The 57671-nt window shown below is 46.3% G+C and carries 50 protein-coding genes (1 of these 50 running past the window's edge); 22 read left to right on the forward strand and 28 right to left on the reverse strand.

Annotation, left to right across the window (positions count from 1 at the left end):
* Positions 1–44: 44 nt before the first annotated feature.
* The 5 genes from nusB to ribD are packed head-to-tail and all read right to left on the reverse strand — an operon-like array spanning position 45 to position 4020.
* Positions 45–599: a transcription antitermination factor NusB gene (gene nusB, locus GF401_11775; protein MBD3345730.1), complete on the reverse strand. Its 555-nt coding sequence runs from the start codon at positions 597–599 to the stop codon at positions 45–47.
* Positions 545–1009, reverse strand: a complete 465-nt coding sequence (locus GF401_11780) for a 6,7-dimethyl-8-ribityllumazine synthase (protein MBD3345731.1) — start codon at positions 1007–1009, stop codon at positions 545–547. Before GF401_11780 ends, nusB begins: the two co-directional genes overlap by 55 nt.
* Entirely contained in the window at positions 997–2214 is a 1218-nt protein-coding gene (locus GF401_11785; GenBank protein MBD3345732.1) for a bifunctional 3,4-dihydroxy-2-butanone-4-phosphate synthase/GTP cyclohydrolase II, read from the reverse strand. The genes GF401_11780 and GF401_11785 overlap by 13 nt, the downstream gene beginning before the upstream one ends.
* Complete coding sequence (locus GF401_11790) at positions 2211–2879, reverse strand: riboflavin synthase (GenBank protein MBD3345733.1); 669 nt, start codon at positions 2877–2879, stop codon at positions 2211–2213. The genes GF401_11785 and GF401_11790 overlap by 4 nt, the downstream gene beginning before the upstream one ends.
* A 4-nt stretch (positions 2880–2883) precedes the next feature.
* Positions 2884–4020, reverse strand: coding sequence for a bifunctional diaminohydroxyphosphoribosylaminopyrimidine deaminase/5-amino-6-(5-phosphoribosylamino)uracil reductase RibD (ribD, locus tag GF401_11795; GenBank protein MBD3345734.1), 1137 nt, complete (start codon positions 4018–4020; stop codon positions 2884–2886).
* Positions 4021–4313: 293 nt separating this feature from the next.
* Between ribD and GF401_11800 the strand changes: the two genes are divergently transcribed.
* Entirely contained in the window at positions 4314–5207 is an 894-nt protein-coding gene (locus tag GF401_11800) for a hypothetical protein (GenBank protein MBD3345735.1), read from the forward strand.
* Positions 5208–5220: 13 nt separating this feature from the next.
* Here the strand turns inward: GF401_11800 and GF401_11805 are convergent, their stop codons facing one another.
* Together GF401_11805 and GF401_11810 are read right to left on the reverse strand one after the other, a co-directional pair.
* Entirely contained in the window at positions 5221–6138 is a 918-nt protein-coding gene (locus GF401_11805; protein ID MBD3345736.1) for a TIGR01212 family radical SAM protein, read from the reverse strand.
* 7 nt (positions 6139–6145) lie between these two features.
* Positions 6146–7222, reverse strand: coding sequence for a tetratricopeptide repeat protein (locus tag GF401_11810; GenBank protein ID MBD3345737.1), 1077 nt, complete (start codon positions 7220–7222; stop codon positions 6146–6148).
* 216 nt (positions 7223–7438) lie between these two features.
* Here GF401_11810 and GF401_11815 point away from each other — a divergent pair, with 216 nt between their 5' ends.
* Positions 7439–8890, forward strand: a complete 1452-nt coding sequence (locus GF401_11815) for an adenylosuccinate lyase (GenBank protein MBD3345738.1) — start codon at positions 7439–7441, stop codon at positions 8888–8890.
* A gap of 15 nt (positions 8891–8905) precedes the next feature.
* On the forward strand, positions 8906–9739 hold the full coding sequence (locus GF401_11820; protein ID MBD3345739.1) for a histidinol-phosphatase HisJ family protein: 834 nt from the start codon (positions 8906–8908) through the stop codon (positions 9737–9739).
* A gap of 35 nt (positions 9740–9774) precedes the next feature.
* Here the strand turns inward: GF401_11820 and GF401_11825 are convergent, their stop codons facing one another.
* From GF401_11825 to GF401_11880, 12 genes are all read right to left on the reverse strand, one after another.
* Positions 9775–10476 carry an anaerobic ribonucleoside-triphosphate reductase activating protein gene (locus tag GF401_11825; protein MBD3345740.1) on the reverse strand — a complete coding sequence of 234 codons (702 nt, stop codon included), beginning with the start codon at positions 10474–10476 and terminating at the stop codon, positions 9775–9777.
* Positions 10446–12599 carry a ribonucleoside triphosphate reductase gene (locus GF401_11830; GenBank protein MBD3345741.1) on the reverse strand — a complete coding sequence of 718 codons (2154 nt, stop codon included), beginning with the start codon at positions 12597–12599 and terminating at the stop codon, positions 10446–10448. The genes GF401_11825 and GF401_11830 overlap by 31 nt, the downstream gene beginning before the upstream one ends.
* Positions 12600–12850: 251 nt before the next feature.
* Positions 12851–13231: a hypothetical protein gene (locus GF401_11835; protein MBD3345742.1), complete on the reverse strand. Its 381-nt coding sequence runs from the start codon at positions 13229–13231 to the stop codon at positions 12851–12853.
* Positions 13232–13298: 67 nt separating this feature from the next.
* Positions 13299–14663, reverse strand: coding sequence for a hypothetical protein (locus GF401_11840; protein ID MBD3345743.1), 1365 nt, complete (start codon positions 14661–14663; stop codon positions 13299–13301).
* A 2-nt stretch (positions 14664–14665) separates the two neighbouring features.
* Positions 14666–16834 carry a hypothetical protein gene (locus GF401_11845; GenBank protein ID MBD3345744.1) on the reverse strand — a complete coding sequence of 723 codons (2169 nt, stop codon included), beginning with the start codon at positions 16832–16834 and terminating at the stop codon, positions 14666–14668.
* Between the two features lie 22 nt (positions 16835–16856).
* Positions 16857–17510 (reverse strand): type 4a pilus biogenesis protein PilO, encoded by a 654-nt coding sequence (gene pilO / locus GF401_11850; protein ID MBD3345745.1) that lies wholly within the window; start codon positions 17508–17510, stop codon positions 16857–16859.
* Complete coding sequence (locus tag GF401_11855) at positions 17479–18078, reverse strand: hypothetical protein (protein ID MBD3345746.1); 600 nt, start codon at positions 18076–18078, stop codon at positions 17479–17481. The genes pilO and GF401_11855 overlap by 32 nt, the downstream gene beginning before the upstream one ends.
* Positions 18078–19145, reverse strand: a complete 1068-nt coding sequence (gene pilM / locus GF401_11860) for a type IV pilus assembly protein PilM (protein ID MBD3345747.1) — start codon at positions 19143–19145, stop codon at positions 18078–18080. The genes GF401_11855 and pilM overlap by 1 nt, the downstream gene beginning before the upstream one ends.
* A 337-nt stretch (positions 19146–19482) precedes the next feature.
* On the reverse strand, positions 19483–19878 hold the full coding sequence (locus tag GF401_11865; protein ID MBD3345748.1) for a hypothetical protein: 396 nt from the start codon (positions 19876–19878) through the stop codon (positions 19483–19485).
* Between the two features lie 17 nt (positions 19879–19895).
* A complete protein-coding gene (locus GF401_11870; protein MBD3345749.1) occupies positions 19896–20351 on the reverse strand; it encodes a 23S rRNA (pseudouridine(1915)-N(3))-methyltransferase RlmH in 456 nt (151 codons plus the stop codon).
* Positions 20352–20363: 12 nt separating this feature from the next.
* Positions 20364–21224 (reverse strand): HDOD domain-containing protein, encoded by an 861-nt coding sequence (locus tag GF401_11875; GenBank protein MBD3345750.1) that lies wholly within the window; start codon positions 21222–21224, stop codon positions 20364–20366.
* Between the two features lie 24 nt (positions 21225–21248).
* Entirely contained in the window at positions 21249–21566 is a 318-nt protein-coding gene (locus GF401_11880) for a hypothetical protein (protein MBD3345751.1), read from the reverse strand.
* 195 nt (positions 21567–21761) lie between these two features.
* Between GF401_11880 and GF401_11885 the strand changes: the two genes are divergently transcribed.
* On the forward strand, positions 21762–22904 hold the full coding sequence (locus GF401_11885; GenBank protein MBD3345752.1) for a hypothetical protein: 1143 nt from the start codon (positions 21762–21764) through the stop codon (positions 22902–22904).
* Positions 22905–22925: 21 nt separating this feature from the next.
* On the opposite strand, the gene GF401_11890 is transcribed toward GF401_11885, so the two are convergent.
* Entirely contained in the window at positions 22926–23102 is a 177-nt protein-coding gene (locus GF401_11890) for a hypothetical protein (protein ID MBD3345753.1), read from the reverse strand.
* 8 nt (positions 23103–23110) lie between these two features.
* Positions 23111–24052 (reverse strand): glucosyl-3-phosphoglycerate synthase, encoded by a 942-nt coding sequence (locus tag GF401_11895; protein ID MBD3345754.1) that lies wholly within the window; start codon positions 24050–24052, stop codon positions 23111–23113.
* 111 nt (positions 24053–24163) lie between these two features.
* Between GF401_11895 and rplM the strand changes: the two genes are divergently transcribed.
* From rplM to GF401_11955, 12 genes are all read left to right on the forward strand, one after another.
* Positions 24164–24604 (forward strand): 50S ribosomal protein L13, encoded by a 441-nt coding sequence (gene rplM, locus GF401_11900; protein MBD3345755.1) that lies wholly within the window; start codon positions 24164–24166, stop codon positions 24602–24604.
* 23 nt (positions 24605–24627) lie between these two features.
* Positions 24628–25017 carry a 30S ribosomal protein S9 gene (gene rpsI, locus GF401_11905; GenBank protein MBD3345756.1) on the forward strand — a complete coding sequence of 130 codons (390 nt, stop codon included), beginning with the start codon at positions 24628–24630 and terminating at the stop codon, positions 25015–25017.
* A 128-nt stretch (positions 25018–25145) separates the two neighbouring features.
* On the forward strand, positions 25146–26006 hold the full coding sequence (rpsB, locus tag GF401_11910; protein MBD3345757.1) for a 30S ribosomal protein S2: 861 nt from the start codon (positions 25146–25148) through the stop codon (positions 26004–26006).
* A gap of 79 nt (positions 26007–26085) precedes the next feature.
* Positions 26086–26967, forward strand: a complete 882-nt coding sequence (locus tag GF401_11915; GenBank protein MBD3345758.1) for an elongation factor Ts — start codon at positions 26086–26088, stop codon at positions 26965–26967.
* Positions 26964–27689 carry a UMP kinase gene (locus GF401_11920; GenBank protein ID MBD3345759.1) on the forward strand — a complete coding sequence of 242 codons (726 nt, stop codon included), beginning with the start codon at positions 26964–26966 and terminating at the stop codon, positions 27687–27689. Before GF401_11915 ends, GF401_11920 begins: the two co-directional genes overlap by 4 nt.
* Positions 27686–28249 carry a ribosome recycling factor gene (locus GF401_11925; GenBank protein ID MBD3345760.1) on the forward strand — a complete coding sequence of 188 codons (564 nt, stop codon included), beginning with the start codon at positions 27686–27688 and terminating at the stop codon, positions 28247–28249. Before GF401_11920 ends, GF401_11925 begins: the two co-directional genes overlap by 4 nt.
* A gap of 84 nt (positions 28250–28333) precedes the next feature.
* Positions 28334–29089, forward strand: coding sequence for an isoprenyl transferase (locus tag GF401_11930; protein MBD3345761.1), 756 nt, complete (start codon positions 28334–28336; stop codon positions 29087–29089).
* Positions 29090–29094: 5 nt separating this feature from the next.
* Positions 29095–30003, forward strand: coding sequence for a hypothetical protein (locus tag GF401_11935; GenBank protein ID MBD3345762.1), 909 nt, complete (start codon positions 29095–29097; stop codon positions 30001–30003).
* A gap of 48 nt (positions 30004–30051) precedes the next feature.
* Positions 30052–31194 (forward strand): 1-deoxy-D-xylulose-5-phosphate reductoisomerase, encoded by a 1143-nt coding sequence (locus GF401_11940; GenBank protein MBD3345763.1) that lies wholly within the window; start codon positions 30052–30054, stop codon positions 31192–31194.
* Positions 31195–31216: 22 nt separating this feature from the next.
* Positions 31217–32581: an RIP metalloprotease RseP gene (gene rseP / locus GF401_11945; GenBank protein ID MBD3345764.1), complete on the forward strand. Its 1365-nt coding sequence runs from the start codon at positions 31217–31219 to the stop codon at positions 32579–32581.
* A 204-nt stretch (positions 32582–32785) separates the two neighbouring features.
* The gene (locus GF401_11950) at positions 32786–34285 is read left to right on the forward strand and encodes a PAS domain-containing protein (protein ID MBD3345765.1); all 1500 of its coding nucleotides are present in this window, start codon (positions 32786–32788) and stop codon (positions 34283–34285) included.
* Positions 34278–35186 (forward strand): response regulator, encoded by a 909-nt coding sequence (locus GF401_11955; protein MBD3345766.1) that lies wholly within the window; start codon positions 34278–34280, stop codon positions 35184–35186. The genes GF401_11950 and GF401_11955 overlap by 8 nt, the downstream gene beginning before the upstream one ends.
* Positions 35187–35264: 78 nt before the next feature.
* On the opposite strand, the gene GF401_11960 is transcribed toward GF401_11955, so the two are convergent.
* Both GF401_11960 and GF401_11965 read right to left on the reverse strand, forming a co-directional pair.
* The gene (locus GF401_11960; GenBank protein ID MBD3345767.1) at positions 35265–36827 is read right to left on the reverse strand and encodes a sodium-dependent transporter; all 1563 of its coding nucleotides are present in this window, start codon (positions 36825–36827) and stop codon (positions 35265–35267) included.
* 145 nt (positions 36828–36972) lie between these two features.
* On the reverse strand, positions 36973–38832 hold the full coding sequence (locus GF401_11965; protein MBD3345768.1) for an HDOD domain-containing protein: 1860 nt from the start codon (positions 38830–38832) through the stop codon (positions 36973–36975).
* A gap of 245 nt (positions 38833–39077) precedes the next feature.
* Here GF401_11965 and GF401_11970 point away from each other — a divergent pair, with 245 nt between their 5' ends.
* Positions 39078–45818: a hypothetical protein gene (locus tag GF401_11970; protein ID MBD3345769.1), complete on the forward strand. Its 6741-nt coding sequence runs from the start codon at positions 39078–39080 to the stop codon at positions 45816–45818.
* Positions 45819–45856: 38 nt separating this feature from the next.
* Here the strand turns inward: GF401_11970 and GF401_11975 are convergent, their stop codons facing one another.
* Positions 45857–46492, reverse strand: a complete 636-nt coding sequence (locus tag GF401_11975) for a hypothetical protein (GenBank protein ID MBD3345770.1) — start codon at positions 46490–46492, stop codon at positions 45857–45859.
* A 122-nt stretch (positions 46493–46614) separates the two neighbouring features.
* On the opposite strand from GF401_11975, the gene rpmB reads away from it, so the two are divergent.
* Positions 46615–46797: a 50S ribosomal protein L28 gene (gene rpmB / locus GF401_11980; protein ID MBD3345771.1), complete on the forward strand. Its 183-nt coding sequence runs from the start codon at positions 46615–46617 to the stop codon at positions 46795–46797.
* A 57-nt stretch (positions 46798–46854) separates the two neighbouring features.
* Here rpmB and GF401_11985 read toward each other — a convergent pair whose 3' ends face one another.
* A complete protein-coding gene (locus GF401_11985) occupies positions 46855–48267 on the reverse strand; it encodes a hypothetical protein (GenBank protein MBD3345772.1) in 1413 nt (470 codons plus the stop codon).
* Positions 48268–48634: 367 nt separating this feature from the next.
* Here GF401_11985 and GF401_11990 point away from each other — a divergent pair, with 367 nt between their 5' ends.
* Entirely contained in the window at positions 48635–50158 is a 1524-nt protein-coding gene (locus GF401_11990) for a hypothetical protein (protein ID MBD3345773.1), read from the forward strand.
* Positions 50159–50343: 185 nt separating this feature from the next.
* On the opposite strand, the gene GF401_11995 is transcribed toward GF401_11990, so the two are convergent.
* Positions 50344–52539, reverse strand: a complete 2196-nt coding sequence (locus tag GF401_11995) for a transglycosylase SLT domain-containing protein (protein ID MBD3345774.1) — start codon at positions 52537–52539, stop codon at positions 50344–50346.
* Between the two features lie 134 nt (positions 52540–52673).
* Between GF401_11995 and GF401_12000 the strand changes: the two genes are divergently transcribed.
* Positions 52674–53522: a hypothetical protein gene (locus GF401_12000; GenBank protein ID MBD3345775.1), complete on the forward strand. Its 849-nt coding sequence runs from the start codon at positions 52674–52676 to the stop codon at positions 53520–53522.
* A gap of 18 nt (positions 53523–53540) precedes the next feature.
* Here the strand turns inward: GF401_12000 and GF401_12005 are convergent, their stop codons facing one another.
* The gene (locus GF401_12005) at positions 53541–54773 is read right to left on the reverse strand and encodes an LL-diaminopimelate aminotransferase (GenBank protein ID MBD3345776.1); all 1233 of its coding nucleotides are present in this window, start codon (positions 54771–54773) and stop codon (positions 53541–53543) included.
* 232 nt (positions 54774–55005) lie between these two features.
* Between GF401_12005 and GF401_12010 the strand changes: the two genes are divergently transcribed.
* Entirely contained in the window at positions 55006–55779 is a 774-nt protein-coding gene (locus tag GF401_12010) for an ABC transporter permease (GenBank protein MBD3345777.1), read from the forward strand.
* A 218-nt stretch (positions 55780–55997) separates the two neighbouring features.
* Positions 55998–57494, forward strand: a complete 1497-nt coding sequence (locus GF401_12015; GenBank protein ID MBD3345778.1) for a carbohydrate kinase — start codon at positions 55998–56000, stop codon at positions 57492–57494.
* A 126-nt stretch (positions 57495–57620) separates the two neighbouring features.
* Here GF401_12015 and GF401_12020 read toward each other — a convergent pair whose 3' ends face one another.
* Positions 57621–57671 carry the final stretch of a DUF362 domain-containing protein gene (locus GF401_12020; GenBank protein MBD3345779.1) on the reverse strand. The gene runs 1254 nt beyond the window's last position, so 51 of the gene's 1305 nt are visible here — the last part of the coding sequence; its start codon lies beyond the right edge, outside the window; its stop codon occupies positions 57621–57623.

A 57671-nucleotide genomic window follows, 5' to 3' on the forward strand; every position in this document is an offset into this window, starting at 1 on the left:
AGGCTAGGAAAAAAACCAGCAATGCGAACATTCTGTTGTTTTTCCTATGAAGAAGGGCTATCTGTTCCATGTGAAAGAACTTCCTTTCCTTTCTCAGATAATGTTTTGTAGATCGAATCGAGGATTCCGTTCACAAATCGTCCAGAGTCGTCGGTTCCATATTCTTTGGCGATTTCGACGGCTTCATCTATTACGACTTTGTATGGTATCTTAGTAAAAAAAAGCAATTCCGCAACCGCAGTCCGCATAACATTACGATCGATTGCGGCCATGCGTACTAAATCCCAGTTAGCGGCATGAGATTGAATAAGGGAATCGAGTTGCTCTTTATGGATAAATACCTTTTCGAGCAATTTGAGGCAATACTCCCGTGCCTCAGGGCTGTAATCTCCCGAATCTGCAATATTCTTCATGATGTGAGCATAAGATGAGTCACGCCTTGCTTCAGCCGCATAGAGGGTTTGAAGGGCCAGTTCTCTTGATTTTCTTCGGTTAGTCATAGTCTCTTCAGTTGTTTGGCAAATGATGTGTGATTCACTGTTTCCTATATTTTCGTAAAGAGATCGGCCATTTCGATTGCCGACAAAGCTGCATGCCATCCTTTATTACCTGCTTTGGTGCCGGCTCGTTCGATAGCCTGTTCGACAGTATCGGTGGTCAAAACCCCGTAGATAACCGGTACGTTTGATTCGAGCCCGACAGCGGCGATTCCCTTTGATGCTTCCGCGGCAACATAATCAAAGTGAGGAGTACTTCCCCGGATAACTGCACCCAGGCAAATGACGGCCTCATGTTTTTTTGCCTGGACCAACCGTTTTGCCGCCAGGGGAATTTCAAATGCTCCAGGTACCCAGACAAAGCTCAGGTCCTTATCATCGGCATTGTGGCGAACCAGACAATCAATGGCGCCCTCGAGCAGCTTTTTGGAAATCAACTCGTTAAACCGGCTGATGACAATGGCAAACCTTTTTCCCGAGGCATCCAGTTTTCCTTCAACTATGGCTGACATATAGTATTCCTTTCGAGAAGGTGACCAAGCTTATCTTTTTTGGTACCGAGATATTTTGCATTTTCCTTTCGCGGGGGTATTTGTATCGACACTCGTTCAACTATCTCTATTCCATATCCTTCAAGGCCGATAATCTTGCGGGGATTATTGGTCATAAGACGGATCTTTTTTATTCCCAGTTGGGTTAATATCTGTGCGCCGATGCCGTAATCCCGCAGGTCGGCAGGAAAGCCGAGATGTTCGTTTGCTTCGACAGTGTCCATTCCCTGGTCCTGAAGTGCGTAGGCTTTGATTTTATTGAGCAGACCGATTCCCCTTCCCTCCTGACGAAGGTATAAAAGGACCCCGCCCTCTTTTCCGATTCGCTCCAGGGCATGATGCAACTGTTCCCGGCAATCGCACCGGATGGAGTTGAGGAGATCGCCGGTAAAGCATTCGGAATGAACCCGGACCAACACCGGTGTATTCGAATCGATTTCACCATTCTGCAGCACGATATGCGCGATATGAGAGACGGTGTCTTCAAAATATTTAATAGTAAAATTACCGAATTGGGTGGGAAGCATGGCCGATGCTTCACACCGAACGAGATTTTCGCGGGCAGTACGGTATCGAATCAGATCGGCGACCGAAACAATTGGAATTGAATGCTTTTCGGAGAATTTTTTCAGATCGGGCATACGGGCCATGGTGCCGTCGTCTTTCATTATCTCGCAAATGACACCACTAGGGTATAAACCGGCAAGACGGGCGATATCAACAGCAGCTTCAGTCTGGCCGCTTCGTACTAAAACGCCGCCCTCACGGGCTCGAAGAGGGAACATATGGCCGGGACGGACAAAATCCTGGGGTGTTGCGGAAGGGTCGACCAGCTTTTTAACCGTGGTTGCCCGATCGTGCGCGGAAATACCGGTGGTAGTTCCTTCCCGCGCCTCTACCGAGATGGTGAAGGCCGTCTCAAACCGGGAAGTATTATCGCTTACCATATTTGGTATACGGAGATCATCGAGCCGCTTACCTTCAAGGGCAATGCAGATAAGTCCTCTTCCGTATCGTGCCATGAAATTGATTTTCTCGGCCGAGCATTTTTCCGATGCACAAACGAGGTCTCCCTCATTTTCCCGATTTTCATCATCAACGATTATAACGAATTTGCCTTTTTTAAACTCGGCAATAATTTTTTCAATAGATTTCAAGGACTTCACAGCTCCCAGCTCTCCAGTTTATCGAGTAACGTAGTTCCGCTTGGCGGGGGCGTTTTGCCTGCAGCACCGATATCGATGCCGCTTTTTATCAGATGGAAAATATATCGAGCCACAATATCACATTCAATATTCACGCGATCACCGCTTTTCTTATTCTGTGCATTTGTGGCGCCCATGGTATAGGGAATAAAAGATATTGAAATTGAATCCTTTTTACTCTCGGCGATTGTCAAACTGATACCGTCGACAGCGACAGAGCCCTTTTCGGCCAGAATGTGGTGATATTCCGGTGGAATCTGGATCGTACGCACAATACTGTTACCGACATGGCGATCGGAAATAACCGAACCCACACAATCGACATGGCCAAGAACAAAATGCCCATCGAGACGGTCGGAAACACGAAGTGAACGCTCGAGATTAACGCATATCCCTTCTCGTGCCCTCGAAAGTGTTGTGCGAGAGAGCGTTTCTGCTACCGCGGTTAATCGAAAGCGTTTACCACGAATTGATTCAACGGTAAGACAGACGCCGTCTATTGCAACACTCTGCCCTAACTGTACATCGAAATCGTCCCGGAGAGGCTCGACCTCCAGCGAAACTGACCTGTCATTTTTATTAATTCGTTTTATCAGGCCGGTTGTTTCAATTAATCCTGTAAACATCTCATTATTTCCAGTTGGGTATCCCGGTTACAAAAATATTATCCTTGAGTTGTCTGATTTCCAAATCGGCAAGACAATAACATGTGTTGATATTCAAGCCTTTTTCGAACTGCATAGCGCAGGGGCCGCCTCCCACTATTTTGTTCCCATAAAATAGATAGAGCCGGTTTACCAGATGGTTTTCCATTAAAAATGAAGCGATCTTCGCTCCTCCCTCAAAAAGAATACTGGTGATATGCTCGTCGTAGGCCATGGAAAAAAAAGCACGCATACTTTTTTTATAGTCGGCCGCGCCGGTATGCCAGACCTCCACACCGCTTTTCAATCTCTTTTTTTCACGGGGCCTATCACCCGAAATCACCATGATGCTTCTCACCGACTCAAGATCATCCAGGAAAGCTTTATGTATCGGCAGGTTTTGGGAAGACGTGAAAATAAATCGAACAGGATTTTTTCCTTTTCCGTGACGGACTGTGAGTCGGGGGTTGTCGACTTTAAAAGTTCCTGCTCCTACAGCAATTCCGGCGTGCTGCCTTCGCAAGTCATGAACCCGGGTACGGGATTCCTTTGATGTAATCCATTGAGAATTAGATAACTTATCGGCTATTCTGCCGTCGAGGGTAAGTGCCATTTTCAAAGCCACCCAGGGTGTTTTTTTCTGTATCCACCAGCAATATGCTTCGTGGTGTTTCCGGACATCATCTTTTAAAAGCCCGGTACGAACAGATATTTCTGCCCCCCGGAGTTTTTTAATCCCCTTTCCATTAACCAGCGGATTGGGATCCTGGATACCTATATAGACCTTTGCAATGCCGGCTCCTATAACGGCATCGGTACAGGGCGGCGTTTTACCGAAATGGCAACAGGGTTCCAATGTTAAATAAAGGGTGCTTTTTCCAGCATTGCTGCCGGCTGCTTTTATTGCCTGGACCTCGGCATGGTCCCCTCCCCAGGGAGCGGTTGCGCCTTTACCGACAATTTTATTTTTTTTCACAAGCACTGCACCAACAGCCGGGTTGGGGAAAGTATAGCCTTTGACCCTGTCGGCGCACTCGAGCGCAGTGCGCATAAAAAATTTGTCTCTTTCGGTAAAACGCTCCATTGATATATTTTTCCTGCACGAATTAACGGTAGCCGGCATATACAAAAATACTGGCCGTCAAAAATACCTCGTGCGTGATCTGTTCTACAACAGTCCCGCTCTCTTTAAAATCCTTGAAATATACCGATTGTGAATTGTGAATTATGAAAAAATCTCTAAGTTCTACCGAAATACTTCTCAAAACAGCTTCCCGAGGAGATCCCACAGCCTTTTATTCGCTTTTTACTTCCGAAGCTCACGAAACATACATCGAATTTCGAAACTTACATTATGGTCATGAAGAAACCGTTTTGTTGCTGCTACCCTTTTTCGGGAAGGTATATCATAATCTGATGAAAAGCAGTATTACGATCCCTCCCGAACTCTGGTTTGAACATCAGAAAAAGCGATTACTCCAGATTGATGAGAAAGCAGAGACAGAAGAATTCAATTTAGAGGATGCTCCCGCAAATAAATTTCCGGATTTCAGCAACCGCCTACAATCGTATCTACAGAAAGAATACAGCCGCCTCCATCGGGCCCGTAAAAATTTTTCCTGGTTTTTCTGGATGAGATTGACACTGAAACGCACACGGTGGGCAAAAGCCGTCCTATTCGTGAGTGTTTGTATTCTTCTCGCAGGGGCACTCCACATTACCATGCTTGCAAGCAATACCAGCATACATATCACCTATTCATCCCCCTACTACACATCCGTATTCAATCTGCCGGTCGGTTCGAAAGATCAGCCGTCTTTACCCAGAGAACAAATGGCTGCTCATAGGGCAGTCTCCGACACCAGTAATCCTGAGGCCGACTCGACAGAGAATCGAAATGATTCTACTGTCTCTTCCGGAATGATAAGTGATGATCAACCTGGCTCTCGAAGAAGCGCGACTTCTCAGTCCAGTCGCTCCCGGCCCAGAACACACACATCCGTCTCACCAACATCCAGGGAGTCTGCTGCAAAACCGGCACAGTCTCAGACCATTTCACCCCGCACACGGTCTCCGCAAACTCCATCCGCAACACCTCAACCTGCAGAGCCTGTCAAGAAGCCGGCGCCGGTCGAACCAACCACTTCCACTCAGCCGGCAGAGTCGGTGGAGAACGAAAAACCTGCTCAGATTGTTAAAGAATCGGCAAGTTCTCAAGATTCACTTCAGCCTGAAATTTCTGAAATCATTGAAGACCTTGCTCCTGCCACGCCGCCCGTTGATGGAATACAGGATGCTGGTCCAGAATAACTCCCATGATTATTCAGGACCGGGGAAATTTAGATCCCTGCACAATACTGTTTTTATCCATGTATGATCTGATATAGTTGAGTGATTTAAGCTTCTCAGCGCTCCAGAGAGGAGCAATGAGACCATACTCGGGGCGGGAGTCAGCAAGCACCCGGTGGATATGCTGTTTCGGATTAAGAAATGAAATGACCTCGCCCACCAGTTTGGCATAGGCAGGTAATGAAAGAGGTACCGCCTTCCCCGATATATACCACGATTCGAAAGGAGTACCTTTAATGATCATCAGTTGATGGATTTTTATTCCGGTCAGGGGGAGCGATGCCAGTTTCCGGGCGGTGGTATATATCATATCAGGCGTTTCTCCCGGAAGACCGATTATTATATGGGCGACTGTTTCAATATTTTTTGACGCCAATTCGTTTACACACTTTACAAATTCATCCCATCCATGCCCCCTGTTGATACGCCGCAGGGTCTCGGGATGGGAACTCTGGAGTCCCAGTTCGACGTTGAGATATGTCCTGGTCTCCAGATCCTTGAGATACGAATAGATTTCTTCATTGAAACAATCGGGACGAGTTCCTATTGCAAGACCAACAACTTTCGGAAGACAAATAAGTGGTTCATATACCGATTTCAGATACTCAACGGAGCCATAGGTATTTGTAAAGGGCTGGAGATAGGGGAGAATGGCCGAATACTTTTCTGCTCGCGCAATGCTGTTTTTCAGCTGTTCCAGAGGAGAGTCAATATTTTGTGCCGCAGGGCTGAATGAACGGTTATCACAAAAGAGACATCCCTCACGACTGATTGTACCGTCTCGATTGGGACAGGAAAAACCTCCGTTTATCGGAACCTTTAAAACCGGCGTGGAAAATCGCTCTTTGAGATAGGAGCGATAGGAGTTATAGTGTTCCACAAAATTTGACAGACGTTGCTTATTCCTTTTCTTTAGCTTTTTTTTTGGCCTCTTCTTTCAGATCAAAAAGCGAGCTTTGATCGCTTTCATCACCACCAATACCTTCAAGATCAGACATTATGTCGAAAGTACCGACATCCATGGTCTTTGTCTCTTCTTTTTCTTCGCTGCCCCTGAGTTCCTGTTTGAGCCTGTTTACTTCTTCTTTATTTTCCTTTTCAAAGGCGATTTCTTTGGATTTTGCTTTAGCACCGGAATCGGAGTTTTTCAACACAATGATTCTTTCCTGAATCTTTTCCTTTTTAAGAGCATCGTCGATATAGACCAGGCCGTCTTCGTAAACCTCAATAGCTTCATCGACTTTATCCTGCTCTTCATAGAGAAGGGCCAGGCTTTGATAATATGCCGGAGAGTTAGGCTCAAGTTTGATGGCAATATTATATTTTTTGACAGCTTCATCGAAGTTTTTTTCCTGGTCGCGATAGATATTTCCCAACACCCAGTATGCTTCGGCACTATTGGGATCGAAAGCAATTACCTCACGGAGATAGTGCTTGGCTTCATCGATCTTTTTTTCCCCGACAAGGAGTTTGGCAAGGTTGGTTAAAGCGACAGTATTGGAACCATCAATCATGACGACTTCCTTAAACTGGTTGATCGCTTCATTGGCGCGATCCATATTGGCATACATGGAAGCCAGGTTAACTCGGGCTTCGATGTTACCGGGATTTAGGTTGACGGCTTCAACAAGACAATCGATAGCCTTCCCGGTTTGTCCCAGCCTCTCATAGGCAACGCCAAGATTCGCCCAGACCTCAGAACTTCGAGGATTGATACCGGCAGCTTTATTGAATTCCTGAATGGCATCGTTGTATCGCTGCCAGAGAAGATAGGAAAGGGCAACATTAAACTGCGCTTCAAAGTTACCCGGATCGCGGGCCAATACCTTTCGGAACTGAGTAACCGCCTGACCATAGGCGCCGCTTCGAAGTAATTCACCACCAGAACTCATGAGATCTTCGGTGGACTGTGAATAGGAATTAACTGCTAAAACGACCAACAGACTTACAACCGCTCGCCAGATAATGCTACGCATTCCAGCCTCCTCCCTTTTATTTAGGTATCATTAATATATAGAAACACAAAAGATTCCTATAGTCAGAAAAATAACACTCCTTATGAAAAGTATCAAGAGTTATTTTGCTTTTGTTGGAATTGCTATTCCTGCAGTGGTGATTAACTATTTTCAAAAACCCCTGAAAAGATGTGTTTTCATGGATAATACCTACTTATTCATTCAAAGGAACATTTTATGGCAAATTTTCCAAAATCGACCTCGGTTTATACTAATCCGCTTATTGAGCGCTATTCGAGTAATGAGATGTCGAAAATTTTTTCATCCGATTACAAGTTTTCTACCTGGCGAAAACTCTGGCTTGCTTTAGCTGAAAGCGAAAAGGACCTCGGCATACCGATTACTGATGAACAAATCGAGGAAATGAAAGCGAATATATTCTCGATCGACTACGAAAAGGCGAACGACTACGAACGAAAAATGCGTCATGATGTGATGGCACATGTTCATACCTATGGTGATATATGCCCCAAAGCCAAACCGATCATCCATCTTGGTGCAACATCGGCATTTGTAGGCGATAATACCGATCTGATTCAGATAAAAGAGGCAACCATTCTCATAATCAGGCGACTCAGAAAGGTTATGGAGGCACTGAAAGATTTTGCGTTGAAACAGCAGTCAACCGCCACCCTGGGATTCACTCACTATCAGCCTGCACAGCTCACCACAATCGGTAAAAGAGCGTGCCTGTGGCTCTATGATGCCTCAATGGATCTCGAGGAACTCGTTGCATTTGTTACCGGACTGCCGTTCCGGGGAGCAAAAGGTACCACCGGCACTCAGGCCAGTTATCTGAAACTATTTAACGGCAACCACGAAAAAGTCAAGCAACTGGACATCATGGTAGCAAAGAAAATGGGTTTCGAGCGCCTTATTCCGGTAACTGGTCAGACCTATACGCGTAAAATCGACGCCCGAATTACTGCACTGTTATCGGGACTCGCCCAGACTCTTCACAAAATCGCAAACGATATCAGGCTGCTGCAGAACCTCAAAGAGATCGAAGAGCCTTTCGGCACGAAACAGATCGGCAGCTCTGCGATGGCCTATAAGCGAAATCCGATGCGATCGGAACGGCTGACATCCCTTTCCCGTTTAATCATCAGTCTCGCCCAGTCGCCGGCAATGACTGCCGCAGAGCAGTGGTTCGAGCGAACACTCGACGATTCGGCAAACAAACGGATATCCATTCCCGAATCATTTCTTGCCGCCGATGCCTGTTGTATTCTAGCTCATGATATTTGCAACGGCCTGGTTGTTTATCCGAAGGTCATTGAAAAGCATATCCTTCAGGAGCTTCCTTTTATGGCTACCGAGAACATCCTTATGGAGGGAGTACAGAAAGGCGGCAACCGTCAGGAGCTTCACGAACGTATCCGGGTGCACTCTCAGGAAGCGGCAAAAAAAGTCAAAATGGAAGGTGGAGAGAATGATCTTTTGGAAAGAATTGTTTCTGATCCGTCATTCGGGATCACACGGAAAGATCTCGACCGCATACTGAAAGTTTCGGAATTTGTTGGAAGAGCGCCCGAACAGATTGTAGAATTTATTGAAGAACGAATCGAACCGCTTTTACAAGAATCGGCTCACTTCGGCAGTGCATCGGCTGCTTCGGTGAAGGTATAACATAAAGGACTACTCGTGCTTGTCGATTATCATGTTCACACCCCCTATTGCGGTCATGCTCAGGGTAAGATTGTCGAGTATATCGAATCGGCCATAGCGGCCGAATTGACGGAAATCGGTTTTGCCGACCACCTTGGTCGCTATTATCTTTCCCGTTCACAAAAACGTCGCTACTGGGATTGGGGAATGGATGAAGCTGCCTGTGAACGCTACTTTGAAGAAATTTCAGGACTGCAAGATGCTTATAAAGACGATATTACGATCAAGATCGGTCTTGAAGTCGATTATGTAGCAGGTGTTGAAGATATTGCCGAAAAAATAACCGATCAGTTTCCTTTTGATTTCCTTTTAGGATCTCTCCACTGTATACCCAGGTTCGGATGGCGCCATCTTGCAGAGACTTCCGTTGACGATACAAGTAAAATTTTCGCCGAATATTTTATTCAGGCCTGTGAATGTTTAAAGTCGGATACGTTTCAAACGTTAGCCCATCTGGATTTCATATGGCGATATACGAAATGGCCCCGGCGGAAAACCATCGATGTTTTTAAGTTAATCAATGAAACAGTTGCCTGCGCCGCGCAATCGAATTCATGTATTGAAATAAATGCCAACGGCTATCTATGGTCTCAGTTGTATCAGGTAAGAGGCGGCGACCCCTTTGAGCATATGGTAAAAGCGATAAAGGAGTATAAAGTCCCGATCACCATCGGCTCCGACGCCCATTCTCCTGCTCATGTGGCAAAAATCTTCCCCCAGCTTATCGAGTATCTCAGGCACTGGGGAATAAAAAATGTCTCGGTATTTACCCGTAAAAAAAGAGGAAAAATACCCCTGGGATACGACTGATCTTTGCACAAATCAATTTGTGCAAAGCCGGCTTCCTACCCCTTTCGAATCGAGCAGGTTTCTGTATACTCTTGCAGAATATCTTTGAATTCAACAATCTCATTATGGGAAAAGGGAGTGATACTGGTATAGGCAGGATCGAGTAATTCGACATTTTGCTGCATGGGTTGCAGGAATATTCGATGAACACCATGGCAGAGGCGGCCTATTTTTTCGATGCTTTTTCTGTCGATCAATCCGGGAACAACGGTAATTCTTATTTCGGCAGCATCTTTCATGGTTTTTGCAATTTCGATTGATTGCAACAATCTTTTACCTGCATCTTCACAGGGCGCCTTAAGCATGCCTCGATATTTTTCCGGCAGTGTTTTAACATCAAGGGCAAGGTAGTCGGGGGCGAGTTTACCGATAATTTCGGGTTTCATGCCGTTTGTATCCAATTTGATTTTATATCCTTTTTCTCGTGCCAGGGTAACACATAATTTGGCGGCTTCGGGATGGAGTGCCGGTTCTCCCCCACTGAGCACAACACCTTCAATGAGCCCCTGCCGCCCGGCAAGAAAGGTATCGAATTCCTCAACACTTAGCGGTTCGGTGTATTCCCCAGTCACCAGCGTGGGATTATGACAGAATCCACACCTGAGATTGCAGCCTGAGAAAAAAAGGACAGTCGAAACTGTCCCCGGGAAATCGATAAAGGAATTTTTTAGCCAGCCACCGACTGGGAGGTCTCGCATACAGATTCATCTTCCGCTATAACTGCGGTTTGAGCATGCAGTGTTGGTTTGTTATTCCGAAATGTGGAATCAACCTGATAGGTTTTCCGGTTTTTATACTCGGATTTTTTGCCGAGATTCCAGTTTTGCACCGGCCGGTAGTAACCCACGATCCGTGAATAGACTTCGGTCTCTTCGCCGCAGGTCGGACAGGCAAAATGCTCGCCTTTCAGATAGCCGTGATTACTGCAGATCGAAAATGTGGGCGACAACGTAAAATAAGGGACCTGATAATTTTCGGCAATTTTCCTTACCAACTTTTTGGTAACTTCAATGTCATCGATAGCTTCACCGATAAAGGCATGAAAAACCGTTCCACCCGTATACTTTTTCTGGATTCCGTTCTGCATGTCGAGGGCTTCAAACAGATCGGTGGTAGTATTCACAGGAAGCTGCGTGGAGTTGGTATAATAAGGGCTGTCACCGCCCGGAATAATCATTCGGGAGAATTTATCATGGTCGGTTTTTGCAAGGCGGTATGATGTTCCCTCACCGGGAGTGGCTTCAAGATTATACAAATGACCGGTCTCTTCCTGATAGGCGATCATCTTGTTACGCATATGATCAAGAACTTCCATGGCAAATTCCCGGGCTTCGGTATGAGAGAGGTCTTTTTCTATGAAATTTATTGTTGATTCGTTCATACCGATCAGACCGATTGTCGAGAAGTGGTTATTCCAATGGCGCAAATACCGTCGTGTATAGGGAAAGAGGCCATTGTTCATGAGACTGGTAATGACCCGCCGTTTAATTTCCAACGAATTTTTGGCAACATCCATAAAATGATCGAGCTGGCTGAAATAGTCTTCCCGCGATGATGAGAGATAGCCGATTCGGGGGAGATTGATAGTAACGACTCCGATAGAGCCGGTAAATTCATCGGCGCCGAAAAGGCCTCCTCCACGGTTGCGGAGTTCACGTTTATCAAGCTGCAGACGGCAGCACATGGAGCGAACATCACCAGGATTAAGCGAAGAATTGATAAAATTCTGGAAATAAGGGGTACCGTATTTACCGGTCATGGTAAACAGCAATTCGGCATTTTCGCTGTTCCAGTTGAAATTTTCGGTAATATTATACGTTGGAATAGGATATGAAAATCCACGGCCTTCGGCATCACCCGAAATAAGGACTTCCAAAAACGCCTTGTTAATCATATCCATTTCTTTCTGACACTGGCCGTAGGTAATATCCAGAGGCTGGCCACCGACAATTGCGGGCTGATCTTTTAGATCACCGGGAACCACCCAGTCTAGGGTAATATTGGTAAATGGTGCCTGAGACCCCCACCGCGATGGTGTATTAACACCGAAAATAAAAGACTGAATGCATTGTTTCACGTCTTCGTAGGAAAGGTTGTCTACTTTTACAAAAGGCGCAAGATAGGTATCGAAAGAAGAAAACGCCTGTGCTCCTGCCCATTCATTCTGGAGTATTCCCAGAAAATTGACCATCTGCTGAATCAGTGTTGAAAGATGTTTGGGTGGGCGTGATGAGATCTTTCCTTTAACCCCGCCGAGTCCCTCGGAAATAAGTTGCCGGAGTGACCAGCCGGCGCAATAGCCGGAGAACATGCTAAGATCGTGGATATGTATTTCGCCGTTTCGATGAGCATCGGAGATCTCTCGATCGTAGATACTTTCAAGCCAGTAATTTGCGGTAATGGCGCCACTGTTGTGAAGCACCAGACCGCCGAGAGAGTAATTCACATTCGAATTCTCGTTGACCCGCCAGTCTTCCTGTTTTAAATAGCCATCCATGGTCCGGGAAATATCCAGAGCAAGATCACGGGCCTCGCGCATACGACGATGCTGCTCCCGATAAAGGATAAAGGCTTTTGCTACCCGGGTATGACCATGTTCGATAAGTACCTTTTCAACCAGATCCTGAAGCTCTTCAACTGCAGGAATGGAATTGGGATGAAATTTTTTGGAAACAATCTCTTCAACACGTTTGGATAAAGAGAGCGCAAGACCGAAATCTTTTCCTCCAACAGCTTCGGCGGCTTTGAAAATTGCATTGGCGATTTTGTAGCTGTCGTAGGCTACAAGCTTTCCATCCCGTTTTCTGATTGTAGATATCATCGGCGTAAAGTCCTTCCCGGAACAAGGTTAGAAGGGTCCTTGAGTATTATTTTCGTGACTATATAGAGTAGTTGGAAAAACAAGCAGAAGTTAACAAAACACTACATTTTGCACAAAGCTCTAAATTAGTATACTATATATGCCGATTGAAGTCAACAAAGAAATTGGAAATTTTTCAGGGAAATATCTGAAAGGGGGCATTTGATTTGCGGAAGGGGAAAAGAATCACTATAGAAGTGTTCCGGAAGCGCTCAGGGGGCTGTTACTGTTCTCTGGGGGTCGGTAGTGCTAACTACGGCATGGAGTGTATAGCCGCCGGTATCGGCTTCAGCCCAGTAGAGGATATACTGTTCGGTTTTATCACGGTTAAATGACATGTCTCCGGTGAGTCCCTGGCCCGAATTGATCTGCTCGCCGGTTGATGAATAGGGCTGATGCCCCGTGGTATAGGCATAGGTTCCGTTAGGAATTTCATCAGAGACTTCAATAGTAGAGAGGGCCGCTACAGAATAAACATTTGCCCGGAAATTGAACAACACTTCATCGTTGGTGTCATTCTGGACTTTTATTTTGTTTTCGGTACAACCTAAAAGAACCATCACAGCTACACCGAATATGAGTGTTTTTTTCATTTTCTACTCCTCCTTTGGAGAAATCCCCCAAGAGATTCAGTTTTTATCGATCAGAGTCGATACAAACCTACTCCTCTGTTTGTTCGTTTTCTTCAACTTTGTCGACTGATACCGCTTCAATGTTTTTCTGAATGATATGGGGCGTAACAAATATTATCAGATCCTTTTTTCCATTCTGTTTCCGGGACCGTTTAAAGAGGTTTCCTATCAGCGGTATTTCTTTGAGCACCGGAATACCGGCTTCAGTTTCAAGGACCTCATTTGAGGTCAACCCTGCGATAACGACAGTTTCACCGTCATTAACAACCACATTGGTTGTGGCGCTCTGTTCGTTGATCACTGGCCCCTGGCTTGTGGCCTCATAGGATTTCTTTTTCGGTTCGAGGCTTAAAAGGACCCTTCCTTCACCGGTGACATGGGGAGTAACGATAAGTTCGGTACCGGCGTCGATCATTCGAATGACCGTATTGCCGGCTTCATCGAGGTACCGCACCGGCACCTGTTGTCCCATGAAGAGACGCGCTTCTTTATTATCCACCGTTGTAATCTGCGGTTGAGCGACAATTTCTCCGTTATTGTCTTCAAAGAGATATTCGAGGGTAACCGAAAGGCGGTCTCGGGAGAGAACGCCGTAGGTAAGCCGGTCGAGGGCATTGGCAAGAATATTATCACCGGGCAGGTGTTCTGCACTCACCTGCTTGCCGCCGAGTTCACCAAAGGCTCCCCATTGAATTCCAATGTTCTGCATGGCTCCGGAACTTACTTCAATAATTTTTGCCGAAATCGATATCTGTTCGGTTTCCACATCAAGCTGCTCGATCATACGTATCATCTGTCTGATATTTTCCTGAGTATCATACGCAATCAGCGAATTATTATGCCTGACCACCGTTATCTTGCCCCTCTCCGAGAGGAGTTGTTCAACCGATTCGGCCATTTCTTCGGCGGTCATATTATCAAGCCGGATAACCTCGCGGGTAAGGGGTGCAAGTTGCTCGACAGCCTGGGCATTGGATGCTTTTTCGAGACGTTTCTTCTGGTAGATATCCTGAGGTAACACATAAATATATCCTTCTTCTTTTTCTGCTGCCAGTTCTCTGATTCTACAAATAATATGGAAAACATCTTTCCAGGTTTTATTGGTCACAGAGAGGGATACTTTACCGGTAACATCATCGGAAAGAACAATATCAACACCGCTGATGGTCGAGAGCTGTTTAAACACCGAGCGAACATCGGCATTATGCCATTTCCAGTCGGCAATCACGCGATCACCGGTTTCTGCCCGGATGCCGGCTTCATTCACATAAAAGCTTTCTTCACTTTCCTGCGCAAACAGGGGAAAGACCATTGAGCATATCAGAAGTATCTGAAGTATGCTGTAATTTCTCCTGTTTCCGCTCTGCCGTGTGGTGTTCATATTCAACCCCATTATTAATATGGTATAGATGACGGGTTTACCGAAGAACCGGATTTCCGATCGGGAATTTTTCGAAGCGGCCGTTCGCCCTTGAATGTTTTCGGCGTTCGCAAATTCGAAGCGCCTGATTGCGCATCATCAGCATCCCCATCAGCAGCGGCAGCAGCATCTTGCCCGGCTCTCTGTTGAGAAGAAATGCCCATCCCATCTCTGAAATTCGACACCGGTGAATGTTTCTCTTCGTTGAGTTTTAAGGCATAGGTCCTCGAAATGCCCAGTTCATTTAAAAGGAAAACAATACTGTGGTCCTGTATTTTCAGTACCCTTCCGCCTCTTACCGGATCATTTTCTCTCAGAGCAAAGGCGTTTTTCGAATCATTGATATCCTCTACCAGAGCGAGCCGTTCAGTTTCATCGAGCAGGACACCCACGAGTTTGATATTGGCGACTTCGGGTAATGAATCGGTGCTGATTTCTTCAAGAGGAAGAAAGGGGTCTCTGCCGTATACATGGTACTCGACCAGCTCCTTTCTGCCCGGATCTCTGTCGGGAATTTCCCGCCCAATTTGCCGAAACGCCGGCACGCCGCCTCTTTCGGTCTGTGCGATGATGGTATTTTTGCTCTCACTTTCAATTGGCGGAATCTGGGTGCTCTTTTTTTGAATTGCCGCAAGTATTTCTTCCTCTTCAGCATCAACGGATGGTTCCTCCGATGATTCTATCTCATTCCAAAATGCGAGGTCGATGGTTGCACTGTCCTGTACCATCGTATGATATACCCATCCCACATCACCGCCCATATCTGCTTTATACCACTCACCTTCCCGGGCGATCTGTGTTCCCATAGTCCCCCGGCGAAGCTGTTTAATAACGGTCTTTTTGCCACTCACCTCTGGTTTTGCCCGAAAATTAACGTTATCTTTTATTACCACAAGCCTGACCGGAGAGGTCGCTTTTACTTCGGGCTCAGGCTCAGGCTTCCGAAGGGCCTGTGGTTCAGGATCAGGTTCAGGTTGTAAGCTCTTTTGGGGCTGTTCCTGAACCTCTTTTTTTGGCGCTGGCTCTTTCAAGGCAAAGGTTGCATCTTCGGGAATATCCTTTTCCGAAGCGGCTTCTACTTTCTTTGTCATCCGGTCATAATCGGACTTATATGACGGCAGATTGGTAAAAGAATAGTCGATCTTTTTCCCAGTGGACGCGCCCCATATTGTCAATTGGGGTTTCATATCCGAGACAGGATAGACCGAAAAGGACGAGGCGCTTTTCTGCAAAAGAATACTGCCGTCATAACCGGGCTCCAGGGATACAAAAATAATGCACCACTCGACATTTTTATGCCTTCGTTGTTTAAAGGATATTGTCGAAAATGGATAGCCATCCGAGAGTGTGTATTTCTTTTTCGGGAGAGTGCTACGGGTATAGGGAAGTGCTATTTTGTATATGCCTTTCTCCCGCTTGACCTCTGCATTAGCGGGTGCATCCAATTCGAAATGGAGTTTTTTCACTTTGTCACGATGAAGCATCAGGAAATTTGTAATTTTCGACTTGATTTCGAACCCACTGTTCTGGATCTCACTTTTTGCCGGAATCGCCGGTGCGGGCGAAGGCACAGCCGGTTGGGGTACCGGTTCAGGTACCGGCTCAGGTTCTTTTTTTTCTTCTAACGCAGCCATTTCTGCTTTCTGTGGCTCTCTGGGTTCTACCGATGGTTTCGGCGGTTTGGGAGCCGATTGTCCCTGTTTGCCTGGCTGCGGTGCAATCCAGGAAAATTTGATTTGCGGCTCATCGGTAACAAGTATCAACCATCGGCTATCCTTTTTTTTCACCCGTACATTGTTTTCGATTGGAGAATCGAAGGTACAAACAATTTCGACTATGTCCTTTTTCAAAACTTCCTGTGCATCGATTCGTCGTATCAACGATCCGACAGGAAAGGATGAATAGGTGTAATCGGTTAATCCGAATACTGCACCGGGCATGATCAGTGTCAGTTTTTCGCCGCGCTGTTTCATTTTTGTGGACAACTCAAAGGAAGCATCAGCTTCAATCTCCAGAGCAAGCCCCCGCTTTCCACTGACCACCTTCATTCCGGAAATTACCGCAGTCTTACTCCATATCCCCAGGGCCATCCAGAGGATGAGGAGGATACAGTGGAAAGGAATATTTTTGCTGATGAGTTTCACAATTAGTTCCTGCGGTTACTAATCACCTTTTTGATGAAAATGTTGTCATAGTAAAACTGACCGATACCGTTTGTATAGGTGTCCCGTGATTTTCATGCTCCTCAATAGTCCTTTGCATCTCGGGGTTAGCCATCAAAGAGACATCGCTGAGATTGACCAGTAACGGCAGGTTGGCCAGAAAACTGATAAAATGCGCTAACTGATGATATCCACCGATCACCGACAGTGAATACCGGTTTTCGATATAATATTCCTTTTCGAGATCGGGAAGGGGATTGAATTTACGGGTATGGATTCCCGATGCATGGGCAACCCGTGTTACATCTCTAATAAGCTTTGGAATTTCTTTCTGATCGGGAAATATAGACTTTAAAGAATCAAGCCGAAGACTATCGTGTGACAAATCCTTGACCAGTTTGTTCCGCTGTGGTTTCATAGCAAGAATGACATTCAGTTCGTTCTGTTTCTTTTTCTGTTTTTCATTGAGTTCCTTAAGGGCTTTCTGCCTCGTCTTCAGGGGCATCTGATAGAGCAGCAGCACCCCTGCCAGTCCGATGAGAATTACTATTCCCGCGTTACGGATTTTAGGATTTCGAAAATCTATTTTCGGGATATTCATCTTTATCTCAATGCTGCCTTTACTTTTATTCGGTTGCCCGTTTTTCAAGACCGGCATCAGGATTGATATCGGCGATTATACTGAAACGGTATGATGATTTCATATCACTGGATTTCATTTCTTCGATATTAGAGAGATCCACGGTGCTAACGTATTCATTTTCGGTAAGGTTTGACATATAGTTGGCGACTTCAGGAAAAGAAAATGTTCTTCCATCGATCTCAAGGGTTGCGGTATTTCCCGACACCTTTTCTCTCAATGAGGTCAACCAGCTGTATTCGGGCAATCTTCCACATAGCACTTCCATCAGGCGAACCCATTTTTCTTTATTGACATTAATTCGCTGCAACGCCCGTATTTTCTGGTCGATATTTTTCCGAGCAGCCTGCAGTTTCTTTATCTCATTTTTAATATGCCGGTTTTTCTGAATACTCTGTTCGGTCATTCTTATTTCATTTTCGACCTTACTGATTTCACCGTCAAGGCTGAAAATCATGTAAAACAGCGCCAGCCAGAGCATGAGCACTCCCAGAATCGGATATACCATCTCCCGCTGGAGCCGAATCCCTCGTTTGTGAACCCGGTATTCCGCTGGAAGCAGATTAATTTCGATGCGTTCAATCATCAATCGCTCACTTTCCTGAGCCCGAGCCCAATAGCAACGGACAGGAGTGCCGAAATTTTCTGCGGATCTACCGATCCGAAGAGGTCGGGATCATACTGCAAAAAAGAAAGTGGATTTGAGATCTGCACGGTGGTTTCATGGCGCATTTCCAGATATTCTTTAATGCCTTCGATATAGGCCCCACCTCCGCTGATCACTATTTTATCAATAGTTTCATTTTTTTCGGAACTTTTGAAATAGGAAAATGCCAAATCGATTCCCGATGACAGTTCCTCAGCCGCATATTCGATACTCCGCTGTATCAAATGATCATCGATATCAACATCACCCCGACCTTTGAGAATATTCACCGTCTCTTCGCTACTTACCCCCGTATTCCGCTGCAGGGTTTTAACAAAAAAATCTCCGGCCGTGGAGATATCCCGGGAGGAATGGAAAAGACCGTTTTTTATAAAGGTAACACTGCTGAGATCATGGCCGATGTTCAGAAGCATAACGACGCCCGAATCAGTACGATTTTGCGCTTCCAGGGCATAACAATTATTAATGGCAAAGGCATCGACATCAATAAGAATCGGTTTCAGTCCCGCATCGTAGAGCAGATCGATATAATTCTGCATAATCTGATTTTTTGCGGCAACCAGAAGAACCTCAACTTCATTGGTATCGTGATTCCGATGTAATATTCGATAATCGAGCGTAATATCATCAACATCAAAGGGACTTCGTTGGCCGGCTTCCCATAAAATGAACTCTTCGGCGTTTTCATTGGGATTGATTTTAAACGTGCATTTATCGGAAATAATGCCGTGCCCGGACATGGACATGACCACTTCAACAATCGATGGATCGCACTGATTAACCAGGGTCATAATGGAATCGATCAGGGTCTCTTTGTTTTTAATCTCGCTGCCTTCGATAGTACCTGCCGGCAACTCTTTTATGCCGGTCGCTTCCAATATATACCCCTGCCGTAGATGTCGTATCTTCGCCAATTTCAGAGAATGGTTACCGATATCGAGTCCGACGGAAGTATGTTCACCCCGTAATTTTTGAAGCCAGTTCATTTTTTTGTAAAATCTTTAGAAATGATATAACTATACGCAAGACTTAAGAACAGAATTCAGGTAATCTCCCTAACCGAAAAGAATCTTAATGGTTACATTATAATTATTCCCACTTTCCGGGGTTCCTGTCAATAAAAAAACCTAATTGCAGGGATTAAAAAATGTGCCCTACCATATGTTTTTTTTATAATAGCAGGAAATACAATATATTGTAAAGTTTTCTTACATCATTTTCCACCTTTTTTTATAATCCGACTGATTATTTATTTTTCAGGGGACACAAACCACACCGTTCTGAGAGATAAAAGGCGAACTATGCCGAACAAAAAACCGCTGTTCAGAGATGAGATGAGTCTGATGCGGCCGGAAGGCGCAGAACATACGTCTTTTTTTGAGAAACTTTCCCGACGTGACCTTCGGATTCAAAAGAAATGAAAAGTGTATCGGTATTCCGGTCTTTTTTTACGGAAACCATATACCAGCCTTCATCATAGGAAGTTTTGGGGATCTCTGTAAAATGAGCTGAATCGGCATGGTATTGCTCTAATGCTTTTTGCAATCCGACTTCAGCAATTTTGAGAGCTTCACGATGTGCGCTCTGCTGCGTCTTCTGTTGATTCCGTAAAAGGATGAACATCAACCCGCCTATCATAACAAAGGTACAGGAAATCAACAGGATACGGAACCAGATACCGCCACCTTTATTACTACAGAGTGCAGAAAAAAAACGCATCGGATAATGCTCCCAGCTTATTTATGATAAGGATGATTATGTAAAATAGTAAATGCTCTATAAATCTGTTCAACAAGAACATGAAATGCCAATTTATGGGGGAAGGTTAAGGGCGAAAGGCTGACAAACTCATTGCACTCACGTTCGATCCATTCGGGTAACCCATAGGCGCCACCAAGGGCAAAGAGGAGTGTTTTTCCCCGACCTCTCTTTTCGTCGAGCCAGCGGGCAAATTGCATGCTGTTCATTAATGTTCCCCTTTCAGACAAGCCTGCGATATAGGCATTCTGAACCAGATTCTGAGAAAGGGTGGCGGATGTTTTTTTTGAGTGGGTTTCACCGGTTGCACCGCATTTTACCCAGGTAAAGTATAGAGGAGTGAAAGGGCGAATCAGTTTTACATATCGCTCGATATCTGCGGTCATCCAGTGCGTTTTTTTCCCGCATGCCAGTATGTCTATGGAAAAGCTCATATGGGTTACCGGTCATACAAGAGACATGAGTCCCGTTGCCTTATCGATTTCATCATCGATGTCCTCAAGCAACGGTGGCAGAGAAAGATTGTTCATTCCCAGATCATTCCATACCTGTTCGGAAATCATCGGGACTTTATTATCACCACCGTATCCATGATCCATGGCTCTGATCAGAATATCGGCACAATGAACAATGGCCGTAATGGTATAGGAGTTTCTGGAAGGTGCCGGACAATGGTGATAACGGACAACATCCTGAAGGTTTGCAGGAATATTCCATCGTTCCACGACCATGCCGCCGATTTCCTGATGGGTACTGTCGAGCAGCTCTTTTTCGCTTTCGTAAAAGAGAATGTCTTTTTCCTTCACTCTCGTAACAATTTCAATGAATTCTTCGGGAAAATACTGGCAGAGAATCACCTTACCGATATCATGAATGAGTCCGGCAATAAAGCATTCTTCTTTTTCGCTGAATCCGATATGCTTTGCAATGGCCTGGGATGCGGCCCCGGAAGCAAGAGAATGAATCCAGAATTTTTTCATGTCGAAATCGGGATGCATGTTGTTCCTGCTTTTAAAGAAATCGAAAATTGAAGCGGTCAGAACGACATTTTTGACTGTGGAGAAACCCAGAATAACAATTGCATGAGTTATGGTTCCTATTTTGCCGGGAAATCCATAAAAAGCCGAATTGACAAGTTTGAGAACTTTGGAAGCAAGAGCTGGATCGGTGGTAATTGCTTTCCCGACCTCCTCTGCCGTTGTCTGCGGATTCTGCAACAAACGGGCTATCTGATCGATAACTGAAGGAAGGGTCGGGATAGTTGATATTTTTTCCAGCGATCGCCGGATTTCGGCTTTTTCTCTCATTAATCAAAAATACCTGTGGTGCGGTTATGAATTCTTCTTTACTCTATGCTGATACACTGCAGCAAAAATTTCTTTCATTGTCGGATTATTCATTACTTTTGAGAATCTTTCTTTCATTTGCTTTTCTATTTTTTCCGGTGATATTTCCACCGCATTTTTCTGTGGGGCATTTTCTTCTTCACCTTCAACGTACACGAAATGGATATCCCAGTTTTTCAGACGCCGCCCCATCGGGGCACTGAGGACAGTTCCGGATCTGAGTAAAACATTCCCCGACCGCCCGCGCACTTCCTTGGCCAGAACCATTTTGTCTTCGATTTTATTTACTAATATTTTCTTCATAATACTGTATGAGAAATAGTACAATAATAACATAGGGACTTCAAGCATATCCTTAATCAAAATAATTGAAAATATAATTTAAGTTAAAATCCTTTATAGAATATGATATACTTATTTAGACCGGTTGCAGCCCCTTTATCAAACCGAATTATTTATACCGGGCACATGAATTGTACAAGAAACACAATTTTTTGAATGTTGATCATGAAAATTATCAGAAGAATACTGTTTATTTCACTTGCCCATTCGCCGGCTTTTTCACGTTCACTGATCGAGCAGATCGGATGGCGGGGAGCCACACCCAAAGTCATAGCGATTCTTTTATTGCTTTTTCTAATAATTATCGGTGTTCTTATTGCCTCCTATATTGCGAAACGACGTCGGGAACAGGAGGACAAAAGGGAATTCGAGCAGAACCGTTTTGCCGAAGAGGTGGAACAACATCGGTTGACAGACATGGAGACGCAGAAACTGCGGGAGATTATCGCCCACGATCAGTTCACGCAGTCCCATGTAATTTTCCAGTCGGTCTCTCTTTTTGAAAAATGTGTTCACGCAGAAGTGGAACGGTTTCGACAGCGTAATCCCGATCTTGAGGAGATTGAACTGGAAGAGTCTCTGATTTCGGGGATTCGAAAGAAGCTCGGGTTCGGCTATATTCCTTTTGAACATCCACTGATTTCGACAAGGAACATTGCGATCGGTCAAACAGGATCGATTTTCGGAAAAAGCAACAAGGTGCCCATTGTTCAGAAAGCGTCGGTAATGGAAAACAATGAATTCAGTTTAACACTGCAGTTTGATCCCGAAAAGGAAGATGACTATCGCATATTTCCCTCAAATGTTTTGAAATTTGCCTTTGCCCGTCAGAATGACGGTTTTTACGGTATACCGCTAACCGTTCTCAAGGCAGGAATGGGCATAATTTCTTTCAACCACACTCTCGAACTCAAACGCAATCAGCTTCGGCAGTATGCGCGGATTGAGGTCAGCATCCCCTTGCGATTCAGACTGCTTCAAACATCGGATCCCGAAAAAAGCGAAATTCATAAAGGTCAGACAGTTGAGTGCAAGATCTCGGATATCGGTGGAGGCGGATTAAGCTTTCTCTGTGAGCAGTCCCTGAAACCAGGCGATATTGTCTCCCTGAATTTCAATCTGCCGAACCGGTCGTTGGCCGGCGTTGCAGGACGGATTATCCGTATAAGTCTGCAGGAAGGTAAAACAACGACATTTCGCAGACATCACCTGCAGTTCACCAAAATCGAACAGTCACAACGGGAAAGTATTGTAAAGTTTGTTTTTGAAAAACAGCGTCAGATAAATCAGTGGCGATAAGAGGGAACGCAGAGCCGTTCACTAATCTTCGAGTATGTTTTTATTCTGCATCTCAATCATTTTCCGTTTGAGTTTCTCACGTTCTTCCTGATTTTTCAGAAAATCCCGGGGCATGCAGATATTTTTAAAGAAAAGCATTGCTCCAATAAGTCCGACAAGAGCTGCAACCAATAACGGTAAGGGCCAGGTTATCTCCATAGTTCCACTCACATGCTTCGATAATTTGAAAGTTTCGGCAATACAATTTCATCGGTATGAAAAGCATTCACCTCAGCCTGCAGGCCGGTAATCATCTCGGTATTAATCTCCCGGTTAAGAGAAATAGTTCCGTCTTCCTTTAAAAAACGGATAAGAAACTGGAGGATTCGAAATGACATTTTCCCAAGTTCTTCTACGGGTCTGTTGCGATGTTGTCGTATTCCCATATCAGTTTGCGCAAAGATATCGAGTCCGTGATATTTATAAAGGTATAGTATAGTCCCGATTTCAATACTATAGCCGCTTAAGAAGGGAATTTCCATAATAATTTCCCGCCGAAAGGAATACTCTCCCGACAGTGGCTGTCGAAACCGGGCGAGTTCCGGATAGAAAGTGGACAGAAAAGGTCTGACCAGAATTTCGGTAACTCTTCCCCCATAATTATCCAATAGCGCATCCTTAAAAACAAGGGGACGCTCGTAAAATGCTTTAACGAAAGAAAGCTTTTGATCGTCGAGTAGGGGTCCGATAAGCCCGTAGACGAATCGTGAATCGAAATTCGTAATATCAGCATCGATACTTACAATTATGTCACCCTTTGCGACATGGAGTGATTTCCAGAGAGCAGTCCCTTTTCCCAACCGGACCGATGTATCCGAAGCGATTTCATCGATGGGATAGACGGTTGCGCCGCTGTTCCGGGCAACTGCCTCGGTATTATCGGAAGATTTGCCGGCGATAACAATACATTCATCCACCAGAGGATGGCGTTCCATCAGGTTCTTTTTTATCTCGGTTATAATTGGCCCGATAGTGGCGGCCTCGTTGAGTGCCGGAATAACAACACTGACGGTCGCTTCCGCAGACTCTTTTTTGCGAACCAGCGTATCGAGCGGAAGAAAATGTGTATGGTGGAAGTGCTTGATCATAGTTGAAGAACAGAGATGCATTCTGAATCCATTCTAATATATATATTGACACTCCTTCGAGGTATATTATATTTTCCTAAGTTTCCCGAAAAGCATAGCGACGTTTTTCAGTATAAATTAGAGAGATGTAAGATGAAAACTACAGTAATGAACCACAAAGAGATTGCCCGTAAATGGTATCTGGTTGATGCCGAAAACAAGATTTTAGGGCGTCTGGCTTCAGAAATTGCGAAAAAGCTGATCGGCAAAAACAAGCCGTTCTATTCTCCCAATCAGGATCATGGTGATAATGTCGTTGTTATTAATTCCGACAAGGTAGCGCTTTCGGGCAGAAAACCCGAAACCAAGTCGTATTTCCGTCATTCACAATATCCTGGAGGAGAAAAGATCCGCCCCTATCGCAAGCAGATGGAGCTCGATTCGACCCGGGTAATCGTGAATGCGGTGAAGGGAATGGTTCCCAAAAATACGCTGGGCCGTGCGATCATGAAGAAACTTCATGTATATGCAGGCAGCGAACACCCGCATGAAGCGCAGAAGCCCGAACCATTATCAATAGGAAAAAGTGTTTAACCTCTAAAAAAAGGAAATAACTTTTGGAAAACGTTTATTCTGCAACAGGCAAAAGAAAAGATGCTATTGCCCGTGTTATTCTCAAATCCGGCAAAGGCGATCGAATCGTTAACGGTATATCGATTGCCGAATATTTAAAAAGCGACGTTCTCATCGAAAATGCCGAACAACCTTTCAAGTTATTGCAGGTGGGCGACACCTACGATGTTGTAGTGAAAGTATCGGGCGGCGGACTCTCGGGCCAATCCGGTGCTATTCGTCTTGGCATATCCCGTTCACTATGTCAGATCAGCGAAGAGTACCGTAAGAAGCTCCGTAAAAGCGGTCTGTTGACCCGGGATTCACGGGTTGTCGAGCGGAAGAAATACGGACAAGCCGGTGCACGGAAACGCTTTCAGTTCTCAAAACGATAGCACCTCGATTTTTTATTATATCAGAGTAACCACGCACACCGCGCAAGGAGAAGACGGGTGCTTCTTTACGGAAGTAATCTTCTCTGATGACACCGGTGGATGCATAACCCTTAATTAAGGAGTATTTCATGTCATCACTTACCCTTCAAGACCTGCTTGAAGCAGGCACGCATTTCGGCCACCAGACCAAGCGGTGGAATCCGAAAATGAAACGATATATTCTATGCCCCCGTAACGGCATCTATATCATCGACCTCAACAGAACACTTCAGGGAATCGACAGCCTTATCGATCGTGTACAGCAGGAAGTGAAAGACGGAGGTAAAATTCTTTTTGTGGGTACAAAAAAGCAGATCAAAGACTGTATCCGTGAAGAAGCCGAACGGTGTGGCATGCCCTATGTTACCGAACGGTGGCTTGGCGGAATGCTCACCAATTTCCAGACAATCAGGCAAAGCATTAAAAAGCTTGAGAAAATCGAAGCCATGGGGACCGACGGCACAGCAGAAGCGCTTCCCAAAAAGGAAGTTCTTGCTCTTAATAAGAAAAAAGACAAACTATTGATGGTCCTTAAAGGTATCAGACATGTCCGCAGATTGCCCTCACTGATTTTTGTTGTCGATACACTCAAAGAACATATTGCCATTGCCGAAGCGCATCGGCTTCGGATCCCCCTTGGCGCAATTGTCGACACAAATTGTGATCCTGAGGAGATCGATTATGTAATTCCGGGCAATGACGATGCATTGAAATCGGTACAGCTTATAGCCCGAACGGTTTCCGATGCGATAATTGCTGCAAGCGGTACACCCGATACCGAAGAGAGTATGAAAAAAGAGCAGAAATCCGAGGAAGCAGAGGAAGGCCTGAAGGAAGAGGTTTCGGAAGTCGATGAAACCGGTGAAGAAAAATCCGAAGAAGATACCCCTGCGAAGAGGAAACGTCGTGTCGTGCGGCGGAAAAAGGTAGAGACATCGGAAGAAGAGTAGATTCCGTCATTCTTTCCGGTTTTACAGCTCTTATTATTTATTTGTAGTAAACCGAAGCATTTTAAAGGAGAAAATTATAATGACTATCAGCGCACAGCAGGTCCGCGAATTGCGGGAAAAAACCGGCCTTGGTATGATGACCTGCAAACAGGCACTCACCGAGACGGACGGTGACATGGAGAAGGCGATCGAGAATTTACGGAAGCAGGGCCAGGCCACAGCATCAAAACGTGCCGGCAAAGCGGCAAATGAGGGCCAGGTCTCGATTATCATCGGAGATTCGGATGCAATCATGTTCGAAATCAATTGTGAGACCGATTTTGTAGCCCGGGGTGATGATTTTATCGCCTTGGCCGATGCTGCCTATGAAGCCATTGCTGCGGCTCGCCCAAAAAGCCTCGAAGAGGCAAAGGCGCTGAAAAGCGACAAGCTCGGTGGAATCAGTATCGAAGAGAAAGTTGTGGAACTGATGGGTAAAATCGGTGAAAAAATCACGTTTCGCCGTTATATCTACGAAACTTGCGATTCTTCATCGGAAAAATTCTTTTCCTATATTCATGGCGGCGGTAAAATCGGTGTCCTTGTCAAAATATTGTCCGATAACGGATCAGCCCTGGCTTCGGATGCAGCGGCTTCCGTGGGTAAAGATTGTGCGATGCAGATAGCAGCATCGGTCCCACTCGGTATCAACCGGGAGAGTATCTCCCCCGAGACAGTCGAAAAAGAGAAAGAAATCTATTTTACTCAGGCAAAAAATTCCGGAAAACCCGAAAAGGTATGGGATAAAATCGTTGAAGGTAAACTGAACAAATATTTCAAGGAAGCCACTCTTTACGAGCAGGAATTCATCAAAGATACCGACAAGTCGGTTTCGCAGCGTATTGAGGAAGGCGCAAAAGAGGCCGGTGCATCTTTGAATGTTGTCTGGTTCAAACGTTTTGAACTCGGCGGCGAGGAATAGCCGGAGTGGAGCCTCGATACCGGAGCATACTGTTAAAACTAAGCGGTGAAGCCCTTGCCGGCACACGCGGCCATGGTATCGATCCCGATATTGCAGAGCACATAATTTCTGAAGTCAAGCAGGTTTACGATGCCGGTGTAAAAGTCGGCATCGTTATCGGCGGCGGGAATATCTACCGGGGTGCATCAGGCCCCATCGCCCGGACCACCGGCGATATGATGGGGATGCTTGCAACGGTTATCAACGCCCTTGCACTCAAGGAATTTTTTTGTTCGGCAGACATTCCTGCGGTTGCTTTCAGTGCGCTCCGTATCGACAAGGCAGCCGAGTTTTTCTCTGCAGACAAAGCCCGTGCCGTCCTGAATGGCGGCTCTATCATTATCATGGCCGGTGGAACCGGAAATCCTTTTTTTACCACCGATACGGCAGCCGCACTACGGGCCGCCGAAATAGACGCCGAAGTTATCATTAAAGCGACCCAGGTGGATGGCGTGTATGACAGTGATCCCGTGAAAAATCCCGATGCCGTCAGGTACGAGACGGTATCCTACGATGAAGCATTGCAGAAAAATCTGAAAGTCATGGATTCGACCGCTCTTTCATTCTGCAGAGACAACAGTATACCGATTGTTGTATTTAAATTATCCGATAAAGGGAAGCTTTTCAAGTTCGTTATGGGTGAGACAATCGGATCTTTAATTACGAAGGGAGTCGAAAAATGAGTGTAACACAATCGATTCATTCAGAAACCCGGCAAAAGATGGAGAAAACGATCGAAAGTCTTAAGCGGGAATTTTCACATATCCGGACCGGCCGAGCCAATCCTTCGCTTTTTGATGGGATCAAAGTCGATTATTACGGTTCGATTGTTCCCCTGAATCAGGCCGGTACTATTTCGATACCTGAAGCACGGCTGGTTACGATTCAGCCCTGGGACAAGACAATGCTGCCGGTAATCGAAAAGGCGATCAAAGCCTCCGATCTTGGACTCAATCCGCAGAATGACGGGAACCAGATCCGGATACCGATACCGCCGCTTTCTGAAGAACGGCGAAAAGAGATTTTTAAAAACTGTAAAAAGATCAGCGAAGACAACAAAGTGGCTATCCGTAACGTTCGCCGCGACAGTAATGAAAAAATCAAGAAAGCTGAGAAAGACAAAGAGATTACCCAGGACGTACAGAAAAAGGCCATGGATGATATCCAGAAGCTGACTGACAGTTATATCGAAACAATTGACAAGCAGTTGGAATTGAAAGAAAAAGAAATCATGGAAGTTTAAGCATGCACGACATATGATTTTTTTTAATTAACCCCTTTTTGCAAAAGGGGTTTTTTATTTTTAGCGGCAATTGTATTGTCGATCATGGAAGCTTTATATTTACTAATTACTTTAGACCGAAGAATTCGAAGATATATTATGAATATTCCCCGGCACATAGGTATTATCATGGACGGCAACGGGCGGTGGGCCAAAAAACGTGGCCTTCCCCGGTATGCGGGTCATCGCGCAGGAACCGAAGCCACCCGTAAGGTTGTACGTGCCTGTGGTGAACTTGACATCTCCTATCTGACAATTTATGTTTTTTCGGCAGAAAACTGGCAGCGTCCGAAGAAGGAAGTGAATTTACTCATGGATCTTCTGGTGGAAATGATCCGGCGGGAAGTAAAAGACCTGGATAAAAACAATGTACGGCTCCATGCGATCGGGGATCTGGCAAAGCTGCCTCCCAAATGTTCGGTGGAACTCGAAAAAGGGATAGGAAAACTTTCGACCAACACCGGTTTAAATCTGATACTGGCTATCAGTTACGGAGGGAGATCCGAGATTGTTCAGGCTGTAAAAGCATTTGCCCGGCGGGCGCAGGAACATCCGGAGATTATCGATACCCTCGATGAGAAAGAATTCAGCACCTATTTGTATACCAGCCCCTATCCCGACCCTGAACTCATCATTCGCACCGGAGGAGAAAACAGGATAAGCAATTTCCTGATCTGGCAATGTGCCTATGCGGAATTGTATATCACCGATATTTTATGGCCTGATTTTAATAAAGACGCCTTGGTGGCGGCTCTGGATGACTTCAACAAACGAGAACGCCGTTTCGGGAAAGTCAAATAATATTCATGAAAAATGGGAATCTTTCAAAACGGTTATTCTTTACCTTATGGGCGATCCCGCTTGGCTGGTGGATTATTAATGCCGATTTTTCGGTAATACCGCCGGGAATGCTGGAATCGGTGCAACCCGACCTGACAATATATCCGGGCCAGATTCTCGCCATGCTTCTTATTATCCTAGGAATGTCCGAATATATCCGCATGCTGAGCATCCGGTTTCCCCAAAACGGCTTCTGGGTGGTTTATATCTGGCTTTCTTTTCAGTTTATTTCATCTTTTTTCCCCGAGCTTGCGGTAAGCGAACGCTTCGACACTTTTTTGCTCCTGATGCTTGTTGCGGGGGAAGCCATGCTCTGGGGAAAAGCCACAAGCCGCTGGCAGCGGGCAAGCCTGTTATTCAGCGGGACGGTTTTTCTTTCAATTGCCGGCATATCGCTCCTGTACTTCTACCGGGAGCCCTTTCAAACCATTTTCCCCCGTCTGTATGAGCATTCCATGCTCTCGCAGCTCGGGATTATCACGATATGCGGTGCGATTTTTTTGTGCGATACCGCAGCCTATTTTGTCGGCACCTATTTCGGCAAACACCATTTCAGCAGTATCAGTCCGAAAAAAACCATTGAAGGAAGCGTTGCCGGTTTATGTACATCAATTCTCGTGGCATCTATCGGATGGTTTTTATGGGCAGGAGATAAATACCCGGCCTTCCTGGGAGTAATTTTAGGAATATTAATCGGTGTTTTTGCCCAGGCGGGTGATCTGCTTGTTTCGTTGATGAAGCGTTATTACAGGGTAAAGGATACTTCATCCATTATACCCGGCCATGGAGGCATTCTCGACAGGTTCGACAGTGTGTTTTTTACAGCACCGGTTGTTTCGCTTTACTTCTGGATGATCGATAAAATAATCAACTAGGAAAATCAGCCGGCTCAGCCGCCGGAATATAGAGGAGATGCTCGCATAGTGTTGAAAATTCTGCTTTTAGGCTCAACCGGTTCGATTGGAACGAGTGCATGCCGTTGCGCAGAACGATTCCATGATCATTTTGAACTGGTGGGCCTTTCGGCCAATAATAACGGAGAACGGTTAATTGACCAGATAAAAACCTTTTCTCCCAAGGCAGTCTGTATCGCCGATCCTTCTTCGGCAAAGGCTCATGAAAAGGAGATACCGTCATCGGTAGCTTTCTACTCGGACACCGAAGGATTGCTCTCCTTTGTGCGGGATCTCGATTATGATATCCTTTTAAATGCCATTGTGGGGGCAGCCGGGTTTCGTCCTACCGTAGAAGCACTCGCGCGGGGGAAACGGGTTGCCCTGGCAAACAAGGAAAGCCTGGTTATCGGCGGTGAATATATCGGGACAATTCTTTCGAGCGGCAAAGGTGAAATAATCCCGGTCGACAGCGAACACAGCGCGATCTTCCAGTGCCTTCAGGGAGAAAAAATCGAGAATGTGGAATCGATAATCCTGACAGCATCGGGAGGCCCTTTCCGGGAACTTCCGCCCGAACGATTCGAACAGATCACCCCCCGGGATGCCCTGAATCATCCTACCTGGGAAATGGGAGCGAAGATTACCATCGATTCGGCAACGTTGATCAATAAGGGATTTGAAGTTATTGAGGCCCATCACCTGTTCGGTCTTCCCTACGACCGTATACGGGTTTGGATCCACCCCCAATCTGTCATACACTCCATGATTGAAATGCATGACGGTGCAGTATTATCACAGATGGGCGTTCCGGATATGGAACTGCCGATCCAGTATGCCCTCTCCTATCCCGAGCGGATGCCCCTGGGTGAAAAGCGGCTGACCTTATCGAATTCTCAATCGCTCACCTTTACTGAGCCCGATTATGCACGATTCCCCTGTTTAAAGCTGTGCCAGGAGGCCGGAAAGGCCGGAGGGACAGCGCCGGTGGTGTTGAATGCAGCCAATGAGATTGCAGTCCAACTTTTTTTGCAGCAAAAAATACGATTTAATGATATAGCCCGTATTATACAACAGGCTCTTGATGAGCACTACCATGAGGCCAGTCCAGTTCCGGAACGGATCGAAGAGGTGGATGCTCTCACCCGTAATGCGATAACGAAACGATATTAACTTTATACCGGGAATTGCGATAATGCAGGAATTTTTGTCCCAAATATTAAGCGGTACCCAGGCTATTGTGCTGGGATTGATCATTTTAGGCATTCTGGTTTTTGTCCATGAGCTTGGTCATTTTCTTATGGCCAAATGGTGTGGAATCCGCGTTCTTGCGTTTTCCCTCGGATTCGGCAAAGCGTTTTTTAAAAAAAAGGTGGGCGAAACCGAATACCGTATAAGCATGATCCCTTTCGGCGGTTATGTTCATATGGCCGGAGAACATCCTGAAGACGACGGTGAAGGGGATCCTGCCGAATTTAATGCAAAACCGATATGGCAGCGCGCAGCTGTTGCATTCAGCGGTCCTTTTGCCAATGTGCTCTTTTCGTTTTTTCTGGTGTGGCTGGTCTTTATCGTCGGGGTGGAGCATCCTGTATATCTCGATAAGCCGGATGTGGGATGGGTGTCGGATGGGTCTCCGGCAGCTGAAACCGGTATTCAATCAGGCGATAAAATTATTTCCATGGACGGCAACACGATCAAATCATGGAATAATATCGATGATATGTTTGCCCGACAGGAAAATGACTATGCACTGACTTTAAAGCGAAACGACAGCACTCTAACCAGAACTCTTCGCATGCCTCCTGTAAAAGGTAGCGATATCCCCGAATACCCTTCCGGCGGTCTTTTGCCTGCCGCGCCGGCAAAAATCGGTCAGGTCTCACCCGGATCTCCTGCAGATAAGGCGGGCTTCAAGTCCGGCGATCGGGTGGTGAAAATCAACGGAGAAACAATTCATTCGTGGTACCATTTGTCGGAACTCATCTCCAAGTATGATTCCGAAAACGGCCCCATGGAATTTGTTGTTCAGCGGAACGATTCTCTGAAGGCACTTACGGTAATCCCGGAGTTCGATAAACAGGAAGAACGGTATCTGGTTGGTATCGGTATGGGAAATATCGAAACCCGGACGATCCGGTACAGTGCTCTAAGTGCGGTTCCCAAAGCCCTTGAAAAGTGCTGGGAATATGCAACGATGATCTATACCATGGTCCGGAAACTGGTCCTTCGCGAGGTATCGGTCCGTCAGTTGGCCGGCCCGGTGGGTATCGTTCAGATGTCCGGCGCTATTGCCCTGGCCGGGCTGATCCCCATTATGAATTTCATGGCCCTTATCGGTATCAACCTTGCGATCCTCAATCTTCTTCCGCTGATAATTACCGACGGCGGCCTGTTGCTTTTTCTTGCTATCGAAGGAATCAGAGGCAAACCGCTCTCATTAAAATCACAACTCCTTATCAATCGTATCGCTCTTGCGGCATTTATCGTGCTTTTTATGCTGGTCACGCTGAATGATATCAGCCGGATTCCCGATCTTTTCCGTATGTTCAACAGATAACGCCATTTGAAGCATTTATAGCCCAGGTGTTGCACAATCCCCCCAAAAACTGCGGTTGCTTTCTTTGGATTAAAGTGATATAATTAAAACCGTAAACACGGTTATCCCGTAATGGACGATCCAGGAATATGATTGCACTATCCGGTTCAGCACTGGTCTCAAATTTCCGTCCCCAACCCCAACCGATCACAGCCGATTAGTACCATGAGTATAGGTACCCTACTTCTGGCAGGAATCGACAATCCGTCCTTTGCCGATCGGCTTGGCTCTCTGGGATACAGGGTTTTTCATGTTGAGGACATCGCCTCCCTTGCAACCATCAATTATCCATGCGACCTGGTGCTGATTGATTGCTCACTGATACCGAGCGGCACAAACCTCGAACGCCTTTACTTTCTCAACAATGCAACACCGGTTGCCGTGTGTATCGAAAACCTCGAAACGATCTCTCCGACACTCTTTAAACATCTCCGGGAGGGCACGCTCGAATGTCTTTATTACCATGAAATCGACTCGGGGCTTATTTACAGTCGCATCGATAAGATCGTGCTCTTAAAAAAAATCAATGCCGGATTCAGGAATACTCAAGAAACAATTCGGGCAAAAATGGTTTTGGAGAAGGAATTATCTCTGCGGGACAAGATCGTTGACCATCAGCGGATATTCACCGAGCATTTTATCGAATCTCTTCGTTCGGGACTTATCATTCTCGACATCTCGGGCATTACCATTCTGGTCAATGATCAGGCACGGCATCTGCTCCGACTTACCGGCAGTGATTTTACAGGAATCAACTGGACGTCCTTTATTCCCGACAGGATCGGAAATATAATCGAACGGCTGATTCCCGACAATGCAAAGCCGTCATCAGCCTATCTTGTAGAAAAGGTTCGAATCGATGAGACCTTGCTGCAGGTTTCTGCACATACCATGGTTGAAAAAGACGGTACGCCGATCGGAATAATTATCTTTTTGCAGGATATTACCGAGCAGGAAAATATGACCTTACAGTTGTACCGGGCCGAAAAGCTTGCTACCGTCGGCACCATGCTGTCGGGGATATCCCACGAGCTTCGTAATCCCCTGTCGATTATTAGCGCCCGGGCACAGCGTGCACTCTCTGCAAAATCGATAGATTGTGAGGCGGTTCGTACTGTTTTTGAATCCATCGAACGTCAGGCAACACGATGCGCAACCATCGTCAACGACCTCCTGGATTTCACCCGCCACCGGGCAACATCACTAGCCTTTCACGCTGTCGCCGATATTCTCGATGAAGCCCTTGCTTATCTGCAATATCAGAATATTTTCCACAATATCAACGTGGTAAAAAGGTATGAAGAAGATCTTGAGATCTATGGTGACCGCTCCCGTCTTGTTCAGGTGATGCTCAATATTATCAATAATGCTGCGGATGCTATGGAAGGGAAGGGCATCTTAAAACTTACAACAGGCACAACAGAATCGCAATCGGTTAAAATTACGATTTCTGATACGGGACCGGGCATTGAACCGTCGATTCAGCAAAAACTATTCGATCCCTTTTTTACGACCAAAGATCCGGGTAAGGGTACGGGGCTTGGTCTGGCAATAGTTCATAAAATAGTTGTGGAATCGGGAGGAGATATATCGCTCTGTTCACAACCGGGCAATACATCATTTACTATAACCCTGCCTTCAGGCAAAGGACATATCCATGAATGAGAAAATACTGCTTGTGGATGATGAGCCGGATATGCTCGATATACTCAAGGAGTTTTTAACCGAGAAAGGGTATATGGTCAGTTGTGCAGGTAATGCCGATGCTGCCCTTGCCGTGATGAGCAAAGAACCGTTCGATCTTCTCCTTTCGGATATCAATATGCCGTGGAAAAAAGGATTCGATCTCTTGAATGAGGCCTCATCGCACTACCCCAGACTGAAAACCGCGCTTATTACCGCCTATGATGTACGTGATTATATCAGGCTGGCACGGGATCATAACGTAGGAAATATTATCGCCAAAACCACTCCTTTCAATTTTGCCGAGGTCGAGCTTTTAATAAGGAATATTCTCAGCGAAGAAGTTTTCGGATTAGAACGATATATCGGCGGTGAAATCACAACAAAGCACATTGCCGAGTCCGGACAGATCGAGCCGGTACTCAATACCATCGTTGATGCAATGCCCGAGCCTCGTCACAAGCGAAAATTCCGCCAGGCAACCGGTGAGATTTTAATCAATGCCGTCTACTATGGGGCTAAAAAGGAACAGGGCGACAAAAAAAGTGAGTGGAAACTGGATGTCACTCTCAAACCCGATGAAGAAGTGATTGTGAGTTGGGGTATAGACTCCGAAAAAGCCGGTGTTGCAGTACGGGATCAAAAAGGGAGGCTTGAAAAGAATGAAGTACTCTACTGGCTCGAACGCAATACGACAAAAGGTGAAGACGGAATTTCGCTTGGCCTGTTCGACCAACATGGAAAAGGCCTGTATATCTCCCGCGAAACGATCGACCGGTTTATTATCAACATAAAAAAGAACAGCATGACCGAGATAGTCATGCTCAATTACAAGGAAAACCTCTACGATGGATTCCGCCCCCTGTGGATACATGAGTTTTAGGAAGATTTGGATGATGGAGTAATGGAGGAATAAGCTAAGAATACTCCTCATCAATCATTCCATCCTCCCATTTTTTTCTCACACCAGCTCTTCAATACGGGCGTCTTTTTTCTGCCAGGGCAGTCCCGAGACTCCGAAAGCGAATATATGGGTAACGAGGATCCATCCGACACCGAGGATGATAATGCTCGAGATAGGATAGCCGCCGTAAGGTTCCACGAACTCCTGCATGAGACTATTGACTATTGCGATACCGAGAGCAATAGGGGTAATAAACCTGATACAGTACATCCAGAGGCGCAAAATAATATAGTTGAAAATTTTATGCCGGCGGCCACTGAGACCCAGTTGAGAAACGATATGGAGTTTTAGCTGATCGGTCCGGTAGATCCAGCCGATGATAAGGGATTCAACAACACCGACGGTAATCAATCCGTAGTGATTGAGAAAATGATCGACAATGTCAAGCCAGTAAATACCGGTACGGGTGGCAAAGAGCATAGAGCCGCATGCTCCGACAACACAGGTTATGGTAATGACTTTTTTGCGGGGAAAATTGAACTTGTCGATTACTGCGGAAGTAAAGGCTTCGATAATTGAAATGGATGAAGAAACTCCGGCAATGGCCAGGAGAAAGAAAAAGAGGACACCGAAGACATTTCCCAGAGGAAGCAGAGACATGGCTTTGGGATATGCAACAAAGGCGAGGCCGATTCCGCTGGTGACCACCTCCTGGATGGTGGCATTCTGTTTGAGCGCCATATAGCCCAGAACGCTGAATACACCGAAACCGGCAAAAACTTCGTACAGACTGTTGGTAAATCCCACGATAAGACTGTTTTTAAAGACGTTTGCCTTTTTGGGCAGATAGGATGCATAGGCAATCATGATACCGAATCCCAGGGAGAGGGAAAAGAATATCTGGCCATAGGCAGCGATCCAGACCTCCTTATTGAGCACCTTTTTAAAATCCGGGGTAACATAATGCCGGATACCATCCCCGGCCCCTTCAAGAAACAGAGACCAGACAATAATGGTAACGGTGACAATGAACAGTACGGGCATCATAATTTTGACGGCCTTCTCGATCCCCTTTTCGATTCCCTTGAATGTAATGAACCAGTTGACAATCCAGACAAAGAGCACGGCGCCTACAATGGGCAACCGAAATGACAGTGCGCCTTTCCAGAGGCCTTCAGTGCCGACATCGGAAGCTTTTAAAAAGGTATTGAAGAAAAAGGCATTGGGATCATCCCCCCACACCCGTCCAAAGGAGAAGAAAAGAAAATTAATACACCAACCGATCACGACGATATAGTACATGACAATACCGAACATGACAAAGGTTACGGCCCACCACCCGAGCCATTCCCACCGTTCATCGATGATACGGAATGCTTTGGGAGCCGAGGCCTTCTTTTTATGCCCTAGGGCAAATTCGAGCATGAGGATCGGGATTCCTGCGGTGATGAGTGCGACAAAATAGGGAATCAGGAATGCCCCCCCGCCGTTTTCGTAGACCACATAGGGAAAACGCCAAATATTTCCTAACCCTACTGCAGAGCCGATTGCTGCAAAGAGGAACCCAATTCCTGTTTGCCATTGCGGCCTGTCTCCACCGAAAAGATCTTCCTGAGCCATGAAACCTCCAGGGTTAAATTCGAAATCCGATCTCGCTGCAGCGGGACGAAATCCTGCACTTGCTGCGGTTTGAGATTTTAAGAAAATAATAAGTGCAAAACCGCACGGAGGATAAGAATCGGGGGGGGTTGTGGTGTATGAGGGGCTATTTCAAATCATGGGACTCGATTTCAACGGTTTCGGGAGTGACGATTTTTTCCAGGTGATGGTCGATGGTATGAAGGAGCAAACGGAAATCGAGGTGTTTGCGGTTCAAAAAAAAGATATCGCTTCCCTTGAAACTTCTGGTCATTTCGAGGGCAGGAAGCGAATCGATACAGAATATTTTTAATACGTCGGGCTTTGTCTTCTCCTTTTCCTTAACCTCTTCCTCGTTAAATTCAATATCAAGGGGCACTCCTTTTTCGGACATGAATATCACCACTTTGGCCTTTTGCTGAAGATCGGCCATGTATCGGCTGGTGGTTTTTACCGTATAGCCGGTGTTTTTAAGCGCAAGTATCAGAGGATGAAAGGCAATATCCTTATTGAGAACAACAATAATTTCTTCCTTTTTTGCCGTATGCTCTGCTTTAGCGAGAAAAAGGTTTTTCATGGAAAGGTTGAGGAATCTGCAGAGGAGATCAAGATTGCGAATTACCCCTGCAAAGAACCGGTGATCCGGTCCATGGGGAATATTAAGGTCTCTAAGCATCTCCTCAGGTATCTCATCGATAAATTCATCACAGCTGTGACCGAAATTCATGGCTTTGGCGATAATATTGGCAACAAAAACCGATTCCTGGATAATTTTATCATACATTGGTGTCGCTGCAAGGATTCTTTTTGAATTATGATGATTGAGCAGGGTCATTCCGATGGGATCGGGAAAATTCCATTTGTTGGCGAGAAAATGGCCGAGTATAGCATGGGTAAAGCCAAGAAGCCGTTCTTCGGTTTCATGGAACGAAGTAACATTATTGGCGGTCTCTTCCAGAAGGCGGGAGAAAATGGTGTGAAAATTGATGTCCAGGGGGATTTTTCCCAGATCATGGACAAGACCTGCGATAAAGGCCAGTTCGGGACGAGGGTGCTTGATATCGGCACACAACTTCTCGGCGATCAGTGCGGTACAGAGCGAATGGAACCAGAACTCCTGCCTGCTGAAACCGTACCTTTTATGTACATCGGGAGTCAGATCTATCAGGGCAAGACAGGCGAGAAGGTTGCGTGTTTCTCTGAATCCGAGCCGGACAACGGCATCGGCAATTTCGCTGATCGGTTTCCCCTGCCGCCGGGCATAATGGACCGAATTGGCAACCCTGAGTATCGCAGCTGATGCTCCCGCATCGGTAGAGATACATTTCCCCAGCCCATTGCAGCAACTGCCGTCGGATTCAATGATATCAAGTGCCTTGATCACCGTAAAGGGAAAGACCCACTGCTTGCTGAGAGTCCGCTCTATTTCACCAAGTTTTTGTTCCTTTGATATATGTTTGTCGAGTAATTTCTCGGCGATTGCTTTCCGCAACGATTCATCGACATTCCGCATCCCCTCTTCTTGCTGCTGTGTCGTTTGTCCGCTGTGGGAAACCATCTGGGAAATCTTTTTCCGAATATCTTTAAAATGAAAGGGATACTCGATAATCCCGGTTGATTTGTAGAGCGCTTCGGCATGCCCCTCCTTACTGTCGAGAAGAATGTTTTCCAGTTTTGTCCGGAGATTCTGTGGTGTGATGAGCAGAATGGGCGTGTTTTTTGTACGTACCGATTTTTTCAACCGTGGAATGAGAAGAATATCTCGAGTATGGTCGGGGGTAACATCGATAATAACCAGGTCTGGAAGAAATTGATACGCCTTTATGGTTGCCAGGTAGGAGACATCAGCTTGGATCACCTGATAATTGCATTGCATAAGACCAACGGTAAGAATATCCCGAATACGCTCTCTGGGCGAATAGAGCAGAATCAGGGGATCTGTTTTGGTCCCGCCGGTGATTTTTGTTTCGGTCACTGAAGGATTCACCTGTTAAGTCCTTGAAATTATTTCGGTTGGAAAAAGGGTTGTTTTTGCGCTCACCAGTTACTTGAAATATACCCTGGTGGGTGGTATAATATTGATTGCCTTAATTGTAACTAATAGTATCATATTAATGACAGAGATTCCAGCAAAAATCATTTCCTGTGACTTAAATCACAGCACAACTCACCGGATCGGGATATAATTGAGAGGATGTATTAACACCTCTTTCATTTTCAGGAGAACAAATAATGGCTGACCAGAAAAACAGCGGATACACCAGGCTCCTTATTGCAGCATTCTTTCTTGCAGGAGCACTTTCGACCTTTGCGCAGGATTCAACCTATACCATTACCGACTCGTGCAACAAAGCCTATGCACGCGTGGCGGTAAAAGATTCGACCGGTGCTCCTGAGAGTGAAATACAAGCCGTGGTCTTTGTACGCCGGGAATCGGGGAGGAAAATCGAAGCATTCAGGGAAAGCGAAAATATCTTTTCGATCCCGGAGCTTCCTTGCGGCACCTACGACATTTATTTGCCGGCATCTAAATATCCCGCGCAATTTTACAATCCCGCACAAAACACATCCCAACCGGAATACGGCGTCTGGATCGGCGATACGGATACTCTTTATCTTGATATTTACATGACCATGGCAATCTCTTTTGACGGCAGTATTTCGGGATATATCCAGGACAGCACCATGCTGCCTGCATCGGGCACGGCAGTTGAACTCTATTCGCCTTCAGATCTAACCGCCCCGCAGTTTACGTCAACGACCGATTCCTTGGGATGGTTTACTTTTGCCCGGCTTCCGGAGCCATCCTATTACCTGAAAATACCGGCAACAGGCGGCTATCCCGACCAATGGTTCACCCACAACGGCAATACCGGTTCGCCATCATCGACTATATCATCATCCACCTATGGGGAAATCTATGTAGAACTCGCACCGAACCCGCCAATGGCAACATCGGTAATCTACTTTGTCATGCGTGATGAAAACGGATCACCCTATTATGGTACCGAACATATCGAATTGCACAACAATTTCAAGGGAATTTATTACGGTACCGAAAAACTTTACAACAAAGATACACTCGAAGCCCGTAACCTTCTTCCTGGTAACTATGAAGTGGCAATCTATTCTTCCTATCCGACTCAGTTCTGGCATGCAAATGCTAACACATCCCGCCCCGATACTTCTTTGCCGGTGGCTGAGAGTGATACTATGGTTATTCCCGTTACCATGAATCCCAATCCTCAACATATGGTCACCATTATGGGTTCCCTGTTCGACAGTCTGTCGGGCCCGGCCTCTTCAATGACCCTGAGTCTCTGCGATGTTAAAGATCCGAGCCGGACAATCTACACGGCGTTAAGTGATCGGGAGGGAAATTATGTATTTCCTGATATCAACGAAACAGAATACTACCTGAAAATTGAAGGCGCCGGGTATCCCACCCAGTGGTGGTGCCAAAATTATTCATCTCCATCAACCGCTCCCTTTTGTCCATTCTGGGTGCACGACAGCATGCATAATTATATTTATCTAACCCAGGCCCCGGTTGCGGCGAATGGATATCTGAGCTGTGTTCTTACCGATGAAAAGGGTATCGCGGTCTCAAATGTCAATAACATTCAACTGAGGTCCACCGATAATTCGGGCCTGTATAAGGACGGCGCCTCTGTTTCGGAGGGAAAATATGAATTCGCCAACCTCCCCCAGGGTGAATATCAGATAGAAATCTGCGCCGACTATTATCCCTGCCAGTATTATGATCCAAAGGGCAACACCTCGGAACCCGACTATTTTTTCAATCTTTCGGGAACCGATTCGATGACACTTGAAATCGTTATAACTCCGGCCCCGATTTTCAAAGGGGCTATCAAAGGACATCTGGAATCGGATCCAAATGATGGATCCATTATCAGCGGGGCGACAATTTCACTCTATTCCCCTGCCGATACAACACAACCAGCCTTCACTTCTTCTACCGATTCTACAGGAAGATTTGTATTTGACAACTTACCTGAGCGTGAATATTTTATCAAAGTATCCCCTTACGGGCAGTATCCCGAACAATGGCTGGGCTATAATAATTCCAGTACCCAAGAGGCTGTTACTCCTGTATACGCAGATCCTTACACGGATTCATGGTACACGCTTTCCCTGAATCCATCGGTGGGCCCCATGCTCACGGTGACGGTTAAGGATTCTGCGGGAGAACAATTGTATGCTCATGATGTTTTTCTCTATGAGGAGGGAACCGGCCAGACTTATCATGGTATGCAATCGTATAGTAAATCTACCGGCGAAAGCAACATGACATTCTTTTTTGAGGATATTCCTCAAGGCACCTACGCCTTGCATGTGGCGTCCGACCGGTATCCTCCTCAATTTTACAACCCATCGGGCAACACTCCTGAACCAAGTTACGTTTTCCCCGTGAGTCCGGACTCCGCTGTGGTTATCGAAATGTATTTGACCTACGATAAAACGCAGCCGATAGCCCCTTCTTACGGTGGTGCAATCAGCGGCATGGTAACTGATAAATCGACCGGCACAGGTATTCCTTATGCGTATGTGGGCGTTGTTTACGGTGAAAAGGATATGGATTTCAATCCGAGCGAGTATGGGGCGATGTTTTCGGCAAAAACCGACAGCACCGGATCGTACACGATCGGGGGAATTGAGGCCGGCTCTTATTTTGTCTATGCCCTTACTCCTGGGAAAAATTATGTGCCCCAGTTTTATCAGGCTGTTGATAATTCCCGCAATGCACGGATTCTCACTATTGTCGACTCCAATAAAATCGAGAACATAGATTTCATTCTGCGGCAGGGCGCTATTCTGGCCGGTCGTGTTTCGATGAAAGACGGGACACCGGCTGCTGAAGCAGGAGTCAGTCTGCACGGTCATGATATCAATATCTGGCGCAATACCGTTACCGATTCGCAGGGACGATATGTCTTCAGAGGACTGCTTTCAGGCACCTATTCACTCAATGCTCGGGGCAATGGCTATTTCCCGTCAACCGATACCATTTTTCCCGAGTATACACTCACCGAAGGCGACAGTATCGAAGCAGGCGGTCTCATGGTGGAAGCAGGTGGAATTCTTAGGGGTATGGTGACTATGCAGACGACCTCAAACGATCCTTCAGGGTACGGCATGCCTTTCCGCATTTACCTTTACCCGGATTCATCACAGGACGATGGAAAGATGCTATGGCCCCGCGAAATGCTTCATGCCCGCACGGAATCCGGCGGCTATTATAATGCCGATATGACCCGTCCGGGTGACTGGCGTATGGTTTTTGTTCCCTATCAATCGCATACAATCACCGAAACGACCACTACCTCGAACACAAATTTTATCCAAGGCAACGGATGGTCCCTCGCACAGACTGCGACCGGCCTATCGCAATCGCCGCTGTTTACCGTATCTTCACGGGACACCACAATGATAAATGTTGCATTTCGAAAGGGATATTCGGTTTTCGGCTCTGTTTCTACCGAAGATGGCGCTTATGTGAGCACCCGCGATTTAAATCAGCAGATCGGTTTTCACTGCAATGTTTTTGTCAAGGAAAACGATTCGTATTATCTGATTTCCGAGGGGCACATGCGGTCCGACGGCAAGTTTGAAATTCCGGGCCTTATCGACGGCAAAGATTATTATATCAGCGCGGGGGCGGACGGTTATCCACATCAGTTCTGGTCTCCCACCGGCGCCAACAACACCGAGCCAAAGGAGCCATACCACTTTTCGACTACCAGTTTCATTCCCCTGAAAATCGTACTCGAATCCAATCCCGAAGGGTATTATCCTCACCACTACGAGCCGGTATCAATCCACTCCTTTGTTGATTCGCTGAATCAGTTCTGGGTTGAGATGCAAATCGACCGGAGTCTCGACCTGGATTCGCTCACCCTTTTCAGCACCGATGAATCGGGCGTGGTTTCAAAAGTATACTCAACGGTTCTCGACAGCTCACGCTCTAAATTCAAATGGCGGGAGACACGCAACAGTTATTCGGTCCAGTACCGGTATATTGCACTGGCATACGGACCGGAAGCGTCATACAGGTCTTCGATTTTATACTATGATCTGCAAAACAGCCGGACAGTGCCCGACGATTCATTGTGGCTCGATGTATCAGGCCGCCCGTTTGGTATCCAAATAACCTGGGGCGCCGGAAAATCCTATGAACCTCTTGAGACGGATACTATCCTCATTTACCGGCGCCCCGCAGGCGCCACCAACTGGAACGAACTCCATCGCCGGGTAGCCTGGGACCAGTGGCTTGATGATCACGAGTGGGATGACCGCAATGATTCGGGCGTAACCTATCAGTATAAGGCGGGACTCCTTTACAAGGGTACAATTGCCAGATGGTCGCCGGTTATTTCTTTTACCATAAGCGACCAGTTTATAGACCAACTTGCCCGGGGTGAGGAGCTTTTGGTGGGTCCGAACAGGCGCTACACCACAATTCAGGAAGCGATCAATGCAGCTGAAGATTATGACCGGATTATCGTAGAACAGGGTGAATACATCGAAAACCTCTCTATCGGTACCAAAAAGATCGAACTCAACGGCATGTGGAACGACAACAAGCCACCCATAATCAATGGAAACGGCGGCACCGGCATTTCAATCGACTTTACCGCCGGTTCGGGGCAAGACTGGTATGAACGGTGTCGAATCTTCGGATTCAAATTCAAAAACTGTGCAGTTGCTGTCAAGACAGGAAGCGAAGTTGAGATCTCTCAATGTTTGTTTGCAGGCGGTTCAGGTGTTGTTGTCGATATCGACAGTGCGGCTATGACGGCGGCAGTAAAAAGCGACCCCTTTGCTCCTGCTGAGATCCATGCCAACCTGTGGGCCTGTACTTTCATCGGGAAATCCACCACCGACAAGGCGATTACCCTTACGGCGAAAGGTCCGGCGGTTTCGAATGATTCACTCCCTTCCGATCAATTCATGGGGCCGATTTCGACTGTCCCGCCCATGATCATGCGGTCCAATGCCCATATCGGCAATTCCATTTTCAGCGGCTATGGACCATCAACACCTTTTCAACTGCACCAGGCAACATTCCTTCATATGCATAATGCCGATTTCTGGCCTTCGAACAGTAAGCTGGCTGTTGAAAATATCGAACTCTCGGGCACGATTGTTTCTGTAGATCCACAATTTATTGATACGACCTTTTATCTGCTCTCCGCAACATCACCACTCAAGAGCAGCGCGTCCAATGGAGAACCGATGGGTTATGATTCATGGCATCATGAAGGACCGCCTGCCTATTATAACGATGCTCCGGGACCTGTTGAAAATTTCACGGCCGGTATGGCAAGTCTCGATGCAGTAGCACTTACCTGGTCCCCGCCGGCAGGATCGACCTCGATTGCATTCTATGCAGTATACCGGGTGGACGGCAATCCCGATCTCTGGTATGTTAGAAATGATTCGGAATGGGACATGAAACAGGGGATGGATCAGGAACCCGACCCGATCGGGACAACAACCAAAACATCGTTTATTGACTCTACGGTAACGCCGGGCGCCAAATATATCTATGCGGTTGCGGCTATCGATGCGGATTCGAACCACGGCGAGATCCGTCTCCCCTATCCGCCTCCCCTGGAGAATTATATCGTGGAAGTTGGTTATGGCGCCTGTAGTAAAATTCAATCGATACCCCTGAAAGGCAAGCAGTGGCACATGATCGGCCCTTGGGGACTGGGTTCAATTACTCCGCCGGTATCGGAGAATCGGCATATTTACCGGTGGGACGACACTAAAACTCCGGATAAGCTTTACGATCAGTATATTTCATCATCCACAATGAAAAGCGGCAAAGGTTACTGGTTTTTCAGCGAGACCGATACGACGCTCAATATTACCAAAGCGTTTTACGACAGTCTGGCGCAGCAACGTGGCGGCGTTCAGATCGAGTTGAAACATGGAGAAAGCGGCTGGAACCAGATCAGTTCACCCTATCCCTTTCCTGTGGCTCCCGACTGGCTTCAATCGTTCCAGCCCAATGCCTGGGTCGGCGGGACTGAAGGATACACCGGTGATGTGCGGTATCTCAAGCCCTGGCAGGCGGTGTGGGTCTATACTCCCCGTGACACGGTGCTGACTATCGAGGGAAAAGCATATATTCCAACGATGCAGCCCCTTGCTAAAACCAAAAAACAGACCTTCTGGGAAGTACAGGTTTCACTCGCCGGACCGTCAACAAAGGACCAGAACAATTACCTGGGAGTTCTCCCGCCGCACCTTGCAAAATCCACAACCGCCCATCGCATGGAACCACCGCCGGCATTCGGGTACCCGAATGTTTACTTTGTAAAATGTGGTGATGCAGCTCAGGCAGCGCTCAATCCTGAAGAACGGCTGGCGCGGCACTATAAAGCTTCTGCCGAAATCCCCAACGGTAAACTCGAATGGATGGTCGGCATGTCACCGTCAGACAAAGAAACCAGCCTCAAGTTCGATGGCCTTACACAGGTCCCCGACCCCGTACTGGTATTCTGGGTCACCAATGATACGGCAATCAATCTGCGGGAAACCGACGAAATAACCATGCCGCCCCACGATAATTCACGCTACGGTTATGTGGTGGCGACGGCAAATCCACTGGATATCGCACTTTACACCGGAAAGTTCCATCTTCGGAAAAATTTCCCCAATCCTTTCGGAAATATCACTACCCTCGAGTACGTGGTTCCCTATGCCTGGAATAATAACGGTTCCAAAGCGGCCGGGGAATTCCGTGACCTCTCGCTGAAAGTCTATGATATCAAAGGACGGTGTGTCGCCACCCTGACCGAGGGCAAGGTGAAAGTCGGTATTCACCGGACAGTCTGGAACGGCACAAGCAGTTTCGGCAAGAACGTCGCTACCGGTTTTTATATCGGACGGCTTATGACAAAGGGATTTCATAAGACCATTAAGATGATGAAGGTTAAATAGGAAGAAGGGTTGAAAGTCGAAGGTTACAAGCTAAAGACTCAGTGCATCGCTTGCGACTTTCGACGTTCCTTCTTTCCATCGATTTCTCTTCCGCCTTTGATGGCCTGATGAATTCTCTGGGCGACGGTGAACCAGGCTAAAGCAGAGAGAATGGCAAGACCGGGAAACATGGCACCTTGCCCAAGGAGAAGAAACAGGGAGAAGAGTATAAGACGTTCGGGGCGTTGGAGGATTCCTCTTGAGCAGTCGATACCAACGCCTTCACACCGAGCTTTAACATAACTGATCATCACTGAACCTGAAAATGCGATTAGCGCAAGATAGATATTCCACCGAGCCCAGGATGTCTGGGGGTTATGGACATAGAATATAATTAACCCGCCGAACCATGCTATTTCGGTTATTCTGTCGCAGGTTGAATCGAGAACAGCACCGAAAGTGGATTTTTGCCCGAATTCACGGGCCACCAGGCCATCCATCGCATCGATAACAGAGCCGACAATAACAGGAATGAGCGCTATTTTCCACTTTTCCAAAACGATCAGGACGCCGGCGACACCAAAAAGAAGGGTTCCAGTGATTGTCAGCATGTTGGGATGAATTTTCAAGACGGCCATTACCGAGGCAATCGGCTTTAACGTCTTATTTAACAAGGGCTTAAGATCTTCAAGCATCAATCATTCCTTTTTGAGGGTACGCCTGCAGAAGGCACCATTATTGACTCATCAACGCTACCATATGTATTTTCAACCAGTTTAAAATAAATATATGTTAGAGAAAAGTGCAGGAGGCACCTATGTCGAAAATTTGCGACAAATGCGGAAAACGTCCAGTTGCAGGAAGAACTGTATCTCACGCTCATAATGTGAATAAACGGACATTCTTTCCTAATCTTCGGACAGTCAAAGTCACCGAAAACGGTTCGGTTAAAAAAGTGAAAGTTTGTATGCGTTGCCTGAAAACCATGGCAAAGGCGTAAGAACAAGCACACGAGCATACAAAATCAGAAATGATAGAGAGGTTTTTCGGTCCTTCCTTATTTTACTCTTATCTTTTGCAGGTCTGGTACTACCCTCTTTTTATTATTTTCGGATACAATAATAAACGTTCCCGATGGAAGTTTTTGTGCTCTGAAACGGCTGTTCTTAAGTGAAGAAATTTTCCTCCCCAGGGGATCGAAGACAATGCCATAGTATCGTCTGGACGGTGCAGTTCGTGATATCTGAAGCTTGTACGGCACCGGAAGATGCACCGGACATTCGAAGCTGTCGCTTTGAGATACCGCAAACCATGAGCATTCCATGGTAACATATCGTGGAAAAGTGGTGTCGGGTAGGGCAATAATCCCGGCGCCGTCGATATCAAAACCCTCCTGAACATTGGCATCCACAATAGCCACGCCATTAACCATAAAGTGATACTTGTCGTTATCCCGTTTAACAACGATGGTATTGATTTCACCATTCCCCAAGATCTCAGGATAGGAGCCGGGCGACCAGTTGAAGCGGGTTGAATCGGGCTTGATCACACCATAATGCTCACCCTGGGGATTGAGAACAAAGGCATAATTTCTGTAAGAGGTGGAATCACCGCCCCGCACGATATCAATAAAGGTGACGCCATAGGCACCACCGAAACTTCCTCCGGAAAAGGCAACCTGTGCCTTTATGGATGATGAATCGAAATCTCCACTGGTTACCAGAATACTCCGTAATGAATCACCGGAGGTCAGTACCAGATTACTGTCGATAATTGACGGCGTTTCCTGGGTATACCCGAGATACCATCCTTTTAAAGAATCCTGCACAAAATCGCTCGTAAAACAGGTCACTTTCCGGGGTGAGGTCGTATGAGTGGTCCAGCTGATATTGGAGAAGGTAGCTCGTATGCTATGATGGATAACCAGTCCCACACTTCCGGAGTCAAAATCTGGGTCGGAACCGGAGAATACAACCCGACCATTGACAAAGAGACTAATGTCGTCTCCATCCTTGCTGACTTTAAGGGTGTTTGTGAAACTATTGACAAAAGAGTGAGGTCCGGCATCGATAATCACCGATTGCGGATTGTCGGTGCTGTCTGCTATGTATTTGAAAAGCATCCATGTCTGATTGGTATCTACCGTAAAATAGTAACCTTCGAGATTGCTTTTGAGACAGAAGCTGATTCCCAGCCAGAGATAGCTGCTGTTCGGGGTTTTGATATCAACAGAATAGGTAAAGGATTGATCAGCGACCTCCTTGCGATGTTTGAGAATTCCCAGACTATCGCTTCGGTTTCGTACTGTTACGGCATTCGAATCGATTACTGCGCTGTCGATTACCTCCTGGACATCCAGACGGGCTGTCGTTCGGGAATTCCATGTATTTACACTGAAATTGGTATCAATCTCGGCAGCGAGAGTAACCATGGGTAAGGACGCACAAATGATCAACCAGACAGCCCGCATAGAATTCCTCCTCCTGAGATTTACTCTTCCGTGTACTTACAGCTTCAATGCGCAAGCTGTGGGGCAATCATGATTATTTGAATCACAAACTCTCATCAAGCACGGAAACGACAACTATATATAAAAGTATAACATAAATTTCGGAATGGATCTATGAAAGAGATAATTCCCGTTGGATTCCATAAATTCACCGAAACTATTTCATACCGGTACTGGTCATCAACGGAATTTAATAAACATGGACTTCTGAATTGGCTCGAATAAAAATTTTGATCTCAGGGAATCCAATGTTATTTTAAAATCAAGGCAGGTTTCATTACACTACAAAGAGCCGGTTATAAAATTTGTTTTATACAAGGAGGCGAAAATGGGAGCCAAAAACATTTTTTCTTTATCAGCATCTATTCTGGTTTTTTCTTTAATTTCCGCGGGTTTTTCTGCAGACGAGAATTTTCCGGAGGCTGTAGACTCATATTTTTCGAATCTGGATTCCTATCTTGAGAAAATTTCCCAATCCAAAGCGATGCGGAGTCGGGTTTCCACGGGTGACAACTACTTTTTAAAGGAAGCCCAAGAACATCCTGAAATCCACACCTTTATCAGGACAAATTCCAAGGGGAAAATTGTCAATGAAGTAATTGAAGGAGAAGTTGCTGAAAAGGACTACCGGGATATTTCGAACCAGAGCTGGTACGATGAAACCGTTGGAGATTTAAAGCCCTACTATGGCCGATTGAAAAGCGGGAATGACCATTATCTTTTCTGGACCCAACCGATTAAATTGCAGACCAGGTCGGGCGGAGTTCGTTCGGGTGGCGCCGTGGCTGTGAAAGTAGATTTAAAAGATTGTTTTGATCTCATTGCCCGGAAAACAGACAAATCCTTTGCAGTAAGATACGACAACAGTACCATTTTTACCCATGAATGGGACAATTCGGGTATATCTAAGACAATACAGCCGGAAATTCAGGGAGTACCGGATCTCTCGATTAAGTATAAGGTAGGTACGGCCCAGGCATCAGCGGATGAAGCTTCCGATAAAGCCGGGGCAACAGAGGCAAAGTCGGAGAAAAAATCACCATCGGCAAAAGAATCAAAGGACTCGGTATCCAGCAAAGCCGCTCTTGCCGAAGCTCAGGGCAAAAAAGAAGAAGGTGGTATTCCGGGTCACATTATCTTCCCGGCAATAATCGCCGTCGTTGCCGTCATATTTTTTGTAATTGCCGCACTTATCGGCCGTCATATTAAACAGAAGAACCAGATGCTCCTGGATTCTATCGAAAAAGACAACAACCCCTCACAGCCGAAATCACCTTCCTCACCACCGCAAACCGCACCCCGGAAGCCTCCGGTCGCACCCCCTCCTCCACCCCGACCTGCACCTCAATCCCCACCCCCTGCAGCGTCTGCTCCCAAACAGGCACCGGCAACAGATGATGCTTATGATTTATCCGAGCTTGAAGAGTTTGTCGGACCAGTCGAACAACGGCAAACAAGACAAGCAATGCCTGCAGCGCAAAGGCAGACACCACAACGTCCTCAGCCTCAAGCCAAATCCAAACAAAAAACACAACCCACACCGAATTCCGACAATTATCAACAAATGAAAAAGGAGATCTATAACGAGGCTGTTCAGTATCTCAAATCGGAATTCGAGAAAGAATATAACGCCCGCCTTATGCAGAAGCTGGAAGAATCAAAAAGAGAGATTCAGCAGGTGCTGAAAAAAGACCTCCATGCCAATATCCAATCCTACAACCAGGAGCTTGGAAGCCTTGTTGAAGCCATGACTTCGATTGTTGCAGAATCGGAAAACAACCTGGCCGGCAGAAACCAACAGATGAAACAGGTGCTGGAGCAGATTAAAAAGCGAATGAATCGAGGAGTATAGGTCGCAAAAATTGAAATCCAAAGCTCGAAATTCGAAATACTAAGGAATGCATCGTGCAACCGGATTACTGAAGGAATGGGCCAAAACCATTCTGTATCATTTACAATAGCAAAACAATCAGTCGTCACCCGATCAAGCAATGCCGGGTTTGAAAAAATCATGAGAAAGAAAACCGGGCGAACTTTTCAGGGCGTTCGCCGGGCGGGCTGGTCGGCTATTTTGAGTGGCCGCCAAGAAGACGGCTCGGGCGGATTGGTGGCCTGGAGTGCTTCCCTCTCGTAATCTTCTTCGGTTTTAGGTTCTATTACCGGAAGCCAGACCTCTGTACCGGGCATCAGCTTTGCTATATCGAGATGCTTGTTATACTTCTTGAACAGCCACAGTGGCATTTCTTCTTCACCACTATTGCAGAGATCCCAGAGGGTCTGTCCCTTTTTGATAATCTCCGATTTTACATCGGCAACCTTGAACTGGGAATAAAAGTCTTCTTCGAAGGCAAGATGGTATTGGAGCCGTGCGGCAACGAATTCATCGAGACCATCTTCACCAACAGGAATCATAATCGACCGATCGATCCGGATCGTCGATCCGCCGCCCATACTGTTGAGGTTTCTAATACGCTGGGTAGGAATACCGAGCCAATCGGCATAATGCCCGATTGTTTCATCGACTGTGACGGTTATTTCGGCGATATCACCTGCAGCAGAGAGAGTCGTTTCAAGATCATAGACTTCGACATCGAAATTGGAAACAATGGCCGGTTTGTCATCCCCTGCACTGTCCACTCTGACCACTGCCGGTGCCATAAGAAGATCTTTAAGTGAATCATCCTCGACAACTTCTTTTTCTGGTTTGTCCGGCGCCGCGGGTATGACGGCATTTTTTTGTACCACCGTCATTTCGGTAACAGCCGGTTTGCTCTTCTTTTTTTTCGGTTCAACTTCTTTGTCTTTGGAGGGTTCAGGCGGCTTTATCCCGGGTTTTGCAGCTTGTACCGATTTTTTTTCGGTCATCGCAACAGCTTTCACAGCAGGTTTTGCAGCGGGTTTTTTGCCGATTGGCGATGCCCCCGGAATCTGGAGCAGTTGGCCGGCATAGATCCGGTTCATACGGGTAATATTGTTTTCGAATGCAATTGACTTTGCAGAAACGCCGAGTCGTGACGCAATCGCATAAAGATTATCGCCCCTCCTCACCCGGTAGTATTTGGGTCTGTCGGGCTGCTCGCTTTTCAGCGAATCAGGGATCGAGGCCAGTGCAAGCTGCGCTTTCTCGGCAGAAAATTCCGCTGGAAGGTGGATAGCATAGCCGGCAGGGATTTTTTTCTGCTGTGAGAACACTACCGGTCGAAGCGCCGGGTTAAGCTCGACGAGCTTTTTCTCGGATATGCCCAGATATTCGGCCAGAATACGGGGCCGAATATAGTGGGTCAGCGTAATATCGGTTACTTTCAGGCGGGGGAAATAATTGATGGTGGAAAAATATTTCTCAGGATTTTCCGCGATCTCGCTTGCCGCAAGGAAACAGGAATAGAAATTTTTCGAGGCGAACCTGAAGGACCTGCTTGCATGACGCTCGATAATGGTACCGATATCTTTTGAACCGGTTCGAGCCACTGCCCGTTTCATCCCGTAAAGACCATGATTGTAGGCGGTTATAGCCAGCGGCCAGCTTCCGAGGATATCGTAATCGTTTCGAAGGTGTTTTGCTGCGGCATGAGTGGCCGTGAACGGATCCCGCCGCTCATCAACAAGGTAATTGATTGTCATATACATTTTTCCAGTCCCCCGCATGAATTGCCAAAGACCGGCCGCCCCAACTTTCGAGTAGGCATAAGTGTTAAATGATGATTCCACATGGGGCAGAAAAGCGAGACGGTCGGGGATGTTGTATTGCTTGAGGACTGTTCGTATTGTGTCAATATACAGGCCGGACTTCTCGAGTCCCGATAAAAATCGCTCTTTCTGTCCCTGCTGGAAACGGATTCGATCGATAATACCACTCCTGTCGTCTTTCGGCACATATTTATTGATCAATTTGGCTATCCGTTTTTCTTCTTTGGACCAGCTCGATTCGGGTTGAGATAGAATAATATTGAGATAGGAAACGACAAGTTTTTTCTCTTTTCTAATCGCATTGATTCTCGACCGTCCTGTCCGTCGCCCGACATATACCTTTTTATAAGTTACCAATGGATATTCATAATCGTGCAGCAAGCCTTCGGTAGTGGAAACCTCAGCATATATTTTTTTCCAGAACTCGACATTATCCACCAAATTGGGAGGCGTAGGAAATATTTCGCTTTTTGCATAAGCACCGGAAAAACAAAGAACAGCGGTAATAAACAGTATACCGGGAAGTTTATTTGAATGATGACGCATAAATTTTTTCCGTATTATAATTAAAGTGAAGGGGCCGGACTTCTTCGCAAAAGCCTGCGATTTCCATTACTGGTTGATTATATTATATGTAACAGGAGAATGCACTTAAAAAATATATAACAAAGATTAAAATCATGCAAAAGTTTGTGTTTGTAATTATAAATATTATTATTTATACGTCGCTGTTTGCCGGCCATATCGAAAAAGGCGCATTTAAAAGCGAGATCCTCGACCGTCGGGCGTCATCTATTGTTCTTCTGCCCGAATCATACGATAAATCGAGCCCACCTCGTCGATATCCGGTGCTGTATCTTCTCCACTGTGCAGGATGTTATGCGGGGCTGTACCTGGATTCCGAATACGGTGCGCAGGTGCAGAAGCTGGTCGACAATTTCGGTTTTATTGTTGCGATTCCGGATGACGGTTCCGGCAGGGGCAAGTATCCACAGAGCTGGTGGCTCAACAGTCCGGTGAAAGAGCGTATGCAGTTTTCCCGTTTTTTGGTTGAAGAATTCAAGCCGCGGATCGATTCGCTCTACCCCACTTTACCCGGAAAGAAAAATACGGGGGTCGCCGGACACAGCATGGGTGGCTTTGGTGCACTTCATAACATAATCGAGCATCCCGATGTTTTCGGCGCGGCCTACAGTATCAAAGGAGCGGTGGATATTATGCCGTTCCCGGATAACTGGAGTCTACCCCTGATCCTCGGCAGGCAGTCATCACTGCGGAATAACTGGAAAAAGGTCAACATTGTGGACAATGCCTGCAGGCTCAAGGGAAAGAACGTGTCCCTCTGCTTTTACTCGGGCCCCAACGACTGGTTTGTCGATGCAAACCGGCGGCTTCACCATATACTCGATTCCTGCGGGGTGAAACATACCTATTACGAAACAAAAGAAGAGCACACGAGTTTCCCCTATGGCAGGATGAAGCGGGTGATGGCTTATTTTGATTCTGTTTTGACAGGCACAAATCGATGAGTTACATCGTTAAAGCAGTCAATTCCCATCCTTAAAGGCGCTGGCGATACGCTCCAATGCTTTTGTGACATTTTCGTGACTGTTGAACGCACTGATACGGACATAGCCATCACCGCATTTTCCGAATCCGCTTCCGGGCGTGCAGACAACGCCGGCTTTATTGAGCAGCATATCGAAGAGTTCCCACGAATCCCGCTGTGCATTGATCCAGATATAGGGTGAATTGACACCGCCGGTGCAGGTGAATCCCAGTGAGGTCATCTGCTCCCGTATCATTTTTGCGTTTTCGAGGTAATAATCTGAAAGAGCTTTAATCTGTTTCATGCCCTCATCGGAATAGACTGCTTCGGCCGCGCGCTGGACCGGATATGAAACGCCATTGAATTTTGTTGTATGGCGGCGGTTCCAGAGGGAATGGAGATCATGGGCAGTACCGTTATTGTCGTAAATCATGCATGTTTTGGGGATTACCAGATAGGCGCACCGGGTTCCGGTGAATCCGGCGGTTTTTGAAAAGCTTCTGCTTTCGACAGCTACATTCCGGGCACCGTCGATCTCAAAAATACTCTGCGGCACCGATTCATCTCTGATAAATGCGGCATAGGCAGCATCATAGAGAATAAGGGCTTTTTTTTCGATCGCATAATCGACCCACGCTTTGAGCTGTTCCTTTGAGGCGGTTGCGCCGGTCGGATTGTTGGGAAAACAGAGATAAATCAGATCGACCTTTTCTTTCGGGGGCTCAGGCACAAAACCGTTGTTTTCGCTTGATTCGAGATACACGAGTCCTTCATAGCGGCCATCAGCAAACTTTCCGGTCCGTCCCGCCATGACATTGGTATCCACATAAACCGGATATACGGGATCGGGCACGGCGATTGTTATATCCTGAGCAAAAAGCTCCTGAATATTTCCGGTATCGCATTTGGCGCCGTCGGAGATAAAGATTTCATCGTCGGCAATATCTGCACCCCGTGGAGTAAAGTCGCGCGCCACTATTTTTTTGCGGAGAAAATCGTATCCCTGTTCAGGTCCGTAGCCCCGGAATGTTTTCTCATCAGCCATCTCATCAACTGCAGCATGAAATGCAGAAACACTGGCTTCGGGCAAAGCAAGGGTGACATCGCCGATACCAAGTTTGATTACTTCCCTGCCGGGATTGGATTTCTGAAATTCTGCCACGCGACGGGAAATATTGGAAAAAAGATAGGATGATTGCAATTTGAGATAATTTTCATTGAGACGAATCATTAAAAACTCCTTCAACAAAGAGTGCCGGATATGCAGGTACAACAGATCAAATGTGAACCCGAAAGGATAATCGGGAGTTATGGAAAATAATAATTGGTAAAACGAGCGGACATCCGGGCAACGCCAACATTTAATGATAAACAGGTTGGAAAATTGAAATTAATGGGCAATGGGATGTATCGCTAAACTATTTTCATTGCAGAGAAAGTAGAATCAATGATATCCTCTTTGTATGCGTAGAATTTTCGACAATATTGCTGAAACCTTCGGCGCCAGTGCCCGATTATCAATAGAGATGATCGGAAATCTGGGCATTTTCTTCTGCCGGACCATTTTTGCTCGATGGCGGTATGGCGCTATAGTCGAGCAGATGTATCATATCGGCGTGATGTCCCTTCCCATGGTTATGCTGGTGAGTATCTGCGTGGGCGGTATTTCAGCGATTACCTATGTGAGTATTACCGATGCGCTCCACCCGGCGCCGTCACTGATGGGCAAGATGGTGAGTACGACAGTGTTTATCGACCTGGGGCCGGCGTTGATCGGCTTGATTCTTGCCGGACGAATTGCCGCCAAAATCACCGCCGAGCTTGGGATTATGCGTGTCACCGAGCAGATCGATGCACTGACTATTCTATCCCTGGATCCTTACAGCTATCTCATACTCCCCCGCATTGCGGCGGGTTTTTTCATGGCCCCGGTTTTCTTTGTCGCCGGCTCGCTGGTATCCATTGTGTCATCCCAGATCTTTGCTTCCCTGACCATGGGTTTGAGTTCGTCGGTATTCTACAACGGCATGAAATACGGATTCACTCTCCAGTCGATGTTTACCGGTATTGTCAAGGTTGTCATTTTTACGGTTATCAATACCCTGGTCGGATGCTATTATGGCTATTCGACTACCGGCGGGGCAATCGGTGTTGGACTATTTACCCGCGATGCCGTGGTAGCATCCTGCGTGCTTATTATCGTGGCGAATATGATTGTTTCGGCCTTGCTGTTGTAAGGGAAGGAAAAAACAAGGCTGAGGCTGATGTTGAGAAAAAGAATTGACCTTCCGACTTTCGACCTTCGACTTCCGACCTTTAACCTTCAACTCCTCCTATTTTTTCCCGCAGTTGATTCCTATACCTTTAATTCGTATATTTAAGATGTCAAAAATCAGCTTATAAGACTAATGGAAAAATTTTTGGGCCGGATCTGAAATCGAAAGGAGCACATAATATGTCTCGCTATCACATTGCAGTAATCGATGTCGGGAAAACCAACAAGAAAGTTTTGATTTTCGATGACTCGCTTACCATTGTCGATTCGGTGTATGAAAACTTTGAGGAAAAGGTCGAAGAGGGTATTCATTTTGAAGCTGTTGAAGAGATGACCCGATGGTTCAAGGAGCGTCTCAAAGAGTTTTCGTCGAAATATGATATCAAGGCGCTTTCGGTTACGACTCATGGAGCGACGGTTGTATGCATCGACAAGAATGGAAATATTGCGGTTCCGCCGGTTGCCTATACGACCGAAACAGACGAGAAATTCCAGAAAGATTTTTACTCGACCTTCGGGACTCCGGAAGCACTTCAGGAGAAAACCGCTACTGCCCCGATCGGAAGCTTGATCAATCCCGGAAAAAAGATCTATTTCCTTCAACAGACCTATCCCGATCAGTTTAAAAATGTTCATATGATCTTAGGTTATCCCCAATATTTCGGCTATGTATTTACCGGTAATTATGGTGCAGAACCGACCTATGTGGGATGTCACACTTATCTTTTCGATTTTGAAAACAAGAAATACTCCGAGGTCGCCGACAAACTCGGAATTACCGACAAACTTGCCTCTGATATTTCGAAATCGTGGGAAGTTTTAGGCACAATCAGCGAGAAAACCTCGCAGGAGACCGGTCTGTCGACCGATTGTATCGTAACGATGGGAATTCATGATTCAAATTCGTCGCTTCTCCCCTTTCTTATCAAAGGCTATACCGATTTCGTACTCAATTCGACCGGCACCTGGTGCGTTGCCATGCATCCGACCAGCGAAATCGGGTTCGAGCAGGATGAACTCGGCAAGCTTGTGTTCTACAATCTCGATGCCTTTTACAATCCGGTAAAGACTTCGATTTTCATGGGCGGTATGGAATACGAAACCTATCTGGAAATTCTTCAGAAAACCACCGGAACGAAACATCACCCGGATCTCGATGCAGCACGGTACCGAAAGATTATTGCGGAAAAAAAGCTTTTCATTCTTCCCTCGGTTGCAAAGGGAACCGGTATTTTCCCTACCGCAGTGCCGAAAGTGGTGGAGGATGGGAAAGAATACCTCCTGTCCGATATCACTGAAGGGAAAGCCGTTCCTGAATTTTTCAAAGATTATGAAACCGCATGTGCGGTCTGCATTCTCTCTCTGGCGATCCAGACAAAGGCAGCCCTTGGCATGACCGGCTACGACGGCAAAGGGACAATCTTTACTGAAGGCGGATTCTGGAAAAACGCTCCCTACAATGCCCTTTTGACCGGACTCTATCCCGATTCGCGGGTTGCCTTAACGCAGATGCAGGAAGCTACCGCTTTTGGTGCGGCGATTTTAGGAAAGGCTGCGCTGGATAAAACCACGCCCATGGAAAGCAGCAACGCTTTTGAAATCGAGATCAACAAGGTAGAGCCGGTGACTTTTGAGGGTATCGATCAGTATACCGAGGCATTTATGGAGTTGTTGTAATACGTATTGATAGCAGAATAGATTATCTTCTGATAATGCAGTAATCTTGTGAGTGATTGACCTGCATTTATGCGATGTTACTCCCCGTTTACCGCAATTTTTCTGTTTTTATGTAAATTGGGGATTTCAATCCTGCTTGCCGGGCATAGCTGATGATTTGCGCCTTCTCTTTGAGGA

The organism is Chitinivibrionales bacterium (assembly GCA_014728215.1).
Lineage (GTDB): Bacteria > Fibrobacterota > Chitinivibrionia > Chitinivibrionales > WJKA01 > WJKA01.

What these genes read in the sequence shown, in the direction of transcription:
- GF401_11830 (MBD3345741.1), bottom strand. Translation starts at nt 12,599, where the DNA reads ATGATATCTACAATCAGAAAACGGGATGGAAAGCTTGTAGCCTACGAC.
- GF401_11930 (MBD3345761.1), top strand. Translation starts at nt 28,334, where the DNA reads ATGGAAGCTTTATATTTACTAATTACTTTAGACCGAAGAATTCGAAGA.
- ribD (MBD3345734.1), bottom strand. Translation starts at nt 4,020, where the DNA reads ATGCCGGCTACCGTTAATTCGTGCAGGAAAAATATATCAATGGAGCGT.
- rpmB (MBD3345771.1), top strand. Translation starts at nt 46,615, where the DNA reads ATGTCGAAAATTTGCGACAAATGCGGAAAACGTCCAGTTGCAGGAAGA.
- GF401_11780 (MBD3345731.1), bottom strand. Translation starts at nt 1,009, where the DNA reads ATGTCAGCCATAGTTGAAGGAAAACTGGATGCCTCGGGAAAAAGGTTT.
- GF401_11840 (MBD3345743.1), bottom strand. Translation starts at nt 14,663, where the DNA reads ATGGGGTTGAATATGAACACCACACGGCAGAGCGGAAACAGGAGAAAT.
- pilM (MBD3345747.1), bottom strand. Translation starts at nt 19,145, where the DNA reads ATGAACTGGCTTCAAAAATTACGGGGTGAACATACTTCCGTCGGACTC.
- GF401_11925 (MBD3345760.1), top strand. Translation starts at nt 27,686, where the DNA reads ATGAGTGTAACACAATCGATTCATTCAGAAACCCGGCAAAAGATGGAG.
- GF401_11855 (MBD3345746.1), bottom strand. Translation starts at nt 18,078, where the DNA reads ATGATTGAACGCATCGAAATTAATCTGCTTCCAGCGGAATACCGGGTT.
- GF401_11960 (MBD3345767.1), bottom strand. Translation starts at nt 36,827, where the DNA reads ATGGCTCAGGAAGATCTTTTCGGTGGAGACAGGCCGCAATGGCAAACA.
- GF401_12000 (MBD3345775.1), top strand. Translation starts at nt 52,674, where the DNA reads ATGCAAAAGTTTGTGTTTGTAATTATAAATATTATTATTTATACGTCG.
- nusB (MBD3345730.1), bottom strand. Translation starts at nt 599, where the DNA reads ATGGCATGCAGCTTTGTCGGCAATCGAAATGGCCGATCTCTTTACGAA.
- GF401_11870 (MBD3345749.1), bottom strand. Translation starts at nt 20,351, where the DNA reads ATGAGCTTTTCCATAGACATACTGGCATGCGGGAAAAAAACGCACTGG.
- GF401_11990 (MBD3345773.1), top strand. Translation starts at nt 48,635, where the DNA reads ATGGGAGCCAAAAACATTTTTTCTTTATCAGCATCTATTCTGGTTTTT.
- GF401_11825 (MBD3345740.1), bottom strand. Translation starts at nt 10,476, where the DNA reads ATGCGAGACCTCCCAGTCGGTGGCTGGCTAAAAAATTCCTTTATCGAT.
- rseP (MBD3345764.1), top strand. Translation starts at nt 31,217, where the DNA reads ATGCAGGAATTTTTGTCCCAAATATTAAGCGGTACCCAGGCTATTGTG.
- rplM (MBD3345755.1), top strand. Translation starts at nt 24,164, where the DNA reads ATGAAAACTACAGTAATGAACCACAAAGAGATTGCCCGTAAATGGTAT.
- GF401_11955 (MBD3345766.1), top strand. Translation starts at nt 34,278, where the DNA reads ATGAATGAGAAAATACTGCTTGTGGATGATGAGCCGGATATGCTCGAT.
- GF401_12010 (MBD3345777.1), top strand. Translation starts at nt 55,006, where the DNA reads ATGCGTAGAATTTTCGACAATATTGCTGAAACCTTCGGCGCCAGTGCC.
- GF401_11975 (MBD3345770.1), bottom strand. Translation starts at nt 46,492, where the DNA reads ATGCTTGAAGATCTTAAGCCCTTGTTAAATAAGACGTTAAAGCCGATT.
- GF401_11800 (MBD3345735.1), top strand. Translation starts at nt 4,314, where the DNA reads ATGAAAAGCAGTATTACGATCCCTCCCGAACTCTGGTTTGAACATCAG.
- pilO (MBD3345745.1), bottom strand. Translation starts at nt 17,510, where the DNA reads ATGCCGGTCTTGAAAAACGGGCAACCGAATAAAAGTAAAGGCAGCATT.
- GF401_11935 (MBD3345762.1), top strand. Translation starts at nt 29,095, where the DNA reads ATGAAAAATGGGAATCTTTCAAAACGGTTATTCTTTACCTTATGGGCG.
- rpsB (MBD3345757.1), top strand. Translation starts at nt 25,146, where the DNA reads ATGTCATCACTTACCCTTCAAGACCTGCTTGAAGCAGGCACGCATTTC.
- GF401_11875 (MBD3345750.1), bottom strand. Translation starts at nt 21,224, where the DNA reads ATGAGAGAAAAAGCCGAAATCCGGCGATCGCTGGAAAAAATATCAACT.
- GF401_11865 (MBD3345748.1), bottom strand. Translation starts at nt 19,878, where the DNA reads ATGCGTTTTTTTTCTGCACTCTGTAGTAATAAAGGTGGCGGTATCTGG.
- GF401_11895 (MBD3345754.1), bottom strand. Translation starts at nt 24,052, where the DNA reads ATGCATCTCTGTTCTTCAACTATGATCAAGCACTTCCACCATACACAT.
- GF401_11995 (MBD3345774.1), bottom strand. Translation starts at nt 52,539, where the DNA reads ATGCGTCATCATTCAAATAAACTTCCCGGTATACTGTTTATTACCGCT.
- GF401_11835 (MBD3345742.1), bottom strand. Translation starts at nt 13,231, where the DNA reads ATGAAAAAAACACTCATATTCGGTGTAGCTGTGATGGTTCTTTTAGGT.
- GF401_11810 (MBD3345737.1), bottom strand. Translation starts at nt 7,222, where the DNA reads ATGCGTAGCATTATCTGGCGAGCGGTTGTAAGTCTGTTGGTCGTTTTA.
- GF401_12005 (MBD3345776.1), bottom strand. Translation starts at nt 54,773, where the DNA reads ATGATTCGTCTCAATGAAAATTATCTCAAATTGCAATCATCCTATCTT.
- GF401_11985 (MBD3345772.1), bottom strand. Translation starts at nt 48,267, where the DNA reads ATGCGGGCTGTCTGGTTGATCATTTGTGCGTCCTTACCCATGGTTACT.
- GF401_11885 (MBD3345752.1), top strand. Translation starts at nt 21,762, where the DNA reads ATGTTGATCATGAAAATTATCAGAAGAATACTGTTTATTTCACTTGCC.
- GF401_11950 (MBD3345765.1), top strand. Translation starts at nt 32,786, where the DNA reads ATGAGTATAGGTACCCTACTTCTGGCAGGAATCGACAATCCGTCCTTT.
- GF401_11790 (MBD3345733.1), bottom strand. Translation starts at nt 2,879, where the DNA reads ATGTTTACAGGATTAATTGAAACAACCGGCCTGATAAAACGAATTAAT.
- GF401_11915 (MBD3345758.1), top strand. Translation starts at nt 26,086, where the DNA reads ATGACTATCAGCGCACAGCAGGTCCGCGAATTGCGGGAAAAAACCGGC.
- GF401_11970 (MBD3345769.1), top strand. Translation starts at nt 39,078, where the DNA reads ATGGCTGACCAGAAAAACAGCGGATACACCAGGCTCCTTATTGCAGCA.
- GF401_11815 (MBD3345738.1), top strand. Translation starts at nt 7,439, where the DNA reads ATGGCAAATTTTCCAAAATCGACCTCGGTTTATACTAATCCGCTTATT.
- GF401_11880 (MBD3345751.1), bottom strand. Translation starts at nt 21,566, where the DNA reads ATGAAGAAAATATTAGTAAATAAAATCGAAGACAAAATGGTTCTGGCC.
- GF401_12015 (MBD3345778.1), top strand. Translation starts at nt 55,998, where the DNA reads ATGTCTCGCTATCACATTGCAGTAATCGATGTCGGGAAAACCAACAAG.
- GF401_11890 (MBD3345753.1), bottom strand. Translation starts at nt 23,102, where the DNA reads ATGGAGATAACCTGGCCCTTACCGTTATTGGTTGCAGCTCTTGTCGGA.